Source organism: Paenibacillus sp. NPDC058071 (assembly GCF_042885235.1).
Taxonomy (GTDB): Bacteria; Bacillota; Bacilli; order Paenibacillales; family Paenibacillaceae; genus Pristimantibacillus.
Genome location: NZ_JBHVSK010000006.1, coordinates 1 through 57,671, shown reverse-complemented (window position 1 = coordinate 57,671; position 57,671 = coordinate 1). Strand labels below are relative to the sequence as shown.

The window sequence follows — 57,671 nt, the reverse complement described above, 5'->3', positions numbered from 1 at the left end:
CGGCTCCGTATCGTCGGCAGTCACGACCGCCAGCTTCAGCCCGTTAGTGCGACATTTCTTCAGAAACGGAACCAAATCGGGCAGCAAGCGCGCTTGCCGAGCTTCGTTCAACGAACGGTCCGCATAGCTTTTGCTTGCATATACCATTTCCTTCGCCTCGGCCCAGGACAGTCCAGCCTGATAGCCCTGCCAGGTTAGAATGGCAATCTGCTCCTCAATCGTTCCCATCGCAAGCGGCCCGTTCCGGTCATAATCGATAATCTCGCCATGTTCAGCGCCAATCGTCCCTAGCAATGAATCTTTCATGGGTAAAGGCGACAGCCCCCTCTCCTCCAACAGGCCGGAAAACCGGGCGAGCAAACAATCGCCCCAATGTCCCCACGTATGGATAAAATCCATCAGCGTACCGTCCTTATCGAATAAAATGCCTTCGATCCGACAGCTTGCACCCGCTATCGTCAATTCAGCCATTCGCAAACCCTCCTGCTTACTTCAATTTGTCTAATTCTCGCTGTGCTTTTTCCTTCGCTTCCTTAAGCGCATCGGCCGCCGAAACGTTGCTGATTTGCACTTTGTCGGCCGCAACCTTAAGCGCGTCGTTGATTTTGCCGCCCGTCGGATCCTGGAATGGCTTCGATGCATGCGCTGCTTGCTTCAGAGGCACCAAGCTTTGCGGATTTTCCTTCGTGAATTCCGCGAATTTCGGATCGTCCTGCGCCGATTGGCGAACGGCGATATACCCCGTGTTCATCGACCAGAAAGCCGTATTTTCCGAATTCATGAAATAGGTGAACCATTTTAACGCCGCCTGCTGCTGCTCAGGGCTTGCTCCCGCCGGGATGCCCGCCATAATCGCTTGTGCGACCGGTTTGCCTGGACCTTTGCCTTCCCAGCCCGGCTGCTCCATCGCGCCCAAAATGCTGAAGTCCAAATCGCCTTGGTCGCCGCTGGAGCCTGTGTAACCTGCAGCTTGGCCTTTCATCACGTCATCGATCGTCTTGTACCAATACTCCCAGCCTTGACCGCCGGAATGAATGCGCATCGTTTTATCTTCATGAATCCATTTGCGGAACAGCTCCCACGTTTCGACCCACTCCGGCGAGTCGATCGTTACCGTCTTGCCGTCTTCGCTGAGCACGGTTCCGCCTTTGCCGAATACAGCGTCCATCATGTTCTCCATGCCCCACATCGGTTCCCAGCCGTAGAACGAGGTTTGGTTTCCATTTTTTACTGCCATCTTGCTTGCGGCGTCTGCCAGCGCTTCCCAAGTCGTCAGATCCTCGGGCTTCACATTGATTTTCTCAAGCGCATCCTTTCTATAGTACATAACCTGCGTCGTTCCATACATCGGCAGGAAGTATTGCTTGCCGTCTACCTTGCCTTGCTCCAGAAAAGTAGGAATGACATCGGCCGCGTTGAAATCAGCTTGTCCGGCGATCAAATCGTCAAGCGATGCGTAATAGCCTTTCCGCGCCCAATCCACATTTGAGGAAAGAACAGCTGCCGGCACATTGCCGCCTGCGATCGCTGCTTGCAGTTTCTTTTCCGTCTCGGAGTAATCGGCTTGTACGACCGGTTTTACGATCACTTCGCTCTGCGAGGCGTTAAAGTTGTTAATGATGGTTTGCATATTCTCGCCCAGCTTGCCGCCCAGGCCGTACCAAAACTCAATCGCAACCGGCTCGGAAGCTGCAGGCTTCTCTGTCGCTTCGCTATTTGCCGGCTTTTGGCCGTTATTCGTACCGCCGTTCGTTCCCGTCGTTCCTGTCGTCGATCCGCAAGCGGCAACGAACACCATCGATACTACGCCAAGCCCTGTCAACGTTCTTTTCCAGTTCAACATTTTTTGTACCCTCCATTTATCGATTATTCATCGTAAAGCGTTACCCTTTAGTTGCGCCTGCCGTAAGATTGACACTGCTGATAATGGTTTTTTGAGTAAGCAGGAACAGTGCAAGCAGCGGCGCAACCGTAAAGGCGCTGGCTGCCATAATTAAAGGCCATTTTAATCCGTAAGCACCCCCTTCCACGAAAAAGCTGCGAAGTCCGGCCGAAATGAGCTGCATGCTTGGATCCTTCGTGATGAGCATCGGCCAGAAATAGTTGTTGTACTGATCGATAAAAGTGATAAGAGCCAGCACGGCAAAAGACGAACGCGTCAACGGAATGAGAATGGTCCATAAAATGCGCATATGCGACGCACCGTCAATCATGCCGGCCTCTACCATGTCATGGGACACTTGCAAAAAGGCTTGCCTGATTAAAAAAATCGAAAACACGCTTACGCAGTTGGATAAAATGAGACCGCCATACGTATTGAGCAAATGGAGCTTGCCAAGGATGATATAGCCCGGCAAATAGACGGCCGTTGCCGGAACCATGTAGCCAACGAGCACAAGGGCAGTGAAGACACCTTTCAAGCGAAATTTCATATGGGACAGAGCGTAAGCCATCATCCCGGAATTGATGACCTGCAAAATAACAATGACACTGGCGACAAAAATGCTATTGCCGATATAACGGGCAAACGGGGCAGCGTGCCAGGCATCCGCGAAATTGCTCCAAATCGGCGCATGCGGCCATAGCGTAGGCGGAAACTGCCAAATTTCATCGTTCGTTTTCAAAGCGTTCGTCACCATCCAATAAAACGGGAAGGCGATGATGAGTGCCGCAGCTGCCAGCAGCACATGGCGGACCGCTGTCCGAACCCCTATTAAACCTTGCATGAAGACTCTCCCCCTGTACTCCTATAGTCCTTAGTTGTAATGCACATTGCGGCGTCCGACGATAAACGAGAGCAGCGATAGCAGGACGCATCCGATAATGAGCGTAATGGCAACGGAAGAGGCTTCCCCTATCTGGAAGGAGTCAAATGCCGATTGATAGTAAAGATAGAGCAGCGTTCGCGTTGAACCGGCCGGACCGCCTTGCGTCAGCACGTTAATTTGGTCATAAGCCTGAAGAGCCTGTATCGTTTGCACAACGACGAGGAAGAAAGTCGTCGGTGAAATAAGCGGCAGCGTCACATTTTTAAATTTGCGCCAGCTGTTCGCTCCGTCCAGCTCGGCGGCTTCCAGCAACTCCGGCGGAACGTTCTTGATCGCAACCAGATAGAAGATCATGCACCAGCCGGCCGACTTCCACACGGTAACAAGCAGCACGCCGATCAACGCCCAGTTCGGGTCCTCCAACCAGCGGATGCCGTCTATGCCGAATAAACGAAGCAGGTTGTTGGCCAAGCCAACGTCCGGATTGTAAATCCAAGACCAGACGATAGAGACGGCAACAGTCGGCGTAACCCAAGGCGAGAACATTAAAGTCCGGTAGAGGGCTCCTCCCCTGAATTTACTGCTCAACAGCATGGCGAGCGCCAGCCCTACAATGACGACCGGCAGCACGCTGCCCAGACAGAACAAGATGGAAACCCGCAGCGAGTCGTAAAAGGCCGGATTTTCGAACAAGTTTCGGTAGTTGTCGAAGCCTACGAACACTTTGACGGGATTCATAAAATCCCACTCCATAAAGCTGAGGTAGATGACGTAGGCGAGCGGCGCAAACCAGAATACCGATAATGGAATCATTGCAGGCAGTGTGAAGAGCAGCGCTTTAAAATCTTGGACAATAGCGGATCGTTTCATTGTTCCTCCCCGTTTAAAAAGAGCTTCAAATAGCCATATTCTAATGTTCAATATTCTTTGAATATTTGCTATAATGATTAAAAATAGTGTCATTCCTTCTCTCTGTTCAATAGTTATTGTACGTTCGCATCATTTTCGGATGGTTAACGGCAGATCAAAATTAAGTGGATTTTATGTAAATTTTCGATATGGTACAGTACGGAGGCTATAACGTGAAGAAAGAGAATTCGGGAAAAATGAAAGAGCCGGAGACGATCGGAGACGAGCTGCGGCATAAGGTGATTGACGCCATTGCGAAGACGATGGATTTGTACGGGGCCAACTATTCATTTGGGCAGCTTTACGGCATCATGTATTTTGAAGATCGACCGATGACACTTGAAGAAATGCAAACGAGCATGAATATGAGCAAGAGCAATATGAGCTATGCGGTTCGCGCGCTGATGAATTCAAAGATGGTCGTCAAGCTGAACGAAAAGCAGGAACGCAAGGAGCTTTACGCCGCCGAAACGGACTTTTTCAAAGCGTTTCAAGCTTTTTTCGTATCGAAGCTTCGACGGGAGATCGATGTGATGCAGGGAGCGATAGTGGATGTAATTCCCCCGCTATCCGAGATGATTCTCGACGCCGGAACATCCGACGAAGAACGGGAGCACGGATTAAAGGATTTGCATAAGCTGCGTCATGCCGAACAATACTACGACTGGCTGAAGCAATTTGTGGATGAGCTGGAGAAAGGCGCTTACTTCGGCCATGAATCGCTCGGCTTGCAAAGCACTAATAGAAGCTCTTAATATGGCTTAGAGCTTGACTTCAAGGGAGAGAGACCGCTGCGGGTCAGAGGGTTCTTCCGATCGCCATTAAAGCCTGATTCCTTTTATTTGATAGATGGTTGCGGTAGGAATCAGGCTTTAAAAGCGACCACTATCGTTTCTCCAGAATCCCTCTGACCCTCCGCTTTGCCCTCCTTTTCCGTCAAGCAGTCTATAGAAGACAATATTAAAAGAACGAGGCTACTTTCAGGGATTATTGAATCCCCTGGAAGCAGCCTCGTTCTTTTTTTTTCCTCGTTATCAAATTAACCGCGACTTAAAATTAATTTTCCCTATTGGATTAGTTTGTATTATCTATGATACAATATTGTCCATAAATGTAAGCATGGAAGCCATTGAACAAAAAAAGAGGTGATAACGATGGATATTCGCATGATTAAGACCTTCCAGACTATCGTCAAGCTTGGAAGCTTTCAGCAGGCAGCCGAAGCGCTGCAATATTCGCAGCCGGCTATTACCTTGCATATTCAGAAGCTGGAGGCCGATCTTGGAACGAAGCTGCTTGAGCGGGGCAAGAAACTAAAGCTTACGGAAGCAGGAAAGGTTTTTTATGCGCGAGCGGACTTGCTGCTGAAGGAGTATGAGGATTTGGCCCATACCATGACCGTGCTGGAGCAAGGCGATGCAGGCATCGTACGCATTGGCGTAGGAGAGCCGACCGCATCCCGCAGGCTGCCTGCCTTGCTAGCTGAATTTACAGAGCAATTTCCGCAAGTAAAGCTGCAGGTTCGGGTAGGCGACAGCAAGCAGCTGCATGAGCTGCTCGCAGCGGAGCAGCTCGATTTTGCCGTATGCCCTACGCCCGAGCTGTCTATCGACATGGAGTTCAAGCCGCTTTTTTCAGAGCCTATGGGTTTATTGTTATATGATAGCCATCCGCTTGCCGCCAATCGCTACATTACATTAAAGCAGCTAGCTGGGGAAAACCTCATTTTCACGCCGCCTGTTTGCCCCGTACGCGTTCAAATTGAACAGATAATTGTGAATCATATCGATCATAACTATAACAAAATAGAAGTCAGCAATGCCCGCGCCCATCCTTATTATGTGCAGGCCAAGCTGGGCATTGCGATTGCATCAATTGCTTCCATTACGCCGCCCATAGCGGGAACCGTCGTACGGCAATTGGCCGATTTAGGAATTACCCCTATAGTCGGCCTGCTTCGCAAGAGAGACGCCCCTATAGGAGCGGCTAGCGAGAAGCTCATGCAGCTAATAGAGGAAGCTTGGCAAGAGGAGCTTTCCATTAAACAGCTGTTTCCGAAAACAATCGCCTCCGCCAGACGCAAGCGAGCAGCTGCGAATCTATAAACAGCTAGCTTCTCGCAACCCGTCCGCCGTCGACTGCAAGGGTCGCTCCCGTAATAAACGCCGCCTGCTCAGAGGTTAAAAATAAGATCGCCTGCGGCGCATCCTCCGGACCGGAGGTGCGTCCAAGCGGCGTTATTTCGATCATCTTCTCCGTATGCTGCCGGCTCATGACGCTTACCTCGCTCCCTGGGGCATAGCCGGGAAGCACCGCATTTACTCGAATGTTATGCTCGGCCAGTTCAAGGGCGAACAGCTTGGTAAGCATCTCTAGTCCGGCTTTGCTTACCGAGTAATTGCCCATACCGACAGCCGCCGTAGATGCGGCTCCCGAGCTTATATTAATGAAGCTGCCTGCTGTTCCTCTCTCTATCATTTGGCGGGCAAGCCGCTGCGTCAACTGAAAGGGAACGGCCAAATTAATCGACATCGTTTGCTCCCAGTCCACAGTATTCATCCCCATCAATGTGCGATAAGGATAGATGCCTGCACCATTGATCACAATGTCCGCCGCTCCCCACTGCTTCTCCACGAATTGAACCAGCTCATCGAGCTGCCGCTCCTGCGACAAATCTGAAGCATGTAAGCTCAATCGGGATTCATCCCATTGGTTCTTTTCCTTTAGCTTTGCCGCAGCAGCTTTCAAAGCATCTTCCCTTACGTCCGTTAGCAGCAAAGTGGCCCCTTCCTCGGCATAGGCGTGGGCGATCCATTGCCCAAATACGCCTGCGGCCCCGGTAATAAGCACCTTTTTGCCGTCAAATCGATTCAGTGTCATTCCGCTCCCCCTCTTCCGATACGAACGTCGACAGAAGCAGCAACCCTTTATTCAGCAAATCGGCCAGCTGATTTTGCTTGCGAAGCAGGCCGGTTTGCAGCCTATAAAAACGATCGCTGCCCGCTTCAGCCGCAGCAAGCTCCTCGATCTCCGATAAAGCGGGCACTAATGGCTGCTGTACGGCAGGGTCATGCTCATAAAGGCTGCCTTTTATATAGAGAGCCGGAACCAATATGCGGCTGAGCTGTATAATAACGCGGTTTACCTGCCGAAGCTCGCGATTGGCGCTTGCTAGCTGCACATGCCGCGCATAAAAATGCTCAATCTCCAGCTTGAGCCGATTTGCCTTGGCAAGCAAGGACTGCACCGATAAACGCTCTCCCGCCAGCGTCTCATACTCTAACAGCCGCTCCGCGAGAAGCGTCGCCGCCGCTCGCTGGTCAATCGGAATGACGGCTGCATTGGCCGCATCGTGCAAAGCGGCTATATACACTTTGCAATCCCTGAGCAGCAGCTGCTCGTCCAGCTTATCCAGCGTATCCTCGGTTGTATGCCACCACCAGCCAAACCATCCGTCCTCCTGATAGGAAAGCCCCATAAATGCCGAAGGCAAGCCCGTTCCCCAAAAGGACTGATCGCCGGCCCGGCCAAACGGCGATCCATGAAAGTCGTGATCGCCGAAGCGCCGCCCAGCTCCCAGCTCAATAGCCTGTTTGCTCAACTGCTTCGTTTCCGCCATGACATTGGCCGCTCCCAATTGAACAGCGCCTTTTGCCCCGACGGAATCGATGTTGATATGCAGAACACCGTGCTCCTGCAGCTCTTCCCAATGCGCGTCAGCGTATAAAGCGGAGCCGGCGTACCTGCCGTGGGAATGACCGGACCAGAACGCCCATCGAATCGTTCGGCGCAGCTGCCCGTTATTGCGTGCCAATACACGGGCTGATTCGAGCATGACAGCATTCGCGGCCCCATTATCCATCGCGCCATAGTGCCAAGCATCGATATGACCGCTGAACAAAACAAACTTTTCCGGCTCCACTGCGCCCGTTAATTCGGCCGTTAACAGCGGGATATCTCTCCATTCGCTCTGAACCTCTCCATATAAAGAGGCAACCGCCTCCGGAAACTGATGCAGCTCCGACAGCAAGCTTGCACCGTCCGTCTCATTCACGGAGAAGGCCGGAATCGACGGATACAGCCTATCGCTTGTCGATGGATTTCCCCATACGCCTGAAGTAATCATCTCATGGGTATATCGGCTGCGGTTCATAAAAATAACGGCGCTTGCACCTTGCCGCTCCATGCGCTCAATGATCGGCCATGCGGCTAATCCGTTTACAAGCACCGCTTTTCCTGCCAAGCTTTGCTTAGTTGGGTCAGCGCTTGGCTCGTAAACAGCAAGTGACAGCTCGGTTCTTGCCAACGCTGGAGACATCGCATGCGTAATAACGGGATAAGCACGCCCGCCTACGATAAGCTCCGCTTTCCCAGGGATGCTGATCCAAGCTTTGTGAAAGGAAAGGCGAGTCTTTAATCCGAAGCTCTCTAACTGTTCCTTCACATACTGAAAAGCCCGCAGCTCCTCTTCAGAACCGGAGGTTCTTACATATTGGGCAAGCTCAGCGGCATGACGCCAAAGCTCTGCCGCATCCGCCTGCTCTATTATTTGCTCGACATGCGAGCTCTGATTTCCTATGGACATTTCCCTGCCCTCTCCTTATCCGCGTTTGTCTTGTTCCTTATGAAAGAAATGGAGAGCCGTTTGCGCCAAAACAGCTATACCCGTTAAGATTGCATGTTCATCAAAAATAATCGAGTCGTGATGCAGCGGCAGCACGGAACGGGGCTCTTCCTCCGCAACACTTCCCAATCTGAACATCGCGCCGGGGATGTGCTCCAAGTAAGCCCCGAAATCTTCTCCGCCCATGGAAGCTTCCTTTAAATAAAAGACCTTCTCCCGGCCGAGCGCCGTAATAGCGGCCTCTTCAATGATATCCACGATGTTGTCGTCATTAATGACCGTCGAAACTCCCTTTGTATACGTAAATTCAGCTTTGCCGCCGAAGCTCTCCGCGATGGAGACGGTCAGCTTCTCCATTTGCTTCTGGATCGCACTGCGTACATCGGGATGATGAGTCCGAACGGTGCCGCCTAATCGCACTTCATTAGCGATGACATTAAACGCCTGACTGCTACTGGACAGCTTTGTTATTGAAATAACGGCCGGCTCGAGCGGACTGACATGGCGGGAGACGATCGTTTGCAGCGCCGTAATGACCTGTGCGGCAATGATGACGGGATCAACGGTGCGATGCGGGTAAGCGGCATGACCGCCTTTTCCGGCAATGCGGATTTCAAAAGCGTCCGCGGCAGCAAGCATCGCTCCTTTTTTCAGCGCGACAGTGCCCGACGGCGCATCCGGCCATACATGCAGAGCAATAATCGCATCGACCGGAGGGTCTTCCAGCACGCCTCCCTCGATCAGATCCGATGCTCCTCCCGCTACCTCTTCTGCGGGTTGAAACACAAATTTGACGGCGCCCTTTATTTGCGTGCGATGCTCGCTCAGAACCGCAGCCGTTGCAAGCAAAATAGCGGTATGCACATCGTGGCCGCAAGCATGCATAATGCCGGGGTTCACACTGGCAAAGGGCAATCCCGTCTGCTCCTCAATCGGAAGCGCGTCCATATCGGCGCGAATGCCGAATACCGGCCCTTCCTCGCTGCCCCGAAGCAAGCCCACAACCCCTGTCGCTCCAATATGCCGCACCTCGATGTCAAGCGAGGTCAGAAATTCAGTCACAAGCGCCGCCGTTGCAAACTCTTGGTTGCCGAGCTCAGGATGCCGATGAATATGACGGCGAAGCCTGATCGCTTCGTCCTTCCATTTTTCCGCAGCTTCATAAATGCTCATTGCTGTCGCCTCGCTTCATTGAAATAAACTTATTCATATAAATGGCACTGCACCTCATGGCCCGCCGACACGGTCGTCTTTTGAGGCTCCGCTTCGCGGCAAACCGCCATTGCATAAGGGCATCTCGGATGGAAAACGCAGCCCTTCGGCGGATGAAGCGGCGACGGGGGCTCTCCCTGAAGCTCGATTCTTTCGCGCTTCGCTCTTGGATCGGGGATAGGCACCGCAGCCAGCAGCGATTGCGTATAAGGATGGAGCGGACGGTGGAACAGTTCGTCTGTCGGAGCCTGCTCAACCATCTCGCCCAAATACATAACGCCGATTCGGTCGGCAATATGCCTGACCACACTAAGGTCATGCGCAATAAATAGATAAGAGACGCCCAGCTCCTGCTGAACCTCCTCCAGCAGATTGATGACCTGCGATTGAATGGATACGTCAAGCGCGGAGACCGGCTCGTCGCATACAATCAGCTGCGGTCCGAGCGCGATCGCACGCGCAATGCCGATTCGCTGGCGCTGCCCGCCGGAAAATTCATGCGGAAACCGGTCGTAATGCTCCTCGCTAAAGCCTACCTTACGCAGCAAGGACAACGCCTTATCCGTTCGTTCGGCCTGATTGCCGATGCTATGAATTTTAAGCGGCTCCTCCAAGGTGTAGCCAATTCGTTTGCGAGGGTCCATGGACGTATAGGGGTCCTGGAAAACCATTTGCATATGCTGCCGGTAACGGTTCAGCTCCCGCTTTCCCAGCGCAAATAAATCTATCCCTTCGTACAAGGCTTTCCCTGCTGTCGGTTCAATCAATCGGAGCAGCGTACGGCCAAGCGTACTTTTCCCGCAGCCCGACTCGCCGACCAAACCAAAGGTTTCGCCCTTCGATAGTTGAAAGGAAACGCCGTTTACAGCCTTCACCGTTCCGACCGTGCGCCCAAGCGCCGACTTAATAGGGAAATGCTTCGTTAAGCCGTCAACCTGAAGCAGCGGCGGGTCTAGGTTCGATAATGCTTGCCCCATAGGCTACCTCCTGTTCCGTTGCAATGCCGGGATACCAGCACCGAACGAGATGACCATCTTTCGTCTGACGCAAATCAGGCAGCTCCAGCTGGCACTGCTCCGTTGCAAACGCACAGCGATCTGCGAATCGACAGCCGACTGGTATGCGGTGCAAGGATGGAACCGTGCCTTCTATCACATGCAGTTTCTCGTCCCTGCTGCCATCGATGCGTGGAATTGCCTTCATAAGTCCAACTGTATAAGGATGCAAAGGTCCGTAAAACAGCTCGTCTACCGAAGCCTCCTCCACGATCTGTCCCATATACATGACGGCAACACGATTGCACGTTTCAGCCACGACCCCCAAATCATGGGTAATGAGAATAACCCCCATTTGGTTTTCCCGCTTCAACTGATCGATTAAGCTTAAAATTTGCGCCTGAATAGTCACGTCTAGCGCCGTCGTCGGCTCGTCGGCAATGATCAGCTGCGGCTTGCACGCCAGCGCCATCGCAATCATCACCCGCTGGCGCATGCCGCCGGATAATTCATGAGGATGCTCATGAATCCGCTTCTCAGGCGAAGGAATTCCCGTTAAGCGCAGCAACTCGATGGCAGCTTGCTTGGCTTCCCTTCTTTTAAGGCCGCGATGGAGACGCAGACTTTCGCCGATTTGTTTGCCAATCGTTTGAACCGGATTAAGCGAAGACATCGGGTCTTGAAAAATCATCGAGATCGCATTGCCGCGAATTTGCTCCATCTGCTTGTTGGAGTAATCGAGCAAATTTTCGTTGTGGAACAGCACCTCGCCCTTATAGCTCACATCATCTTTGTGATGAAGCTGCAGGATCGATTCCGCCGTCACGCTTTTTCCGCAGCCGGATTCACCAACAATGCCCAGAGTCTCGCCGGCATGGACATAAAAAGAAACGCCGTCTACGGCTCGAAGCGTTCCTTTTTCCGTATAGAGGGACACTTCCAGCTGTTTAACCTCAAGCAGCTTATTTTGCGGCACGGCGTTTCCCTCCCTTCGCGCTTCCCGCATGCGGGTCCAGCAAATCTCGCAAGCCGTCGCCGAACAGATTTAATCCGACGACCGTCAGAACGAGCAGCAGTCCCGGAAAGACGGTCATCCACCAGGAATTATAAATAACGGCCTTCCCGTCATAGAGCATATTGCCGAGACTTGGAGCAGGAGCAGGGATACCCGCTCCGAGGAAGCTAAGCGCAGCCTCCGTCAATATCGATACTGCGAAAATAAAAGTCGCTTGAATAATGAGCGGCGACATCGTATTCGGCGCCATATGAAGCCAAATGATCCGCCAGCTGCTTGCCCCTTGCGACCGCAGCGCTTCAATGTAAGTCAGTTCGCGGACAACGAGCGCCTTTGAACGAACGATGCGCGCAACAGAAGGGACAAAAATAACGCTAAGCGCAATAATGACGTTGCCGACATTTGGCCCCAGCGCGGCCATAATCGCAATGGCCAGCAAAATCGAAGGAAACGCAAACAGTCCGTCGCAAATCCGCATGAGAATATGATCAAGCAGCGAATAGCTCGCAGCCAGAAGACCGATCAGCATGCCCAGAAACGATGAAATGACTGTAACAGCCAAGCCTACCAGCACCGAAATGCGCAGACCGTATACGGCGCGGGTAAATACGTCCCGGCCAAAATTATCGGTGCCGAACCAGTGCTGAAGCGTTGGACCCTTCAAGCGCTGGATCGAGTCCAACTGAAGCGGCTGATAGGGAGTCAGCAGCGGCGCGATTGCGGCCAGCAAGGCAATAACAGCTAATATAAATCCTCCTGTCATCAAGAGGCGATTTGCCTTAAACCGTCTAACGAAAAGCTGCCTGCGCTCCTGCCGGTAGGACAACTTGGCGGGTACTGCCGTTGCTGCCTTCTCGGATGCAGCGTTCATGACGCTTTACCTCCTTTTACTTTTTGCCAAGTCTGACGCGCGGATCTACCAAACCGTAGAGCAGATCGACCGTCAAATTGACAAATACGTAAGTAACCGTTACTAGCAATACGGAGCCTTGAATAACGGCATAATCTCTTCGGCTGATTGAATTGACAATGAGCTGCCCGACACCGGGAATATTGAACAAGGTTTCGATGACGGCAGCGCCTGTCACTAGGCCGCCGAAGGATTCGCCTATGACCGTTAAGATCGGGATAAAGGCTACGCGGAGCGCGTGTTTGTATAAAATCGCCTTTTCCTTTACCCCTTTCGCTTTTGCCGTTTTTATAAACTGGCCGGACATGACGTCCAGCAAGGAAGATCTCGTCATCCGCGTAATCAGCGCCGCTTGGATAAGCCCAAGTACAGTAGCCGGAAGCAGCAGATGCTTAATATGATTCCATAAGCCTGCGCTAAGCGGCTGATAGCCGGCATGCGGCAGCCATTTCAGCTGTACGCTAAACAACATCACAAATAAGGAGCCCAGCAAAAAGCTGGGGATGGAAATACCGAGCATGGAGAAGCCCATGACGGATTGATCGACGATCGTGCCTTTCTTTCTAACCGCCGTAATGCCAAGCGCCAGCGCCAGCGTTACCCCGATAAGCTGTGCCAAAATCGCCAAGGACAGCGTAGGGCCCAGCCTTTCAAAAAAAGCTGCCGTTACCGGCTTGTTCAAAAACAGCGATTCTCCCAAATCTCCTTGCAGCAGCCCCTTTGCCCAGTTCCAGAACTGTTCAGGCAGCGGACGGTCTAGTCCAAGCTTGCTTTTCAACTCGTCGATATCCGCTTTGGAAGCCTCCTCGCCAAGCAATACGGCTGCCGGGTCGCCCGGAGTGATATGGATAATCGAGAAAACGACTATGCCGACGACAAGCATAACCGGAATAATGGACAATAACCGGCGAACTATGTAACCACCCATGGCCAGCAACCTTTCTTGTAAGCTGCGAAAAACGAGAAGCAGCGCATCGTCAAAAGGATGAGTCTGCGCCGCCGTTTTTACCTACCCCTTCGTTTGCTTATGTCGGATCACTTTTGAATAGATACGTTCCAGAAAATCGGGCCAAGGATATTTTCGAATCCCTCCACCTTATTCGACAGCGCCGTTATTTGCCTGTTGTGACCAATCGGCGAGAATGGCACTTCTGAGTAGATGAAATTATGCACTTCGTCAATAACCGGTCTTGCCGCCTCGATCGATTCGGCAACGCGAATGCCTTGCAGCAGCTCGTTCAGCTTATCGCTTTTCAGCAGGCCTTGACCGCCCCCCCAGAAGCCGTACTGGTAAAAATTCGGCCTGAATGCATAGCTGATCGGATAAAGATCCCAGCCTACTCCGGCATTCAGCTTTTCTTGCAGTGTCGGCCAGTCGAACACATCAAGCTTCACCTTCACGCCAATCGATTCAAGCTCCTGCTGAAGGACGACAGCCACATTGTATTGGTCAATGTAATCGCGCGTCGTATAAATGACGATTTCTTCGCCCTTATAGCCGGCCTCTTGAAGAAGCTGCTTCGCTTTCTCTGGATTCGCCTGACTGTAGTTTTCCTTGCCCGCTTCCGAGTACCAGTTCGGGAATTCTTTGACGACCAGCGACGAGGTTTTCACGTAAAAGTTTTCGTCCCGGAAGGCTGATCTCAAAATATCGTCGGCATTTTGCACCGCATTTACAGCCTGACGCAGCTTTACATTCTGGAACAGTCCTTGCTTGCTGTTATAAAAGAAGGAATAGAATCCGCCCGGGCTCAAATACGTTTTCAAATCCGGATTGGATGAAATTTGGTTCTCATTGTCTACCGAAATATTTAAAGCGATATCGTATTGCCCGGATGTAATGCCAGCAATCCGCGTGGATTCGTCCGAAACAAAATGGAAAATGATATCGTCGGCAAAGGCTGTTTTTTTGCCGCCCGCTCCGTTTGTCGGCTCCGTACGCGAAGAGTAATCGTCAAATCGGCTTAGCTTAATGAATTGATCCTGCTTCCATTCCGCCAGCTTGTACGGGCCTGTGCCGATGTAGTCTTTGATGCCTTTTTCATCCGCCGCTTCAACAACCTCCTTCGGATAAATCGCCGCTGCCGGAATCGGGTCAGCCAGCAGCTGTACGGTCAGCAAAAACGGCGTTTCCAGCTTCAGCACGACGGTATAATCGTCAGTTTGGCTCGCTTCCGCTCCAGTAAAGTTGGCTTTGCCGAGGCTGGATACTTTAATCCAACGGTTAAGCGACGCTACCGCATCCTCCGCCTTCAGCTCCTTGCCGTTATGGAATTTAACGCCCTTGCGAAGATGGAACGTATACGACAGCTTGTCATCGCTCACCTCATAGGACTCGGCCAACTGCGGAATGACTTGGGCATTCGCATCCAGTGTAACTAGCTGCTCATAAAGACTGCGGGAAATATCCTTGGTTGCCGTCGTACCCGAAATTTGCGCATCCAGTGTGACCGGCTGCGTCGGATATCCAATATTTATGGCCCCGCCCGTTTTTGGCTGCTCAGCCGGTTTGGACGATTCTGACGGCGATGACTGCGGCGACGGCTCGGTTGCGCCGCTATTGGACGAGCAGCCTGCCAGCAGCAGCAATACTAGAAAAGCGGTTAATAAAGCATGTTTTTTCTTTCTCCTATTCATTTCTTCGATCCCTCTCTCTTTTAGCAATTTTCAAAATGCCATCCGTTAATCAAATCCAACAAACTCAATCATAAGTTTATTTGTCGGATTAGTATGGATTTCATAAGTTCAGGTTAAAGAACATTTCCTTTTTTGTAAAATAAGGAATCGTAAACCTTCGATTTACTTTTTGTAAATTGAATTTGCCTAGCCGCCGATGTACGATACAGACACATTCACGCCTGAGAGGAGAAAAACCATGACTTTATTGGACAAGCTGCCGCAAGAGTTGGCCAGTCATATTACAAAGATAGAGCACTACAAGCAAATATTGACGCTGCTGAATTGGGACGCCCGAACGGGAGTGCCGAAGAAAGGGGCTTCCTATGCTGCGCAAGCGAAGGGCACCTTAGCCGGGGAGCTGTTTCTATTGCAGGGCGACGCTGCTTTTGGCGCAAAGCTGGAGGAAGCGGCTGCTCAAAGCGACGAATACGACGATACGATAAACCGAATTATTGCGGAGCATTATCGGGCTTATAAGCGCAAAAGCGTCATCCCGTTCGAAGAGCATGCCGCCTTTGTTCGGGCGCAGAGCGAAGCTAACGCCGCTTGGCTGGAGGCCAGAGCCGCTAATGATTTTGCCGTATTCGCCCCGTACCTGAAAAAGGTGTTCGACAGCAGCTTGCGCTTTGCTTCTTATTGGGGATTTCAAGAGCATCCGTACGACCCGCTTGTCCAGCAGTTCGATCCCGATTTGAATACCGTTACGCTCAACCGGGTATTTGGCGAGCTGAAGGATGCGTTGATCCCGCTTATTCAACGTGTTACGGCGGCGGCTAACCAACCGGACACCTCCTTGTTCCGAAAGCCGTTTCCCCTGTCGCGCCAGCATGAGTTGACTCACGAACTGCTTCACGCGATTCATTATGATTACGACGCAGGCAAATTCGGGGAAACCATTCATCCGTTCACATCGGCTATCAATCCGCTGGATGCGCGGCTAGCCTCCAAATTTGTAGCAGACGACGTGCGGGTAGCCTTGTGGAGCGCACTGCATGAAGGCGGACATTCGTTGTATACCCAAAACATTAATCATGAGCTGATTCATACCGGACTTGGCATTTTCACTTCTTTCGGCATTCATGAATCACAATCGATCTTCTATGAGAAATTTGTGGGACGGCACAAAGCGTTCTGGGAGCGTCATTATCCGGCGCTTCAGCGCATTCAGCCTGAAACCTTTGGCGATGTGCCGCTAGATGCCTTTTATTCATCGCTAAATGCAATAAAACCGGCCTATAACCGATTCGAGGCCGATGAACTGACCTACAATCTTCATGTCATTATTCGTTATGAAATCGAGCAGGCCATCATTGCGGGCGAGGTGCGGTACGAGGATCTGCCGGAGCTGTGGAACAAAAAAAGCGAGGCTTATCTAGGAGTAGTGCCGCCTACGCATTTGGACGGCATTCTGCAGGACGGGCACTGGAGCGCAGGCTTTGGCCTGTTCCCGTCCTATACGCTAGGTTTCGTATATGCGGCGCAATGGCATGAAGCAATCCGCCGCGACCTGCCTAATTTCGATCGTATCGTCGGCAGCGGCGATTTGCGGCCGATTACGGGCTGGCTAACCAAGCATATTCACCAATACGGCAAATCGCGCTCGGCTAACGAGCTGCTGCAGCAAACTGTCGGCGGCGGCATCGATACCAAACCGCTGATTCAATATTTAACTAGCAAATATTCGCAGCTTTATCAGCTCTCTTAATCCGTAACAAAAAAAACGCAAGCTCCGAGGGATGCTGCCTCGTGAGCTTGCGTTTATAGAAGGAAATAAGCACAAGCGCCGTTTTCGCGAGTGCAAGCAGGGAGGGAGCTTTAAGCTTTAATAGCCCATTTCCTTTAAAATAGTGGACAGCGTGCGCAAGCGCTCGCCGATCATTTCACCGTCATTGCTCAGAGCTTGGCTGAACAGTTTAATATCTTCATTGATTCTCTCATTATCCGTACAGATCTCCACAGACATGGCATCCCCTTGCAGGCCAACCCGGTCGATGACCGGCTGCTGCGGGTCATATAAATTTTCATATCGATAGGCTTCTTGAAAATGAGCGAGGGACCGGCAAAGCAAAATGGACAAATCCAGAACGCGATGGAGAGGCAGCTCTTCCGATTGCCTTGACCATTTTTCTCCCGTATATCTCCATACCTTCGCCGAAATATCGACCTTGCCTCTATCATTCCACTGGGCCAATCCCAAGGAAAGACCTTTCGCGTCTGTGTTCCCGGCCAAGCGGCCGTCAACCTTATCATAATTTTCCGCCACGACAACAGGCTTATGCTTTAACGTAGTAGGTATTTTCAAGTTTTTCCCCTCTTTCCTTTTACCCGTTACTAATCTACTAAACTTCGGTTTCATCTTATCTTGGATTTCATCGTTCGTCAATCCGTTGTGGAAACGCGCCAATGGAATGACAAAACCCGTCAATTGTACAATTGACGGGTTGCTTTGCCGCTGTTTCCAGGCTTACTTGGAGCGGAAATTTATTCAAGCGCCGAGGTAACCGGTGCCTAACAAAAAAAGCGTTCCACCTCCGTGGAACGCCTTTAACCTTCATTCGTCACTTTTGCTACTGGACTACAGCTTTTAGCACATCGTCTATTTTTTTGCCATTGGCAATCGCACCGCTAGCCATCCAATGAGTATTGTCCATTTCAAAGACATGGCCTTGCTGAACAGCGGGAAGCCCTTTCCAAAGCGGGCTGTCTATCAGCTCATTCGCCTTATCCCGCGCAGCTTCGCCTTGTACAAGGAGGAATATATAATCGGCATCCAACTGCGGGATCACCTCTAGAGACAATGGCTTATGAAACTCCCAAGACAGCTCTTTCACCATCTTGTGCGGCTGCAAGCCAAGATCACTATAGAGAACAGGCCCGCTATAATAGGTGCCGTCCATAAGCAGCACTTCTTTTTGCTTTACGCGAATAACGGCAAAGGTTTTCCCTTCCACAAACGGTTTCAGCTTTTCCTTAGCCTCTTCTACTTTATGATCATAATTTTGGATCGCTTGCTCCGCTGTATCCGATTTACCGAGCATATCTCCAAGAATACGCAAAGTACCTTTCCAATCGACGGTTGCATCCTCAAAAGCGTAGGTCGGTGCAATTTTATTAAATTGCTCGTAGGCTCCTTCTTCAGCCAGATTTTTCGTGTATAGGACGATTAAATCCGGATTTGCTGCTACCAGAGACTCCATATTGACGCCGTCCGTGAAGTCGAGCTTAGGAACATCCTTCAGCTCCGGCTGGAGATACTCCTGCACCAATTCGCCGTACGACCACTGCATGGTAGGTTTGACGCCAAGCATTACGAGCGCGTCCTCAACATAAGGAGCGACAATTCGCTGCGGGTTGGCGGGAACAAGAACATCCCCTATTACGTCCTTGAATTGGCGTTTCTCTTCAGACGGCTTTTGTGTTGCTTCCCCTTGTACATTCGCTTGTTCATTGTTCGCCGGCGTTTCCGATACGGCATTCTCTTTCTTCTCGCCGCCGCAGGCTGCAAGCACTGAAACAAGCATAATTAAACAAAGGATGAATAGGCTGTTTCTCCAGGTTGATTTCATGACACCCTCCTATGATATTGATTATCATCATCAATAGAATAGTATCATGGCTTTCACGATTCCTCTACAGACAATTGTGCGAAATTTCGGTGGGAAATTGTGCTCGATCGCCTTGCGGTCAAGCAAAGCAGCCTTAACCGAATATTCGGCCGGCTTCATCCAGCACCATAGAATGAGCGTAAGGCGAATATTCAAGCCAAGGAATTTCCTGAATCACGTGCGCCGCTCCTCTTCTTACCGCTTGCAGCGATTGCCACTGCGCGCTGCTTTGCAGTCGATTCCAGCTTTGCATAGAAGGCCTATCTTGATCGATCGCAATAAATAGAAGATCTGCATCGTATTGCACCAAGTCGTCAACGGTAATCCGTTCACATACTTGAATATCCGTCATATCGTGAGCGGGCACCAGCTGCAAGTCTTCATAGAGAACTGAACCGCCGTTACGGGTACTGTACACATACAGGTCCCCGGACATGAGATGCAGAACGCAAACGCGATTCCGATCGAATTTGCCTTGCCATTGCTTGCGCAGCTGCTCCGCCTTCCGGTCATAGCTCGACATCCAGTGCTCCGCCTTCCTTTTCTGACCGGCAAAAGAAGAAATTTCGCGAAAATGATTGCGCCAATCCAGCTCCAGCCAAGGAATCGATACGACCGGCGCAATCTTCTCCATGCACGCCAGCACCTCGCGATCAACCAGTCCATCGCACAAAATAACTTCAGGCTTGGCGCCAGCCAATGCCCGAAGGTTCTGCTCCCACACCTCCGTGTTCATCTGCTTAGCTCTCTTCAAATGAAAGGGAATGATATCGTGATATTGGCTGCGATGGCTTTCCCGGCTTCTCTCAACATAGGTGGCGAACGGGATCACTTCCAGCGTCAACAGATGAGCTGCATAATGATAGCTTAGCGCTGCAATCTTTTCCCTCTTCCGTGTCATAAACATCGTAGGTGACAGGCCGACGCTCTGCTTGAATTTACTGCGGAAATACGCTTCATCGCGATAGCCTGTAAGGTGAGCAACTTCCCGAATGTTGTCGCCGAGGCGCAGCAGATGCTCCTTCGCATGGTGAATACGAATGGCCTCCAGCCTATCGCTTGGACGGCATCCCGTTATTTCCTTGAACTTTCTCGAAAAATGCCACGGGCTCATGCCAGCTATCGCCGCAAGGGTATCCCGGGACAATTCTTCCTGGTAGTGCCGTTCCATATAATCGATCGTTTGCTTAATCGCTTCCGCTGCATCTGGCATCCCGATCTCGTCTTCCTGTTGAAAGAGAAGATCCAGCAGTTGATGGAACAATAGAAAATAGTGATTCGCGAGCTTTCCATCCTGACCGTTTAGCTGATCCTGCAGCTGTTTCATCATCTGCAGAGCTTCATTAAACGTTCGCTTGGACCTCTCGCCATATTGAGGAAACAAAACGTCCCCCTGTAATTTGACAAAAGAAGCTTCACGCTTCGTCTCATTCGACTCACGCAAAGCTTGAAAGGTCATGCGATAAAATTGCAAAGGCCGCTCCGCTTCGCTTCTCATCTCAATTAGCATCGAAGGAATGAGCAGAAATATTTTTCCCTGGTGCAATGAATAACGCCGGTTATCGATGAACAGCTCGCCTTTGCCTCCTGTAATGAGAAGCAGCCTATAATCTTCAACAAATTGGCTGTTTTCTTGCCAATCTGAAGGACATTGCAAAGATTCGAAATGGATGAGCCGAAAAAGAGGCTGAGCTCTTAAAGAGAAGTTGCTGCTGGACACGACGGATTCTCCTCCAACTGATAACATCGATTGCATCTGGTTATGTCAGTCTATTGTAGGCGAATACCTGCGCTTTGACAAATGAACTTTAGTTTAAATAATGACTGCCGTGCCGCTGACAGCGACCATCAGCATCCCTTGGCGAACCACTTCGTAACTAATCGTGACACCGATAACGGCATTGGCTCCCTTCTGCGCGGCTTGCTGCGTCATTTCATCATAAGCGGCCTCCCTCGCTTCCCTAAGCTTCGTTTCATACACTTTCGAACGTCCGCCTACAAGATCGGTAAATGAAGCAAGAAGATCTCTCCCGACATGGGCTGCCATGATGACTTCGCCAGTTACAACGCCTAAATAATACTCGACTGGAGAACCTTCAACGATTGCTGTTGTCGTAACAATCAAGTGTTTACCTCCTAGAAACAGATAGATGAATTGTTCGTTGAAATCCTATCCTATCAGCCTCAGTTAAACAGAGCCTTAACGACTAGACCCGCTTCAGCATAAATTGAACTATGCCGTTTAGGTTCTGTTAATGTAGATAGACTTAAAGACATGCGAATTGCCGGACCGCTGTACCCAGCGAGTCCGGCAAATTTTTTAGCGCAAATTAATAGCGTTATGATTTCGACGTAACTACTCGTTCAAATAGGTGTTCGCTCGGTTTTGAATCAGCTTGCTGACTTCTTCCGCAGATTTCTGTCCATTCATGAAGCTGTTGAACTCCTCCATGGCAATCATGAGCACTTTCATATCGCTGAACCTTTGGAAGTCGGCTTCCGAAATCAGCTTCTGTACGTCTGCGATCCGCTTTTTCGCCGTTTCCACATCCGGCTGTATGCTTTTCGGTATCGTTTGATCCAATTCTCCGTTCTCCAATTTCTGCAAAGCTTCCTTGAACTTCTGATCGGCAACGCCTTTATTCATCGGCAATCCCATAAGCTCCGGCGAAGCTTGCATTTCATCGGAAAGCAAATATTTGATGAACGCCCATGCTTCCGGCTGAACGTCCGATTTGCTGTTGATCCCTAAGCTGTAAATAAACTTGAACGGTACGCCGTTCTTGTTCCCGCCCGCGCTTGGCTTCTGGTAATATTCCATATTGGAAGGCATCATCATGAGTTCTTCCGTGCTGTAAATGCCCGCCATTTGAAAGGCCGTTTTGCTGAAATCGGACGAAAACCCTGCCATCCCATCAATGAGCAAGCCTTCATCATACATCGACTTAATTTCCTGCATCATGCCGCGGAACAGCTCCGAGTCGAAGTTTGGCTTACCCTGCCCGGCGAGCTGCGCGTAATTGTCCTCGATATAATCAAAGACTAGCTGCGTAGAGCTCAGATTGCCGAATCCTTCGTACCCTTGCTGCTTCAGCTTCTTGGCGACTTCCTTGAATTCGGCCCAGCTCCATGGCTTTTGCTTATCGACTGGAACATTCGCTTCCTTCAATAACTCGGTATTTCCTCGAACGAGGTCGAGAGAGAAGGACAGCGGCATAACGTACAGGCCTTTCCCGTCTTTGGATGATTTCAATATATTGTCGTACAACGCGTTGCGATCGATTGCGTTCTCTTTGTCTTTGTCCATCAGTTCGTTTAAATTGACCAGCAATTTTTTGGCGACGAACTTGTCCTGAGGCAACTCGTTCATGAGAATGAGATCCGCCCCTTTGCCGGAAATAACCTGCGTCGTTACCGATTGAACATACTTTTCCACATCGGCCAAAGAAATAGCCTCTACGCCCATACCGCCTTCCGGTGCTTCCGGGGATGCCTTATATTCCTTTATTTCGATGTGAATGTCCTGATGCTTTTCCTCAAATTGCCGTGCAGCGTTTTCCAAGAAACGGTCTTTCCTCATGACAGACAAGACAACGGTTTTCTTGTCGGCCTTCGTCTCGCCTTTGGAATCGCCTCCGCCATTGCCAACGTTGTTGCCGGTGCCGGCGCTGTTGCCGGAACAGGCGGATAATAGCAGAACGATGGACAGCGTCAAAATGAACCCTATTTTCTTCAAATGAATCATCCTCTCAATTTACTCGAACCCGATTGCCTTCCTGCAACGGTTCGCTAGACTCCGTAACAATTTCTTCATCCAGGTACATGCCTCCGAGCACAATGATCTCCTCATTGTCTCCTTTTCCCGTCTTCACATAAGCCTTCTGAACAGTGTACGTGTTGCCTAGCGAGCTTCTATTCTCGCGAACGACGAACACATAGTCTCCTGACCCGTCTTTTTTCATCCACTTCTTGTTAATGACAAGCCCCTGCTCAGTGAGCGGCTTTTCCAAGTCAACGCTGGCTGACTCACCTCCTTGCAGTCCGTCGCCTGAAACGTGAACGACGATTGTTTTTTGCGCCTTGGCGCCTCCGTTTGGATTGCCTCCATCCATCTCTGGATTGTTCACAGCCCCGCTTCCGCTTCCTTGGGAAGCATCCTTGATTTCGGCGACTGTTCCTTCAAGCTGCCAGGGCTTGTCTCCGTCTATGTTAACGGGCAATTTCTCATCTTTTCGTATCAAATCAGCAGACTCCTTATCCACCGTAAAAGTGAATTGGAACCCCTTGCTGTTTTCCACAAGCGTCAGCACGGGCTGCCCTTGAGGAATGGTCAAGCCCGCCTCAGCTTGCAAATTCGTCACTCTGCCGTCCGCAGGCGCCGTCAACGTTCGTTTTGACGCCAAGTTATTGCGCAGCGTCTCCATTCTCCTCATCGCGATGCCTTGGTCTAGCCGATCCAAGTCCAAATCGCGTTTCGCTTTGCGGATCGCCTCCTCGTCCTCCGCCCGCTGAGCGGCCACGTACTGTTCTTTGAGCAGCTCACGGTTCAGTTCCCGCTTCTTCAGCTCATCTTCCGCATCAAGAAGCTGCTGCTGCACCTCCGATCCGTCGAACGTCACGAGGAGCTGGCCTTTTTTAACTTGTTCATCATTGCGGACATGCACTTTCGCCGCCTTCCAGCCGCTCTCGCTGTGCACCTCGATTTGCCGGCGCGGCGAGATGACACCGCTGCCTTCGATTCGCTGGATAAATGATTTTTGGGCGGGCTTTGCTGTTGTTACTTTAGGCAGCAATGCGGTTTGAAGCGTTTGGCTGAATAAAGTGAGCCCCGCCAATACGACGAGGAACACAACCAATGCAATGCCTGCCATTCGTTGTTTCTGCAGTACCATGCTGCCATTCTCCTTTCGCTCAGCCTTTCACGCCGGAAAGCTGAATTCCTTCGATAAAATACCGTTCGGCACTCAGGAACAGAAGCACCATAGGCATCATATATACAACCGAGACGGCAAACGAAACGCCGAACGCATCTTTCTGGAGACGGGAGAGGAAGACCGAAAGCGGCTGCATCGCGGCGTCCTGCAGAAAAATAAGCGGCTGCTCTACCATGTTCCAATAGTCGACGAACAGAAGCACGACAAGCGCGGCTACACCGGGCTTCACCATGGGCAGCGCTATCGATAGGAATAAACGCAAGTACCCCGCCCCGTCTATTTTCGCCGCTTCGATGTAAGCCGAATGGATGTGGAGCATGAACTGCCGCAGCAGAAATACACCAAAAGCTCCGAACACGCCGGGCAATATGATAGAGCCGGGATGATTCAGCAAGCCCAGCCGGTCGACCATCAAATAGTTCGGTACAAGAGTCACTTGAAACGGCATTAGCATCGTCATTAAGTAAAGGAAGAACAAGCCTTCCCTGCCCGGAAAATGCAGCTTGCCGAAAGCGAATGCGGCGAGCGTCGCCACCAACGCTTGCCCGATGATGATAGGGGCCACCATCGAGACAGAATTCCAGAACAGATATAGGAACGTAGGCGTTGCAATTAATACTTTGTTGTATTGCTGAAAAGATACCCAGTCGGGAATCCATTTCAGATTGACGAATACGCTCGTGTCGGTTTTGCCTAGCATGCGATAGTTGGCCATTATTTCCCGCTCTGTCATAAAGGAACTGACGAAGGTCAAGACGACCGGCATCAGCAACAGGACGGCGATGGCGATCAGCAACAACGAACGTAATAGCGGTGCGACCCATTGCTTGTTCACGTCTTTCACCTCTTTCTTGAGCGCTTACTCCATATAAGAGCGGAAAGCCCGCTCCGTACGGAACAGCGCAAACACAAGCGCCATAATGCAAAGTGCCATCAACACGGCCGCGGACGAGACTTTCTGGATGTCGAGGGACAGAAACATGTTGTTCATGTAGTGCTGCATCATATAGATGCTGTCGTGCGGATAAGCGCCAGCGACGAGATACGTCTCGCGGAACACCTTAAACGAATTGAGCACAGACATAAGCACGACCAGAAAAGTAGTCGGCGTCAAATACGTAAGCGTAATCCCGAACAGCTTGCGAACTGAACCCGCCCCTTCCAAATTGGCGATTTCATAATACTGATCCGGTATGTTTTGCAGGCCAGCTAGAAACAAAATGACGTTGTATCCGATGTTCTTCCATACATAAACCAGTATGATGACAAAGCTGGCCCAATCGGATTTCATCCAGTCGATGCGGCTATAGCCGAAATGCTGCAAAACAGCGTTTAATGCGCCGTTCCAATCAAATAAGATTTGCCAGACAAGCACGATCGAAGCGACCGGCACAACAAGCGGCAGCACATAAGCGGTGCGGAGCCAGTTTCGGAAAAACACCCGCTGATTTAAGAACAGTGCCAGCAAGAGCGATACGGCGACTAGGATCGGCACGCTGATTGCAGTGAACCAGAACGTGTTGGACGCCGCTTTCTGAAACGAGGAACTGAGCAGCAGTTCCTTGTAGTTGGACAACGTGAATCCTCCCCCGAGCCGATCCTGAAACGAGCTCAAGATGCTCTGGCCGAACGGAATAAGATAAAAGACGGAAAACCCAGCCAAGCTCGGGGCCAAAAAACCGAGGGCAGCCAATAGCTCCCTGCGAGCCAGACGATGCAATTTCATGTAGAACCTCCAATCGGGAGCCGGTAAAGATCTGTGCGGAACGGCTTTACGTCCATTAGTGTACATGCCAAATTAGGTAGTAAATTTGAAAACGATGTGGAAAAAGTGTGGAATTGGGCTGTAGATTATTTTTTTATGTTAGAATGGTTCTCGATAAAAGCTAGGAGGTTGCCGCATGAAGTCCTATCAAATCGCCGTAGTCGACGACGATGCCCAGATCCGGGAAATCGTGGAGGCTTATCTGCATAAAGAAGGGTACCGCACGATCGCGCTGTCGACGGCGGAAGACGCGTGGGAATTGTGGAAGGACGAACCGCCGGATATGTGGATTCTCGACATTATGCTTCCGGGAATGAACGGTTTCGAGCTATGCCGTCAAATCCGCAAAGAGGCGGAAGTGCCAATCATCATGATCTCGGCGCGCGATGAAGAAGTTGATCGCATTCTCGGGATCGAGCTCGGCGGCGACGATTATTTGACGAAGCCGTTCAGTCCACGGGAATTGGTCGCGCGCGTGAACCGCTTGTTCCACCGGGTTGGCTCTATTCGCCAAGCGATGGAGATCCCTCCCGTCCCTTCGCAAATTGCGGATACGGCGATTGAGGTTGGCGAACTGCAGCTCATTCAGAAGGAACGGCGCGTTTTCTGGCATGGCGAAGAAATCGAAATGACGCTGAAGGAATTTAAACTGCTGCAGACGTTGTCCGAGCAGCCGAATCGGGCGTTCACGCGGGACGAGCTGCTTACGTTAATTTGGGGAGACGATTATTACGGCAGCGACCGGGCAATCGATGATCTGGTGAAACGGCTGCGGAGAAAAATAAAGGAGCTTCCGGTCGATACGGTATGGGGACATGGCTATCGGCTGAGGACAGAAAGGACGGGGCAATAACATGAGAATGATCTATCGGCTTCATCTTTCATTTGCCTTGCTGCTGTTATGTATTCTAGCGATTACCGCCGTTCTTATATATCCGCTGCTGCTCAACACTTTGGTGGACGACCATCGGAAGGAGCTGCGGGACCAAGCCGGCATGCTGATGAATATATCGCCAGTCATGCCGCTCACTTCAGTTCGACAAACGAATGCGGAATCCAGTACGAATACAGAGTCCATTACGAGTTCGGCGCCTTTGATCGGAAACACGAGTGCGATATTGTTCGCGCCCGGAGAGAAAGTCGTCTACAGCACCCTGGCCGACGAAGCAACGATGGAGCTTATGGAGTTATCGAAGCAAACCGACTCAGGAGGAATCTGGCAAGGAAAAGACGATCAATATATCGTGGAAACGTTAACAGCCAGGCAAGTCGGCCAAACGGACAGTCCGGGCTTCACAGCGGTGATGGCAACTCCGCTAAGCAAAATCAAAGCGATGCAGGTCGCTTTATTTGAACGGTTGATGATCATCCTTTCCATAGGAGCTATTCTCGCTTTTCTGCTAAGTTTGCTTATTACAAGAAAACTCGTAAAGCCTCTAGGCGATCTGAGGAAGGAGCTTAACAAGGTGGAATCGCGCCGTTTCTCCGAAGTCCGGTTAGTCGAAACGGGAGGCGAGATTGGAGAAGTCGCGAAGGCCGTCTACGACCTCGCTGGGGAGTTGGAGAAATACCAGCGCACGCAGAAGCAGTTTTTCCAAAACGCCTCGCACGAGCTGAAAACGCCGCTCATGTCCATCCAAGGCTACGCTGAGGGCATCAAGGACGGCATCTTTACGGGGGAACATGCCGAAAAAGGCTTGGACGTCATTGTCAAGGAATGCGAGCGGCTGAAAAAAATTGTGACAGAAATGATTCTGCTCGCCAAGCTGGAGAGCGAAGACGGCATATTCCATATGGACCGCGTCCCGGTACGGGAATTGATCTCAGAGACGTTGGAGCGCATCAATCCGCTGCTGATCAAGAACGGCTTGCGAATCGAGATGAGCGGATTCGATAACGGCGATGAGTGGTCGATCCATGCTGATCGTGAGAAATTGCTGCAAGCGCTCATTAATATCCTGGGCAATGCTGCCCGCTACGCCAACGAAACGATTCGCATCCAAACTTCTAGAGGCATCGAAGGAATCAGCATCGAAATTTTAGATGACGGCGAAGGAATCCCCGAACCGTTATTGTCTCAACTTTTTCAACGATTTGCGAAAGGAAAGAACGGCGATACGGGGTTGGGTCTGGCAATTTCCCGCGCCATTGTCGAGCGGTGCCACGGCCGTATTTCTGCCCATAATGAGGCGGACGGCGGCGCTGCATTTGTTTTGCGTTTTCCAATCCTTTCTTAGTAGGCGTTGCGATTTCATAACAAGAAGGGCTAACCACGCGGTTAGCCCTTCTTGTTATTTATTTTTACCAAAGAGAAAGCCTTTCCTCTGGGGCAATGTACATCGCGTCGCCTTCTTTTACGTCAAATGTCGAGTAGAAATCGTTGGTGTTAGCAACACCTGTATTGACTCTTACTTTATTTGGCGAATGCGAATCGATGGCTAAAAGCAGTTGTTCGATTTCTGGACGAGCCTTCTGTCTCCAAATGATTGCCCAAGATTGATAAAACTCTTTCAGATTGGCATCTGGCAGCTGCTTTGTCGCCTCAAGAGCCACCATTAGTCCGCCGATGTCCGCAATATTTTCCGTTAAGGTCTGTTGTCCATTTACTTTTTGACCCAAATACTCTACTTTGCTGTATTGTTCAATAAAAGCCTGTCCTTTTTCTTCGTATTTCTTGTAGTCTTCTTCCGTCCACCAATTGATCATATTGCCGATTTCATCGAATTTTGCTCCATTTGGATCAAAGCCATGCGAAATTTCATGTGCAATAATAGCGCCGATCCCGCCATAGTTTTCGCTTGCGCTTTGATTTTTATCATAGAATGGCGCTTGCAGCGAGGCAGCAGGGAACGTAATCGTATTGGTCAACGGTTGATAGGTCATATTCGCCGTATTTGCCGACATTCTCCACTCGTCTCGATCAACGGTTTGATCAAATTTTGCAAAGTTGCTTTTCGATAGGATCGTTTGAATCGCTTGATTGTTCTCAAATAAAGACTTATTTTCATCCACCTTGATGGACGAATACCTGTTATCCAGCTTGTCCGGATAGCCAACATGAATTTTCATGTTATCCAGCTTTTTAATGGCTTCTGTTTTGGTTGCCTCAGACATCCAATCATTTTCTTGCAGTTTCTCTTTGTAAATGCCAAGCATGCTTTCAACCATACCGGTAACATCTTTCCTTGCTTCTGGTCCAAAATGAGTCTCTCCGTAATATTTCCCGACCACATCCTTGAAGGCCGAATTTACGATATTATGAACCGTTTCATCCGTCGACGCCATTTTTTCTTGGCCGGATAGCGCTCTGCTCAATTGAGTCGATGCTGCTACAAAATCATCGGTTAGCAAGGGAGCGGACTTTAACACAAAGGTTGCGTACGTCCAGCTCTTGATTTTATCCCAGTTTTTATCGTTGATCACTTTATCCAAGTTCTCGAAATACTTAACGGAAATGACGGAAATATGCTTCGGAGCTTTTCCGGCCACGTCTACCAAAAATTTCTCCAGATCAATTGTTTTGCTGTATGCTTTTAACTCGTCAATGGTTTTCGGGTTATAAATCGCTTCAATATTGCTGTATTCTGCCGGACTTAAAATATATTGCACGAAGTCTTGTTCAAAATCTACCGCTTCACCGGCAATTCGCTCCGCTTCTAGTTCGCTTTCCCCAACCTTCACCAGCAGCTCCGAGAGCATTTTTTTGTATAGCCCCAAAAATATTTCGCTTTGAGGATTTTCAGCTGCATAGTAGCTCTTATCTGGCATCGTAGGGATTGGAGCCTCGAGGTACAGCCCGTTTTTAGTCGCATCCTTCATATCGGACAGAAGCGTCAAGCTGAAAGGCAGAGCTAGTCCTTTGAAATAGAGCTCCTTCTGATTTTTTGCAAATTCCGATAAGCTTTTGATCGATTTTATTTTCTCGATATCCGCCTTAAGGGCTTCATATCCTTGTTCGTTTAGTTTGTCCCGATCGGAAGCGAGCTTATAAAATTTAACCATGTTGCCGATCTCGTCATCGGATTTGTCGCGTCCCTCAGCCGCCATCTTGGCCAAATCCGCTGTAACTTGCTTTTTTACATTCGTATCAAGGTCAACTAAGCCGCCAATAATGACTTTATCCGCCGGAAGCTCCGTCGTCTCCAGCCATTTCGCATTTACCGCTTCATAAAAGTCGTCTTGCAGTTTCATTTTCCCCACTTCAACGGCCTCATCTGTTTTTGTTTTTTCTTCAATTGTTTTTTGATTATTATTTTGTACGTCTCCATTACGATCAAGAATGTTCGTACACGCCGATGCAGAAATCACAACAGCAGCACCTAAAGTAAGGAGACCAACCATTTTTAGTTTTTTCATTATGTCATTCCTCCAAGTGTAAATAATATTGCAGGCAGGCTTTGAACGTTGGCCTACTAGATCAGAGAAGTTGTGACTGCTTAGATAATGACAGCTGTTCCACTGACAGCCACCATTAGCATCCCTTGACGGACAACTTCATAGTTGATATCGACGCCGATGACGGCATTGGCTCCCATCTGTGAAGCTAGCTGTGTCATCTCGTTAAAGGCGGCGTCTCTTGCTTCCCGCAGCTTGGTTTCATACGCTTTGGAACGCCCGCCTACAAGGTCTCTAAATGATGCAAGAATGTCTCTCCCGACATTAGCCGCCATGATAACTTCGCCGGTTGCAACGCCTATATACTGTTTGACCGAGGAACCTTCAACGATTGCTGTTGTTGTAATAATCATGTCTCTTCCTCCTATATCGATAAATTTTGTTATCCTGCCGGATGTGTTGAATAGGATCCTTAGTGCCTATCCTATCAGCGCTATTGAAACGGAGCCTAAACGATTCGTTTAACACCAGCTAAATAATGCCCCCGCCGTTTAGGTTCTGTTAATGTCGATATGCTACTATGGGAAAGGGTGAAAACGATGACAAGTCTATCTGATATAAAAATCGCAATCGTGGACGACGAGCCATCGATTGTAACCATGCTGCAAATGGTGCTGCGAAGAGAAGGGTTTCATCAACTATACGCGGCTTCCAACTGTGTAGAAGCACTTGAATTAGCGGAGCGCATCGCTCCCGATATTATTCTGCTCGACATCATGCTCCCGGACGGCAGCGGACTAGAGCTCTGCTCCAAGCTCAGAGAATACGGGAATCCGCATATTTTATTTTTGACTGCCAAAGCTTCCGATCTCGATGTGCTGCGCGGCTTCGCTATGGGCGGGGACGATTATATTACGAAGCCTTTCAACCCTCTGGAGGTGGCTGCGAGAATTCAGGCGCGCATACGCCGATTGGAGCCGGAAGCATCGACGTCCAGTCCGGCGAAACGGCCCGATCAAGGCATTTACCGATTCGGCCGCTTTACCGTCAACGAGGCGGAAGGTGAGCTGATCGTGGAAGGAAATCCGGTTTCTTGCCCCGCGCAGGTTTTTCAGCTGCTGCTGCACTTCTGCAAGCATCCCGGGATTGTATTTTCCAAAACACAGCTCTATGACAAGGTGTGGGGAATCAACGGACAGGGAGATGACTCGACTGTCATGGTGCATATCCGGCGTATACGAGAGCGGATCGAGATCGATCCTGGGGACCCGAAGCTGCTGGTTACCGTACGCGGGCTCGGATATAAGCTGGTGAAGGAGTCGCAAGAGCGATGAAAATACAACAGCGCATGGCGTTCCACTTCACTTATCAACTGATCATTTACTCTATATTAATTGTGGCTATTACTCTGATTGCCTGCATTGTCTATTTCCAAAACATGACGAATAATGAGATACGCCGGAACTTTCCGGTTGGCGCCCTGCAGATGATCGCTCAAGAAGCGAACACCAAGGACGGGACGATCAAGATATCTCCCGAGTGGGATAAGTTGATCAAAGAAAAAGGAATGTGGCTGCAGATTGTCAATGCCGATGGAGAGGTCATCTACACCATCAATAATGGTCCGCATCAATCGCTGCCGGCCTCCTACTCCATCGCTCAACTGCTCGATATTCAAGAGACGCGTGCATTTGGCAAGTATACCGTGCATACTCAGCTCAGTTTTGCTTTCAACGAGCCGGCAATGTACCTGCTAGGCTATCATAGTCCTGCTCTTGAGCAGCTCATGGATTGGTTTGACACCTATGGACAGCAAGGAGTGGTGCGAAGTGAAGCGGTTTTCCTTGTGGACAAGCGGCTGCGTGAAACCGGCAGCTATTTGCAGGTGATCGACTCCTCCGGCCAATCTGTACAAAGCATCGGCGATCACGTTTACATGCAGAAGTCGTATCGTTCACTAGATATTTTGGCCATCCAGCAATCGCCTGACAACTACGACACGAACATTGTCACTCATCGGGATAAAGAGAGCGGAATGACGTGGATTCTCTATACGCCAAATGCGGATGGAGGTCCTCTGAAGCATCCCGTGTTGGATTCGGCAGCGCGTGGACTTATCTGGTTTACAGCTCTTATTCTGCTGTTGGCGGTTCCGATCTCCATCTGGCATGGAAAGCGCTATGGTCAGCCGCTAATTATGTTCGCAGGCTGGTTCGAGCGTATGGGACTGGGACAATACAATCAGGTATTGACGGCCAAGGACAAGCGCAAAATATTCCGCCGCAACGGCACCATGCGAATCCGCTACAAACTTTATAAGGAAGTGATTGAATCCTTCTATCAGATGGCCGATAAGTTGGCTCAAACCGAGAAGGAGCGTGAGAGGCTGGAGAAGACGCAAGCGGAGTGGATGTCAGGCATTTCTCATGATCTGCGGACGCCTCTGTCCACGATTCAAGGCTATGGGTATATGCTGGAGAGCTTGCCGGAGCAATGGAGCCCGGAAGAGATGCGGATTATGGGATCGACAATTCGTGAAAAAGGGGATTATATGCTTGAGCTGATCTCCGATTTTTCATTGGTTCATCAGCTTAAGCAGGGCGATTCGATTATGGCGATTCGGGAGATGGACTTGGTAGAGCTCGGGCGCCGCTCGGTGCTGAAGTATGTTAACGACGCCACGATGTCCGAGTATCAATTTCACTACGTTGGAGAAGAGGGTCCTCTGCTTGTACAGGCTGATGAAATATGGCTGCAGCGGTTAATGGACAACCTGCTGTCCAACGCCGTGAAACATAACCCGCCGGGTGTGACCATCACCGTCTCCATCGGCAGAATGAACGGCAAGGCTTACATTCGGGTAATCGATAATGGCAAAGGGATGGATGAAGAAACACTGCATCATTTGTTCAATCGCTACTACCGGGGAACGAATACGGAAGAATCAACGAATGGCTCCGGGCTCGGAATGAGCATTGCCAAATCCATCGTCGAAGCGCACGACGGCGAAATCAAGGTGCAATCGAAAGTGCGGCAAGGTACAAGAATTGAGATTCTGCTGCCTCTATGAGGGGGCGGCTGGAACTGATTTTATAAAAGATGTGACCTGTTGTTGCAGGCGGTAGCAGAACAATTATGTACACTGCTGCTGCCGCAGCGGCTGGAGTAAATATGCTGTAGATAGATAGTTTGTTTGTTCTCCTGCTAACTTGGTACACACATGCCATTCTACGTTGGCGTTCACACATAACTCCGCACAATCTCCACAAAATTTTTCACCTGTTTAGTCTTGTTGCTGCGCAGCCAGCAGATAGCAAACTGAATGTGTAAAAACGATTCGGCCATCGGAATATAAGCGATATCACTTTCAAACAGCTTGTTCATACAATTGGGAACAAGAGCAATCCCTACGCCAGCGGCAACTAAACCAATTACCGCCTGCTCATTTGTCGCTGATTGCACAATATTCGGGTTTATTCCGCTTTGCCTGCAGGTCAGAAAAAAGAAGTCATATAAGAGTGTTGATTTACTGCGGTTCATCATGATAAACGGCTCTTCGGCCAGTTCATGCAAATGAATCATTTTTTTAACCGCTAACGGATGTGATTTGGGCAGTGCAACCACCATCGATTCGGTAGAGTACGGCAACCAGTTCATTTTCATTTCGCTGTGCTTGTCATTCAAATAAACGGCGAAGCCTAAATCAATTTCTCCCTCTTCTATCTCTTTCTCCATGTTTTCAGGGATTACTTCTCTGAGCACAATCTCTACCTCTGGGTACTCCTCACGAAATAATCGGATTGCTTTCGGCAAAATGCTGTACAGCATGATAGCGTAATATCCAATGACAAGCTTTCCTCTCCTCCCCGATTCAGCCCGTTTTGCTTCCTCTATTCCTTTCTGCAAATGCTGGAATATAAGCTGGACTTCCTCCAGCAGCGCTTCTCCTGCTAAGGTCAGCTGTACCTTTCGTGTAGTTCGCTTAAACAGCTGAACCCCAAGCTCGCTTTCAAGCTGGGCAATTTGAGAACTAATCGTTTGTTGGGAAACATGAAGGCTATCGGCGGCACGTCCAAAGTGGAGGTAGCTTGCAACTTCAGTGAAATATTTTAACTGTTGAAATTCCATCGTCAATTCAATCCTTCCTGCACGACTATTTATCATCACCTCAGGTCAAAACCAAAAAATCGTGCTCCTTTCATTATACAACCATTGACTGTTAATCAACAATTTATTCACTCTTTTTAGGTTAATAATCATTTTTTATAATGGATATATAGTCAAAATCAACTTTAAGTGAGTGAAAGCGCTGCGGGTCAGAGGGTTCTTCCGATCGCCATTAAAGCCTGATTCCTTTATTTAATTTGATAGTTGTCTGAGGTAGGAATCTTGCTTTAAAAGCGACCACTATCGTTTCTCCAGAATCCCTCTGCCCCTTCGCTGCTCTCTCCTTTTCAGTCCAGCACTGATTTAAATTCTAAACCTAGATATATTAACTGAACTATGTGAACGAAAGGAGGTGTTCGTACCATGTAATCATTGAAGTATGAAATCATCTCTATCTCTATCTCTATCTCTATCTCTATCTCTATTTCTTTCTCTATTACATCCCATTGTTTCGGATATAGTTGCTAACTAGTTGAATAGATTAAATTTATCCCAATACTCTATACAAGGTGGTTTTCAAAATGAGTAAATTAGAGAACAAAGTTGCCATTATTACCGGTGGTGCATCAGGTATTGGAAAAGGGATTGCTACAGCATTTGTAAAAGAAGGCGCCAAAGTAGCCATTGTAGACTACAATGCCGTGGTCGGTCAGAAAGCCATTGAGGAATTACAGCAAATTCAACCTGACTCCATCTTTATTCATGCAGATTTGGCTGACTTCAACACCCATGAGGCAATTGTACAAAAAACAATCGATCGATTTGGTCGTCTAGATACACTGGTTAATAATGCACAAGCCTCGAGAGTAAAACCGTTTATAGAAACAACTCCCGAAGATTTGAATATGCCATTTATGACAGGTTTTTATCCCACTTTTTATCTCATGCAATATGCATTTCCTCATCTGAAGGAAACGAAAGGGCATATTATCAATTTTGCATCTGGGGCTGGCATAACCGGTGCTACGAATCAAGCGGCATATGCAGCGGCGAAGGAAGCTGTTCGAGGATTATCAAGAGTGGCTGCCAATGAGCTTGGACCCTACGGCATTACAGTTAATGTGATTTGTCCATTCGCTAACTCACCAGGCGTTCAATACTGGGCGGAGAATATGCCAGAGCAATTTCAAGAAACCTTGTCGGGTATACCGCTTCGCAGAGTAGGAGATGTCGAGCAGGACATCGGCCGTACAGTTGTCTTTTTTGCAAGCGATGACTCCAATTATGTTACAGGGCAGACGCTAATGGTTGATGGCGGCGGTTGTCGACTATAGAATAAAAGTCTAACCACCGCTCTGCGCGCGGTGGTTAGATTTTTTTAGGAAGAGGACGACGCCATTCTTGACGATTTCGATGTAATTTCCAACGGTTTTCTATCTCATCCTTATTGACGATTAACTATGAGCGGCAATGGCCTTCTTCTTCATCTGCCCATTCAACAAGAACGATGCCACAATCGCGATCAAAACACCGAGTGCGCCAACCCATGTGACTTGGGATAATGAGACTTGGTTGATAACGATACCTCCAATTCCTGCTCCTGCAGCCATTGATAACTGCATCGTGGACTGATTGAGGCTTAGCATAACGCTTGAATAATTAGGTTCGATTTGTACCATGTTATACTGCTGCGTTGGGCCGGATGACCATGCGGAGAACGACCACAACATAAGTATGATTACAACCAGCAGCCACGAATTTGTAAACATAACGGTAACCGCGAGTAAAATCAAAGCAACAATATGCAGCGACATCCCTCCGGCCAACGTGCGGGCCACCCCCCACTTATCCGCACTGTAACCGCCGAATTTGGAACCAATCAAACTCGCAATGCCAAACGCTAACAAAACGCTGCTCAGTACATGTTCATTCAATCCTGCAACCGTAAGAAGATAAGGCGAGATATACGTATAAGCAATCGAGTAACCGCCGAGCCAAAAGAACGTAATTGAAAGCCCTAGAGCAACGCGGCGATTTTTAATGAAACCCAATTGTTTGGAAAGCGGTACAGGAGCATCGCCTTTCACGTGCGGTAGGGTAAAATATAAAACGAACATCACCAGCAGTCCCGCCAACGCTAGGAGGCCAAATACCGATCTCCATCCGAATTCGGCCGCTATCATCCGACCAAGCGGTACGCCAATAATTAATGACAAGGTGAAGCCCATGGTCACATTGGCAATCGAGCTAGCCTGCTTCCCTTCAGGTGCAATCTTGGCTGCAATATTAAGTGCTGTTACAACGACAGTTCCCGCTCCTAAAGCCATCAACGCCCGTGCGGCTACAAAAAGCTCATAACCCGGCAGCACAAATGCCAGCACGTTGGCAATTACGAAAACACCCAATGCAGCAATAAGCAGCTTCTGCCGTTCGATTTTCGCTGTCAAAGCCATGATCACCGGCGTACAAATGGCATAAATAAAAGAAAAAATCGTCACCAATTGTCCTGCCGAAGTAATGGATATATCCAAAGATAAAGATATTTTATCCATAATGCCCGAAATTACATATTGGGATGTCCCAACCAAAAAACTGACGAGTGCCAATAAATAAACTTTCCATGTGCCTCTCATAGATGCTAATCTCCTCTAATTCAAGTTTCTCACTTGTCATTGAGCTTTTACAATATCTATATATTAGTATTTATCGATATGAATAAAAACAAATTGCCGCTGTTTTAGCGACTCTTAAGCGACTCCTTGTCACCCGCAATCCGAAGCGCATCTTACCTGTTTCAGAATGCGCTGGACTGCAATTTATCCGCACATATTAACTTGCTTGCATGAGCGGCTTTAAAGGTTTATTCAATCTCCGCTTTCAATAAAGCGATCGCTTCTCTAATTTTACCTTCATCCCTTTTGTAATACGTATACTTGCCTACTCGTTCGCTTGTGATCAGACCTGTCTGCTGAAGAATGGTCAAGTATTGGGAAGCAGTTGACTGTGTCATATTCAACTTCTTGGTCACCTGGCCGACGCATACCCCAACTTTTCTCATGTCAACCCCTTCATGAGGTGCAAAATGCTGCTCAGGCTCCTTCAGCCATTGCAAAATTTGAATACGCGACTCATTAGACAATGCTTTAAAAATATTGATTGGTTTCATACCCAATATCATATCGGAAATTTCCGATATGTCAATATTGCAATTTCCCGCAAACAACGACTATAATACAATTGAAATATAGTTCATTTAACCATTCTGCCTTCATTTTAAAAGAGGTGACTATTCATGGATCAGATTGATCAAACGATTTTGTATCATCTTCAGCATCAAGCGCGTATTTCCATGACGGAGCTTGGCAAGTCCGTCGGCTTGTCGCAGCCGGCTGTAACGGAAAGAGTTAAGCGGATGGAAGAAAAGGGAGTAATCGAGCAGTATCGCACGATTGTTTCCCCCGAAAAAATTGGAAAACATGCCGCGGCCTTTATGCTGCTTCATACAAGAGAATGTAACGCGTTTCTTGATTTTTGCCATTCTTCGCCTGAAGTTATTGAAGTTCATCGGATAAGCGGAGAATACAACTATATGTTGAAGGTCGTTACCGACTCCATTCAGTCTCTAGAAACTTTCGGAAATAAATGCGATAAATACGGAACGTATACCATTCTAATCGTCATGTCATCTCCGATTAATCATAAATTTCTTATTACTGAAGATATAAGTACTCATATCGATAAAAAATAGAATCGCTATACGCAAGGAAATCCGGTTTATTATCCGGATTTTCTTTGCGTTTATTGCATTGCGGCTGTTTATTTTTTTAACACGGGTTCAGCGTTCCACAGTTCGAAATCCATGTTTTTTGGCGCGCCCTGTAACAAGCAGAGCAAGCAGCAGCAGGAGAAGCACTACCCATGGGAAGGTACGGATACCAAGCGTTTCGAGAAGGATGCCGCCTATTATGCCTCCGCCGCCGATAGCGGTGTTCCAAGCCGTTACCAGCATCGACTGGGCTACATCGGCATTATCGCCAGCTGTATCTGCAACCGCTGTTTGAAGCAATGTCCCCGCTCCCCCAAATGTCAGCCCCCATAACGCTATACTGACATAGATGACGATTGGCTCGGAGCCGCCTAGCCCCATCAGTATAGAGGCTATGGCGAAGCCAGCTATGCTTAATAAGGTGAGCGTTCTCAGCCAACGATCGATCAGCATGCCGATGACCCAAATCCCGACTACAGAAGCAATCCCAAATAGCAACAGGATCAAATCAACTCGCTCAGAAAGCCCTGCCCGCGCCAAGAACGGCGCAATATAGGTGTACAGGACGTTATGTGCTAATACCCAGAGCAACACGACAAATAGAACGGATCGCACCCCAGGTATAATGAACACTTTGCGAAGAGAAAGCCGCTTATCGGCAATCTGACCTGGATAATCCGGCAGTCCCTTGAACACCCAAACGATTAGCAGCAGCGACAGCAAAGAGGTGATTCCGAAAACAAGTCGCCACCCTATATAGCCTCCGACAAACGTTCCGATTGGGACGCCAAGCAGAAGTCCTAACGGAGAACCGATCATCGCCACCGCCAACGCCCGTCCTCGCAATGACTCATGAACCATGCGTCGTGCGTACCCTGCAGTGATTCCCCATACGACGCCGCCAGCCACACCCGCGAAGAAACGGGCAGCCAGTGTCAGTATATAGTTGGGAGAAATGCTTGTAATCGTGTTGAATACAAAAAAAACGAGGAGACACATCAGCAGCAGCTGCCGTCTTCTCCACCCTCTTGTGGCCGTGATTAGCGGTATCGCAGCCAAAATGGAACCAAGGGCATATAAGGTGATGAGCTGGCCGGCAAGTGCTTCCGAAATGCCAAGCCCCTCACTGATCTGCGGCAATAATCCCGCAGGCAGCGTTTCGGTTAAAATACAGATAAACCCCGTCATCGCCAGCGCCAGTAATCCTCCCCATGGAAGACGGTCAGACGGAGCGTTGTCCGCAGCATTCTGTAAGGCTGAAGCCATATTTCGATTCATGAAAGCACCTCTAATCTATAATTTCTAGATCGGTTTGATCTATGTTAAGCAGCCGCTCGCTTAATGAATTATAGTCTACAGGATCGGTTCGCCGTTTTACATATGGGATTAACTGAATTTTGAACGTATATATTTAAATTTAAATGAAATTGGTTTTGTATACCGATAAAACTAAACGGCTCAAACTTTAAATCAGTGATTGACGGAAAAGGAGAGAAAAGCGAAGGGGCAGAGGGATTCTGGAGAAACGAAAGTGGTCGCTTTTAAAGCAAGATTCCTACCGCAGACAACTATCAAATTAAATAAAGGAATCAGGCTTTAATGGTGATCGGAAGAACCCTCTGACCCGCAGCGTTCCCTCTCCCTTGAAGTCAAGCGCTGATTTCGGTTTTGAGCCAATAAAACCATTACTGATTGATCAAATGAGCAATAATCTGGACTCCCTCTTTAATTTGCCGTTCATCGACATTTCCGAAGCCCATAATGAGGCGATTCTCCGTTCTGTCTTTGGTTAAAATGTACGATTCAGCAGGGTACAGCCTAATATGCTGCTCTTCGATTTGGGCAATTCTTTGAGGGTCAAAGCGGCTTCCACTCAGTTCCATTACAAGATGGAGCCCCGCCGCATCTCCAGAGATGCTGACATCTTCTCCAAATGCATCGGTTAAGCTATGAATCAGACATTTTCTTCTTTTGCTATATAATCGGCGCATTCGAGCGACATGCTGCTCCAAATGCCCATCGGCAATGAATTTGGCAAGCGTCTTTTGCGACAGTTTCGGGCAATTCATGTCCGCTATTTGTTTTAGCTCGAGAAGCGCGTCGAGCAGTTCGTAAGGAACGACCATATACCCGAACCGTAAGGCAGGAAACATATTTTTGCTGAATGTCCCCACATAGATGACTCGTTTATCGTCAAGCTCTCGCAAAGCGCGAACCGGCATTCCAACGTATCGAAACTCGCTGTCGTAATCATCCTCAATAATATAGCTGCCGGCAGCTTGCGCATACTCAAGAAGCTCAAGCCGCCTTCCTATCGAAAGAATGCTGCCTAAAGGGAACTGGTGCGAAGGGGTCACAAAAATGCATTTGGGATACCGCCGCTGAGGCAGCTCTTCGACACGAAGTCCCTGTTCGTCAACGGGAACGGGAATCAAATCAGCGCCTGATGATTCAAAAATGCGGCGGATAAAGGTCGCGGTAGGATTTTCTAAAGCAACTGTATCGCCAGGATGCAGCAAAAGTCGAGATAGCAATGATATCGCTTGTGTAGCCCCAGCAGTCACAATGATTTGGTTAGGAGAGCATGTGATTCCTTTTGTATGATATAACATGCGGCTTATACCATTGCGCAGCTCCCAATCGCCAGCCGGATCATCCTCATACCCCAATTCCGCTACAGATAGTTCTGAATGTGCGGCAATCAGCGTTTCTTTCCACTTCCTAAGTGGAAAATGATTTAAAGCCGGGAAGCTAGGGCGAAAATCAATTCGCTGTATCTGCTGCTTCGAATTCTTATCAGCTACAGTGCCGCCATTTCCAATAGCAACGGAAGGCGGCTTGGTAAGCAACCGTTCCATATGAGACCCCAGTTCCATCACATAAGTACCCGAACCTTGACGGCCTTCCAAGTAACCTTCAGCAATAAGCTGCTCATACACCTCTACCATAAGAGCTCGCGAGACGCCAAATTCATCCGCCAAGTCTCTTGTAGAAGGAAGCCTGGAACGCGATGGATAGTGACCGGCCACTATTTTTTCTCTCAGCATCGTGTATATTTGTTTGGTTTTAGAATCACTGCTGTTCAAAGCCTAACCTCCTTGCTTGAAAAATTGGTATGCTAAAATGAACTTGTGATTGGATATTATCAAAACCATTATACCGATGTAACATAAGTGTTGTCAGTCCCGGCATACTTCAATCCGGGAAGGTGAAAAATAAATGAAGGAGGTTGGACGTACATGAACATTTTCGTTGCTGGCGCTAGCGGAGTCATCGGACGTTCCTTGTTGCCTCGTTTAATACAGGCTGGTCACCGAGTTATAGGGATGACTAGCCAGGCAAAGAACATCCGAATGATCGAAGAGACTGGCGCACAGGCTGTCGTCGCAGATGTTTTCGACCGAGAAGGCATAATGACCGTACTTAACGATATCCGACCTGATCTAGTCATTCATCAACTCACCTCATTAAGCAATGGCAATACCGAAGAAAACGCAAAAATCAGGATAGAAGGAACCCGGAATCTGGTGGATGCGGCAAAAGCGGCTGGCGTACAAAAAATAATCGCCCAAAGCATCGCATGGGCTTATGAGCCAGGCAACTCTCCTGCAGCCGAGGATGTTCCATTAGATACAGGGGCAGCTTCGCCGCGCAGTGTTACCATAAAAGGTATTGTCTCATTGGAAAACGCCATTGCCGAAATTCCTCAGCATGTCATTCTCCGGTATGGAACGTTCTATGGACCTGGGACATGGTATGACTCCGAAGGAATGATCGCCGCAAAGGTGAAAAACGGAGAGCTTCCGGCTAGCGATGCCGTTACCTCTTTTATACATGTGGAGGATGCTGTGCAGGCTGCTATTAAAGCATTAGAATGGCCAAACGGTGCCGTTAACATTGTTGATGATGAACCAGCCGCGGGGAAAGATTGGCTTCTTTATTACGCTAATAAACTTCAGGCTCCAGCTCCAGTTTACCAAGAAGGAAGAAACAGCTGGGAACGCGGGGCTTCGAATGCCAAAGCACGGAACATTTATGGCTGGGAGCCTAACTATCCAACATGGCGATTGGGTTTTGAGCACTTATAATAAGCAAAAAAAGGCGTGATCCTCTTGCGAGGACAACGCCTTTCTTCTTTTCTGCCTAAAGGATTAATTTAGCATCATCTTATTCATTACTTGGCTCGACAGCAAAATGAGCTTTGACTAACTGCTTTTTAAGCAACATTGCTGCAAATAGGACGAGAAGGTCGCTATGTTCATTTGCATATGCTTATTGTCCCTGTCCAGCTTGCTAAGCAAAATGCCGCCTTCCAGCAAAGAAAAAGCAAAGGATGCAAGGGCATCCGGGTCCACATCCTCCTTAAACTCCCCGGCATGAATTCCGTCGCGAATAATACTACTCATTAGTTCCAAGGAAGTATGAAGTCCTTGCCTGGCTCGATCCCGAAGCATCGTATGGGTATCGTCACTTTCCACAGCCGTATTTTGCATAGGGCAGCCGCCAATGAAAGGAGGATTGTCGACGACATTTTCATAAACACGAAAAAAAGCGATCAACCGCCCAGAAGCTGACTGCTCTTGCTCGATCGCCTCGAAAAACTTGCTGGAGACCATGCCGGCTGCATAATTGTAGGATTCAAGCGCAATCTCGTCTTTGCTGGAAAAATGCCGATAGATGCCCCCCTTCTTTATTCCGGTATCGGCAATAATATCGTTTAACGATGTACCGGCGAATCCTCTTTGATTAAAGATGGCCGCCGATTTCATAATAATGTGCTCCCTTGTCCGATCTCCTTTTTTCATAGGTTCCTCCGAATTGAGCTTATTCTGATCTAAATAGTATATCAAATTTTTATGACCGAAGCCTTGCCAACCGCTCGAATCATGCTATACTAAAGATACCGATCGGTCTCTTTTTATTTTACAACAATCCTTTTCAAAAAGGAACTCGTGTCCGGCAGCCACCCGATTTCCTTTGATTTCATGACAGGCATTAGTTTGCTTGAGTAAAAATGATTGCAGGAGGACTATCCCATGAGTGTAAAAGTAGGCATTAACGGCTTTGGACGGATCGGAAGGCTCGCATTTCGTCGAATTCAAGAGGTTGAGGGTGTCGAGGTTGTAGCGATTAACGACCTTACTAATGCGAAAATGTTGGCTCATTTGCTCAAATATGATACTACGCAGGGTCCTTTTCATGGCAGCATCGAAGTGCATGACGGAGCTTTCACTGTAAACGGTAAAGAGGTAAAGGTACTGGCCAACCGTAATCCTGAAGAAATTCCTTGGGGCGAGCTGGGCATAGACATTGTACTGGAATGTACAGGTTTCTTCACCACGAAAGAAAAGGCAGAGCTTCATCTGAAGAGCGGAGCCAAAAAAGTCGTTATCTCCGCACCGGCGACAGGCGATATGAAAACAATCGTATACAACGTGAACCATGAAACGCTGGACGGAACGGAAACCGTCATATCCGGCGCTTCCTGCACCACGAACTGTTTGGCTCCAATGGCTAAAGCTCTGAACGACAGATTCGGCATCCAATCCGGCTTAATGACAACTGTTCACGCCTACACAGGCAATCAGAGCACACTTGACGCTCCGAATCCAAAAGAAGATTACCGCGCAGCGCGGGCGGCCGCCGAGAACATCGTTCCTTACTCCACCGGTGCCGCTAAAGCCATTGGTCTCGTGCTGCCCGAACTGAAGGGCAAGCTGGATGGCGCTTCCCAACGTGTACCTGTATCAACAGGCTCCATAACGGAGCTCGTGGCCGTTTTGAACATGAAGGTAACGGTTGAGGAAATTAACGCCGCTATGAAAGACGCGTCTGATCCTGAAACTTACGGATATACGGAGGACCAAATCGTATCTTCCGATGTTAAGGGGATGACATTCGGTTCACTGTTTGATGCCACTCAAACAAAAGTGCTGACGGTCGGGGATCAACAGCTGGTGAAAACGGCGGCCTGGTACGACAATGAAATGTCTTACACCGCTCAATTGGTTCGAACATTAGAATACTTTGCAAAAATCGCTAAGTAATCGGTTAGAGTTAACTGCTGGTGATGCAGTATTCATTTAAACCATAAAAAACGCGAAAACCCTTGTATAAATTAGGGTTTTCGCGTTTTTTTGCTTGCTCCGCATAGGCTGCGGCCTGAGAGCTTCCCATTTTTTCACAAAGACTTAATCCCAAGCATTAGTAAAGGCATAACCCTATCGGCTAATTCAGCAGGCGATTCCAGTCGACCTTCTAAGTTCCATTGATACGTAATTTCATAAATCGATAAGCTTACTATTTTCACAGCGGTCTCCAATGTCTTGGGGTTCGCTTGGTGATTACTTTTTGAAAGAAGGGGAGAAATGAATTGCTCGAGTTGCAACCTTATATCCCTTTCTATATTTAGCACTAAGGTGTCATATTTCTTGATGCAATTATTGCTTGCCACATGATAATCACATAATGAAAAAATTAACTGCCTGATGGTTTCCTCGGTTAACGGTCCTTCATTCTCCACTCTATTCAAAACATATTCTAAAAATGCGTTTGCCAAAAAGGCTTCGAGCACGGCAATTTTATCTTGAAAATGGGCATAAAACGTCGAACGGTTAATGTTAGCCACTCTTGTAATATCCAGTACCGTAATGGAGTTAAAGTCCATCTTATGCAGTTGAAGAGAAAAAGCATTCAATATATTTTGACGTGTGAGAATGACGCTAGGATGGTTAGGATTGGGTTGAAAAACATTGGACATTCTCAAAGCACTCCTTTCAGAAGATGACTGTTTCCCTCAAATTATAAATGGTTGCTGTTCGGACAACAAGAGACTGCCAAATTGATGAAATTGATGCATCAGCCTTGACCTCCTGCAAGCAACATATCGACGTTATTGTCGGTTGATGGACTTAATGAATGCTTGGTAACATGTAGTCAAACATTTGGAGGTGCATAAATACTATGAATAACCAACAGCAAGCTGCCCATTCCGTCCATTCCTTATTTCAACCCTATACGCTTCACAATCTAACTTTATCAAGCCGCATTGTCATGCCCGCAATGGCGCGTGGCTTCTCGCCAGAAGGAGTGCCGGGAGCGGATGTGGCCGCTTATTATCGTCGGCGTGCCGAGAATAACGTCGGTCTTATCATTACAGAAGGTGCAATAATCGACCATCCAGCTGCGACAAGCGAACCGACAGTTCCTAGAATTTACGGAGACGAAGCTTTGAACGGCTGGGCTGAAGTGGTTCGGGGTGTGCATGAAGCAGGCGGCAAGATTTTTCCGCAAATTTGGCATATGGGAATGGTTCGTCCTGCGGGGGCTCAGCCTAATCCAGAGGCGACGTCCATTGGTCCATCCGGTCTGGACTTGTTCGGCAATCAAGTAGGCGAACCGATGACAAACGAAGAAATTGCACTCGTCATTCAGGCTTACGCCGATGCAGCAGCGAATGCGAAACGAATTGGCTTTGACGGCATTGAAATTCAAGGGGCGCACGGCTATCTTGTCGATCAATTTTTCTGGGAGAAAACGAATAAACGTACAGACCGTTATGGCGGCGACGTTGTAAAACGCACCCAATTTGCGGTTGAGCTTGTTGAGGCAATCCGTACTGTCGTAGGTCCCGATTATCCTATAGCTATGCGTATTTCTCAATGGAAAGCAACCGATTATGATGCAAAGCTAGCTGAGACACCTGAACAATTGAACGAGCTCTTGAGTCCATTGGTTAAAGCCGGAGTGGATATCTTCCACTGTTCGACTCGGCGCTTCTGGGAGCCTGCATTTGAAGGTTCTTCTCTGAACTTGGCTGGATGGGTAAAAAAACTGACGGGCAAAACAACGATTACGGTTGGGTCCGTTGGTCTGGATAACGAATTTACGAATTTGTATGAAGGCAAAGGGGCAAATCATACAGATATTAGCGAACTGCTGGATAGGCTCGATAATCAAGAATTTGATCTGGTAGCCGTAGGAAGGGCGCTCTTAGCTGATCCTGCATGGGCAACGAAAATTCGTGAGGGCAAATTAAATGAGCTTCAAGCCTTTTCAACTGAAGCAGTCGGCACACTGTACTAAAGACTAATTACCCGAAAAAGTAAAAGCCCTTTCCGCAATTCATTGCGTGAAAAGGGCTTTTGCTTTATGTGGACACGATCAATGCGATGCGTGATTTGTGATATCGATATTGGACATCTTCTTCTGTCTTAACGTCGCGAAGGCGATAAGAATGGCCAACGCGGTAATGCTGGCGGCGAGCACAAACGCCGTATGAATCGCTTGATTCAAATCAGCGGCTGCCATTGATTCAAGCGATGCATCCGATCCCATGCTCACAGAAATAATGGCCATAATGACCGCCAAGCCGACGGCGCCGCCGATTTGCTGGCCGGTCGAAATCATCGCGGCCCCCACGCCCTGCTCCTTCGGATCGATTCCGGCGCTGCCAGCAATAAACATGGTTGTAAAGACGAGCGCCTGACCGAGGCCGATTATGACGATGCCAGGAATGATCCCCCATGCACTGCCCGACACGGAGAGCCCGCTAAGCAGAATGAACCCGATACCTCCAAGCCCCATGCCGATGGCAATCGTACCGGCTGCTCCGAAAGTCGACAACATTTTATTAACAAGCTTTGCGCCAAAAAAGGCGCTGATCGTCAGCGGCAAAAAGCTTAGTCCAGATTGAATCGCCGTTAAGTGTAAAACGCCTTGCGTATACAGAGATAAGAAATAATACAGCGAGCCGAACGAAGCTGAGAACAATGCCGCCATCAAAGCGGCTCCAGTCAGGTTTCGGTTACGAAACAATCTGAGCGGGAGCAACGGTTCTTTCGTGCGGTTCTCAATTAATACGAACAGCAAAAGCAGAATGGCACCGATAATTCCGAACGTAAGCGTCCCTGCACTAGCCCAACCTTCCACTGGAGACTGAATTAAATAATAGACGACCAAGATCATGCCCACAGTCACCGAAATGGTGCCTGTGGCGTCATAATGCTTTTTACCTGATGCAGCTTTACTCTCCACAAGCACTATAGGCGCGAGAATAATTGCCATTATCGTAATGGGTACGTTAACGAAGAACGTGGATTCCCAACCAATATAGCTGGTTAACACACCGCCAAGCAACAATCCGAGTGACAGGCCGACGCCGCCCATGGCTGCCCAAATGCTTATTGCCCGGTTACGCTCAGCGCCTTCCTCGAAATTAGACATAATAAGTGACAAAGTTGCTGGTGACAACAGTGCTCCACCGAGTCCTTGCAGCCCCCTTGCAATGATCAGGATGATTTGTGAGGTTGCCAGACCGCCGAGCAATGAACCTAGTCCGAAAAGGATCATCGCCCCGATAAACATTTTACGTCTCCCGAGCAAGTCAGAAAGTCGTCCTCCGATCAGCAAAAATCCGCCAAAAACAAGCGAGTACGCACTGACAACCCATTGCAAATGATTTGCGGAAAACCCCAAAGCTTCCCCTATTGCAGGCAGGGCTACAAAAATAATTGTGTAATCAAGCGCCAAGATTAACTGAGAAACAGCGAGAAGCATTAACGCAAGACCTTTATACTTACTTCTATTCATTGTTGAATCGCCCTTTCTTTTATAGACTAAACGATCTAAATTGATCGCGATTTTCTAGACTGTTTAGTCAAATTTGCATAACACTTTAAAGTAGTTGGTATTGCAGACTGAACGGTCTAATTTTGACAAAAATAATGACTCTCATTTCTATTCTCCGCCTGACGGATAAGCCATACTCTCCCGCTCCATCAATAATGATCAAGCGTAGAGAGTACAACGGCTGAAACATCTTCAAGAACTTTAGGGTCATTGGATAACTTGGCGGTTTGCGTCAACCCGTATCGTGCATAATATAAATATTGCGCAAGCGCATGTAAGTCCTTATTCTGACCGATCTCTCCCCTGCCTTGAGCACGAACCAATGCTTCGTAGAAAGCTGTTTCCAACAGCTTGCGATCTCGTTCAAAGAGCGCTGCGATATCAGGATCATGAGGGACCTGGTCGATAGCGCTGTACAAGATCAAACATTCCTCTCGTCGCTCTTCATCCTGCAGCGCAGATATAATCGTTTGGAAAATTTCGCCGATCACTTTCTTAACGGGCTCCTCGCGATTCAAATAAGCAACAACTGTAGATGATTTCTCCTCTACATAATGTTTCACAGCCTTGATGAATAGATCTCTCTTCGTCCCATAAGTGTCATAAAGACTCTGACGGGCAATGCCTAAACCGTCCAGCAGGTTTTGCAGTGATGTCCCTTCGTAACCATAATGACCGAATACCTTCATCGCCTTATGCAAAACCTCGGTCGTATCAAATTCTTTGCTTCTTGCCATTACGTTAATCCTCCTTTCTACCCCCATCTTACACATTCCAGACCATTCAGTCAATAATAGCTATTACTCAAGCTCATGCTAATAACTGCCAACGTGCAGCTGTACAGCAGTCTTCTCATGAAAGGAATTCCTCTCGTTTTCCTGTTACTGAACTATGGAGAACTTGCGAGAGGCAGTCCGATACTGCGTCGGCGACATTCCTTTTTTAGCTGTAAACTGTTTAATAAAGTAGGTGTCATACTCAAATCCAGTAGCGCTTGCTATATCATTGAGACTCATATCCGTGTGTGTCAAAAGCTCGCACGCAACCTTTAAGCGATGTAAAAGCAAGTATCCAATCGCAGTATTCCCGCATCTTTCCTGAAACAGCTTATTTAGAGTTACACGGTTCAAATGGACGCAATTCGTCAGATCCTCCAATGAAATCTTTTTCGAATAATGGGTGTGAATATAGTCTAGCGCTGCATCAACAGGCGATTGTTCACGGTTTCGATTTAACTCCTCCAACAAGCCTAAAATTTGAATCAGGTATTTTTTTATTCTGCATACCCAGAACGCATCACTTTGCGCCAGCACTTCTGTGCCCAGTATGAAAAACCACTCCAACAATAAAGGGAACGCCTTCTCGGTTACGCGAGGCACGCCGCTATATAAATGCTTGCTTTGAAAAAGAGAAATTCCCGTCTGTATTCTCGGCGCTGATGGGAAATGCTCCTTCGTTTCGGAAAGCGTAACGGTGTTAAGAAATTCGGGATGATAACGAAAGGATTGGGCAGAAACATTTATCTTTTCAAGTATTTGCACATGATCATCTTCGGCCAAGCAAAGAACACCGGGAGCGCTAATCGAAATCGGACGCTGGTTTAATATCCCCTTTATGCAGCCAGACGTAATAAAAATGAGCGTAAACCTTTCCGGATACGGAAGAATACTGAGATCCTCCACTGCATTAAATTCGATGTTCACCGTTCGTTCTTTATGGCGGTCTGCTTGTGGCATATCTCGGTCACCTATCAGATAGTATAATTAGTTGCTTCACTTATACCAGTGTAACATACAAGTTCAACGCCTATAATATCGTTATGAATCGACAATAATGGGAGGAAATCATGATGACTGTCAAACCGTTTCATATTCATGTCTCCGATGAGATCCTTAACGATCTGAAACAAAGGCTGGATCGCATCCGTTGGCCCGATCAAATAGAAGACTCCGGCTGGGGAAGAGGAACGGATCTAAGTTATTTGAAATCGCTCGTCTCCTATTGGAGAGATCATTACGATTGGCGTGCGCAAGAGTCCAAGCTGAACCGCTTTGCCCAGTTTCAGAGCAATATCGATGGGATAGACATACACTTCGTACACGAGCGCGGTAAAGGACCTAATGCCTTGCCCCTTATTCTTACCCATGGGTGGCCCGACAATTACCTTCGTTATGAAAAAATCATCCCTCTCCTCACGGATCCGGCTAGCTATGGAGGCAATTCAGAGGACGCTTTCGATGTCATTGTCCCTTCCTTGCCTGGATTCGGATTTTCCGGCCGTCCTAGTCATCCTGGGGTTAACAATTTTCACATCTCTCAGATGTGGGCTAAACTAATGACTGAACAATTGGGTTATACAAAGTTTGCCGCTGCAGGCGGAGACATTGGCTCCGGCGTTACAAGATATCTGGCATCCAACAATCCTGAGCTTCTATTTGGAATCCATCTTACTGATGTTGGTATTATAAGAAGTCTCATGGCCTCACAGACTGAGGCAGAGCTTACGGAAGAAGAACGGCAGTATAAGAAGAACGCTTCCGAATGGATCTCGAATGAAGGGGGCTACATGTCCATTCAATCGACAAAGCCTCAGACGCTTGCTTACGGACTTTCCGATTCGCCGGTAGGCTTGGCTGCCTGGATACTTGAGAAACTTCGCGCATGGAGCGATTGTAACGGCGATCTCAGTCAAAAATTCAGCGAGGACGAGTTATTGACCCTTATCATGATCTATTGGGTCACTAACACCATAGGTTCATCAGCAAACATGTATTACGAAAACTCGCATTCTTTGCCGCCATTAGGCCGCATTGATGTTCCGACAGGCATAGCCTTATTCCCTGTGGATATCGTGCTGCCTCCAAAATCCTGGGCTATGCGCAATCTGAATGTCACTCGTTGGACCACTATGCCTTCTGGCGGACATTTTACGGCTATGGAAGAACCGGAGCTGCTGGCCAACGACATTCGCGAATTTTTCAGACCTCTTAGAATGGATAAATAAATCGTCTAAATGATTAGGTTAATCGGCCAAAACCGAAATCAGTGCATGACTATAAGTGAGGCGAAGCGCTGCGGGTCAGAGGGTTTTTCCGATCGCCATTAAAGCCTGATTCCTTTATTAGATAGATGGTAGCGGTAGGAATCATGCTCTAAAAGCAACCACTATTGTTTCTCCAGAATCCCTCTGCCCCTTCGCTTTTGCTCCCTTTCCGTCAAGTTAAAAGCTACCGGGTTGATTAACCCGGCAGGCAGATGAAATAAAAAAAGCTCATTAGAGAGTTTACTCTAATGAGCTTTTGACTTAGGGTGGCAGCTTTAGAACGTTTCAATTATGGAGTAAGAGTAAGCGAAATATCGTCATAATACAAAGTAGACAGGCCTTCGTAGCCGGAATCGCTGCCGATTATAATAAACAGCTGACCTTTGCTATCCGATTTCACTTTTACATTATAGGTAAACGTTACGCGCTGGTAGCCATCCTTATCCGAATCGGGCTTTGCAGCATTGCCGACAATTTTCATATCCTTGCCATCGGTGGCCTGATTTCCTTTGTCTACATTCATCCGGTAATAAGATTCGCCGCCGCTATTGACTTGTACAGCTTTTGGTTCCGTTGCGACCACGCCCGCTTTTATATAGACAGATTCGCCAGGGCTCCCTCTGACCCCTATCATTCCGCCGGCTTCCTTCGTGTACATTGCGAACTCCAGCTTGGCATTATAAGTCGTGTTTTTAGCTAGTCCGTCTACTTTTTTTGTTAAAAACATAAACAGATCATCACTGCGGTTCATGCCGTTCAGCTTCAATCCATGATTCGGAGCGTTATCTTTTCCGAGGGGAATCAATTCTCTCGCAAATGCTAATTCATATATATCCGGATCGTATTGAACGGGCAGATCGGCAAAATGGCCTGACCATCCTTCCAAATCCTTTTCAAATGAATACTCGTACTTCTTAGAGATCTTATCCGTAAACGTACTAGAGATGACAATCGTCTTGGACGATTCATTCCATGCAATCGTCGCTCCCATAGCTTGCGCTAGGCTTCGAACCGGAACAAAAATCGTTCCTTTCTGATTAACAACCTTCTCTGGAAGCTTATGTTTACTGCCTTGTTTTTCGATAAGCAAACTGTCATTCACTTTTATCGAAAGTTTACCGTACGATTTGCCCGACAAGGTCACCGTCTGATTTACCTTATTCCAGGCAATCGATCCGCCTAAGGACTCTGCTAATGCCCGCACAGGCACCATTGTATGGTCGCCCAGTTTGAACGGTGCTGCAGCGAGCTGATGTACACCTGTCGTGTTGGAGTAGGATTTGGAGTTCAGTTGAAATTTCACTTCCGCCTTTTGCCCTTCGGCCTGAACAGGCACACTATGGAGCAGTGACACCAAACTAACGGCTGCCGCCATGCTAGTTAACGCTATTTTCTTCTTGTTGTTTTTCATGGATTCATCATCCTTTGCATCGGGTATGTCCCTTTGACGAGATGAGTCCCCTTTATGTTTCAAGCGGTCATACGATTTACATAATCTAAATCAGCCGTGCATCTCAGCAAGAGGCTTTCCTTCTTCCCTAATTCGCCCTCTTCGCAGCAGAAGGCCTAGAACCGCACCTCCGATGGCGACAAACATCATGATATGAAAGGTATCGTCGAAGCCTTTCACAAGCATATTCTGGGCTGCCAGCTTGACGGCTTCCGACGAAGAAGCTTCAGCACCCGCTCCTGCAGACTCCTTCATCTCGAGAGCATGTGCCGCTGTTCTGGAGGTGAGAATCGTGACAAGTGTCGAGATTGCCAAAGCATTTATAACCTGCTGCATGGAATTGGTCAAAGAAGTTACTCGATTCACTAGATGACGTGGCGCTTTATTAAGAAGCTGCGTATTCAGCGGCATGATCATCAGCCCCATACCTGCTCCACACATCAGCAAGGGCAAGATTACATCCCTTGATGCTACCGTAGCATCCAAATGGGAGTACTGATACAAGGCACCCGATATTAAACCAAGTCCAGCAACAACGAGCCAGCGCACTCCGATTTTATCGAACAGCATACCGGCAAACGGCATCATCAGTCCGGATGCAATCGCCTGTGGAAGCATCGTCAGGCCTGCATCAAATGCACCAAACCCACGAGCCTGCTGTAAAAATTGAGGCATCAAGAATAACGCGCCGTAGAGCCCAAACTGTCCTACCCACTGGACAATAATTCCTAGGCTAAAGTCTACTGAGCCCATTACTCGCAGTTCAAGGAGCGGTGTTCGTGAACGGAGTTCCACTATAACAAACAGAATAAGTGCCACGGCTCCAAGACTAAGACCGATCAGCGTTTTACTGGATGTCCAGCTTTCTGCCCCCTGGCTAACACCATACGTTAATGAGCCAAAAGCAAGCGGTCCGAGAAGCATACCTAGCTTATCCATTCCGGGGACCTGGGTACGCTCTGCCTTCGGCAGCTTCCATATCCCGACTAGCATACATATAATTCCTATTGGGATATTGATAAGAAAAATCAAACGCCAGGTATGGTATTCAACAAGCCAGCCAGACAATACGGGACCAATAGCTGGTGCAAACAGAACAGGAATACCCATAAGTCCCATCACAACGCCTACCTTCCCAGGAGGGCTTAGCCGATAGACATATGCCATTGCAATCGGTATCACACTACCACCGCCAAGCCCCTGAATAACCCGAAATAGAATTAATGATTCTGCGTTATTTGGAACTGCACACAATATAGACCCTACCGTAAACAAAACAACAGCGCTTAGAAACACTCTCTTCGCCCCGAATCGGTCGGAAAGCCAACCGGATAGCGGAATCACGGAAGCTTGTGCCAGCATATAGCCGGTTACCACCCACTGCAGCGTGGTCAAGTCTGCATTGAAGTCCTTCGCCAGCGTTGGTAATGCAACATTCATAGCTGTAGCATCCAGCGCAACCATGAATACCCCAGCTATTATGGCTATTAGGGCTACAAGAATGCTCGAAATTCGAAAATCCCCCTCTGGCTTCTGATCTTTCATCCCGCTCCATTCCTCCTTTGATCCTTCTCAGATTCCATTGAATTCTAAGACAGTTATCTTTATAATAAACGAACGGACAATTGTCCCGATTGGCACTTATTAGTGTACGGACAATTGTCCGCACTGTCAATGTCCTTTTCTGTCTCATAAAACAAACGGAGTTCCATCTGAAAGGAGAACGATTGTGCCCTCAAGAGACAAGCAGATCCCTCTCCCTGCAGCGTCAGCAGATAAGAAGAGTAGTGATCCTTACAACGAACGCATACTAGAGGCGGCCCGCGAACTGATCAAGATGCATGGGTTGCAGAATGTCAGCATGTACAGTATTGCCAAAAGGGCAGGTATCGGTCAAGGCTCCCTCTACCGCCGGTTTACTGACAAAGGTGAGATTTGTTCCGCCTTGCTGTTAGAGAGCACTAGTCGTTTTCTGACGGAGCTTGAGCAAGGGTGGAAGGAATCATTCATAGATCGTACGGCTCTCGAAGGCCTGCAAAATTGTATCGAGCAAGTGATTCATTTCATAGATCAGCACGCGGAGCTGCTTCACCTGATCAAATCAGAATTCGTAGGCAAAAAACAGCTGACCCAATTCGAGCATCCTTTATTCCAGCGAATGAGTGTGATTATGACGGATTTGCTGTCGCAGGCTGCAGACAACGGAGAAATAGTCGATATTGACCCCCATTTTACCGTTACTGCACTCCTGGCTGTGCTCAGTCCAGATACGTATGTATATCAGCAGAAGGCATATGGGTCTAGCCAGGCCGATATTACGAAAGGAATACTCACTTTGTTTGTTGACGGATTATCCAAAAATAAATGAATAGATCTTGCCCAATCTAAAGCGGCGAACAAATCAAGCATCTCCAACAATAACGCAAACATGCGCCAAGCAGATGCCTGGCGCATGTTTGCGTTATTGTAATATGTTATTTATGTCCCTTCGCTTTTCTCTCGTTCTCTTAGGCTTTAATCGCTCTCAGCATCATGAAGCTTCCCTCAAAGCCGATCAACTTGCCGTTTTCGCTTTGCACGTTAAGCTGCCTTTGATCTTCCTCCGGCCACCCCAACATATCAGCCTCAAGCTGCCGTTTAACTTCCTCAGTAACATTCATTCGAGCGCACCAGGAATCGAATGCAAAAGCTTTTCCCGTCTGCAGCAACTGCTCTACTCGAAAACCTGCTAATTCGATTTGACGCAGCCACTCTGTCTTCTTCCATGCCCGGAAATGACTCGGATCTCTTCGTTTCTCCACCTCGTTGTAGAGCTCATCCAGACGATCCGACTCTGGAGCCACATTATCCATAAGAATAAAACTTCCTCCGCTGTTCAACACACGCGCTGCTTCACTAACGAACCGTTCCGTATGAGGAAAATGATGGGCGGCTATACGGCAGACTACCAGATCGAATTCCGCATCCTCAAAAGGTAAATTTTCTGCGTCTCCTTGCACATAGTTTATATTCTTGCAACCCTTTGAGCTCAAGAATACCTCCGCCTCCTGAAGCATCTCAGGAGTCATATCCAAGGCAGTCACCTCGCGGACGATTGAACTCAAAACAAGTGCGCAATGCCCGCCTCCGGTTGCAATGTCGAGCGCCTTATCGGCCTGCTCCAACTTCACCCATTCCTTCAAAATATTCAAATCGTTGCCTGAAGCATGGCGTGGACTCACGACATACTTGGCTGCATTCGCGCCGAACTGAGCCTTAACCTGTTCTTTCGTATTCATTTGCACCACTCTCCCTCGTTGTTTCATTAGATGAAATCAAGTTTTATTAGATAGAATAATAAGATAAGCTTAGCATAAATAAAAATAGTTTGCAAAAGTCTAAGAAAAGGAATATAAAACCCTCGAAATGCCCTGTAAAATCAAGGTTCTTCGCGGGTTAGTTAAGGTTATAGCGGAATATTAAAATGAAACAGCCAGCCGTCGGTGCGATACCGATGACTGGCCTTTTAAGCTTCAATATTCATGAGATATATTACTAGTTAGTCATTCCGTTTTTTCTCGAACAGCTTGAAGTTTCCCTCTTGCCCCATATATTCGTATCCATTGCTTTCGTAAAAGGAAGATAGCTTGGGGTTGCTGGCAATACAGTCTAAGCGTATCACTTTCTTATTCCTAAAGCTTATCGCTGAATCGCACCAATTCAAAAGAGCAGCTCCTAGCCCCGAATTCGCACGCTTCCTGCTAATCGTGAGTCGGTGCAAATAAATGGCTTCATCATCTGCAGAAGCTTTACTTCCCCATAGCTGCTGGTCCCAAGCGCTAGGCTGACGCTTCAGTATGACGACTCCTACGATTTCATTGTTATGCTTGCATACAAATACTTCTTCATTTTGAATGGAACCGACAGTATTGTGAGAATCACGTCCTTTCAATAGCTCGCCCCACTGCTGTGAGCCTTTGCTTTGCAGCCACTTGGCTGTCTCTAATAGAAGGGACATCACTTCTTCTGCTTCTTCACACTTTGCCACACTAACCGTGTAATCGCCTTCGATATATGGGTTAATAATCGTAAAATCAGTATTCATAATTGGATGGCACTCCTTAGATGTTTATAGGATCTTATATCTTATGTTTTCACTTATTATATCTCATAAACAAAAAAGGCTCATTAGAGAGTATTCTCTAATGAGCCTTTGACTTTTAAAGTATGGTGCCGGTGAAGGGACTCGAACCCCCACGGTTTCCCTCACGATTTTGAGTCGCGCGCGTCTGCCATTCCGCCACACCGGCATTTTGAAAATATGGCGTGCCCTAAGAGATTCGAACTCCTGACCTTTTGATTCGTAGTCAAACGCTCTATCCAGCTGAGCTAAGGGCACATATTGTATTACTTTGAAAATTTGTGGAGGCGCCACCCAGACTCGAACTGGGGATAAAGCTTTTGCAGAGCTTTGCCTTACCACTTGGCTATGGCGCCGTAAAATGGAGCGGAAGACGGGAATCGAACCCGCGACCCTCGCCTTGGCAAGGCGATGCTCTACCGCTGAGCCACTTCCGCATATAAATGGCTGGGGATTCAGGGATCGAACCTGAGAATGACGGAGTCAAAGTCCGTTGCCTTACCGCTTGGCTAATCCCCAATAGTATTGAAAATCATGGGGCGATCGAGGGGAATTGAACCCCCGAATGTCGGATCCACAAACCGATGCGTTAACCACTTCGCCACGACCGCCATATTGCTATTCGATTGGCAGGGGCAGCAGGAATTGAACCCACACCAAAGGTTTTGGAGACCTTTGTTCTACCTTTAAACTATGCCCCTAAATGGTGGAGGATGATGGATTCGAACCACCGAACTCGTAGAGAGCAGATTTACAGTCTGCCGTGTTTAGCCACTTCACTAATCCTCCAAAAAAAATGGTGCCGGCGATAGGAGTCGAACCCACGACCTACTGATTACAAGTCAGTTGCTCTACCAACTGAGCTACACCGGCATATGAAATTGGTTACCGTCACTAGTAACTTAAATGGTGGCTCGGGACGGAATCGAACCGCCGACACGAGGATTTTCAGTCCTCTGCTCTACCGACTGAGCTACCGAGCCCAACATCCATGATCGGGATCCCTTTAAGGGAATAATGGCGGAGCTGACGGGATTCGAACCCGCGGTCTCCTGCGTGACAGGCAGGCATGTTAGGCCTCTACACCACAGCTCCACATTTCTCGGATCAATTAGAAGGTAATTTGGTTGCGGGGGCAGGATTTGAACCTGCGGCCTTCGGGTTATGAGCCCGACGAGCTACCGGGCTGCTCCACCCCGCGTCGTTAAAAAATTATATGGTGGAGGCTGAGGGGATCGAACCCCCGACCCTCTGCTTGTAAGGCAGATGCTCTCCCAGCTGAGCTAAGCCTCCATCGCTTTGAGCGACTTTTATATCTTATCACACTTTGTATCACTTTGCAACCCTTTATTTAAGGTTATTAATGAAAAGTGATGGTGACCCGTAGGGGATTCGAACCCCTGTTACCTCCGTGAAAGGGAGGTGTCTTAACCCCTTGACCAACGGGCCATATATGGCAGAGAGGAAGGGATTCGAACCCTCGAGACCCGGTTAGAGCCTACACGATTTCCAATCGTGCTCCTTCGACCACTCGGACACCTCTCTATATGGCTCCCCGAACAGGACTCGAACCTGTGACAACTCGATTAACAGTCGAGTGCTCTACCAACTGAGCTATCAGGGAATATGCATTCAAAGCTTGCGCCTTGAAAACTGGATGCGAAAGTTCATGTTTTTCTTTTAGCGTCACCCGTGTTACCGAGTGAATTTTGGATAAGCCCTCGACCGATTAGTACTGGTCAGCTCCACACATTGCTGTGCTTCCACCCCCAGCCTATCAACCTCGTCGTCTTCAAGGGGTCTT

At 48.4% G+C, this 57,671-nt stretch carries 51 protein-coding genes, 16 tRNA genes and 1 rRNA gene (1 of these 68 running past the window's edge); 14 read left to right on the top strand and 54 right to left on the bottom strand.

Annotation, left to right across the window (positions count from 1 at the left end; all coding sequences use genetic code 11):
* The 4 genes in view from ACFVTB_RS11800 to ACFVTB_RS11785 are tightly spaced (at most 40 nt apart) and all read right to left on the bottom strand, a layout consistent with a single transcriptional unit that may run on beyond the window.
* On the bottom strand, positions 1-471 hold the 5' portion of the coding sequence (locus tag ACFVTB_RS11800; protein ID WP_387748705.1) for an HAD family hydrolase. Its footprint begins 312 nt before the window's first position; only the first 471 of its 783 coding nucleotides appear in the window; the start codon lies at positions 469-471; its stop codon lies beyond the left edge, outside the window.
* Between the two features lie 16 nt (positions 472-487).
* Positions 488-1,843 (bottom strand): ABC transporter substrate-binding protein, encoded by a 1,356-nt coding sequence (locus ACFVTB_RS11795; protein WP_387748703.1) that lies wholly within the window; start codon positions 1,841-1,843, stop codon positions 488-490.
* Positions 1,844-1,883: 40 nt separating this feature from the next.
* Complete coding sequence (locus ACFVTB_RS11790; protein WP_387748701.1) at positions 1,884-2,726, bottom strand: carbohydrate ABC transporter permease; 843 nt, start codon at positions 2,724-2,726, stop codon at positions 1,884-1,886.
* A 30-nt stretch (positions 2,727-2,756) separates the two neighbouring features.
* Positions 2,757-3,638, bottom strand: coding sequence for a carbohydrate ABC transporter permease (locus ACFVTB_RS11785; protein ID WP_387748699.1), 882 nt, complete (start codon positions 3,636-3,638; stop codon positions 2,757-2,759).
* Positions 3,639-3,874: 236 nt separating this feature from the next.
* Here ACFVTB_RS11785 and ACFVTB_RS11780 point away from each other — a divergent pair, with 236 nt between their 5' ends.
* Together ACFVTB_RS11780 and ACFVTB_RS11775 are read left to right on the top strand one after the other, a co-directional pair.
* Complete coding sequence (locus tag ACFVTB_RS11780) at positions 3,875-4,432, top strand: GbsR/MarR family transcriptional regulator (RefSeq protein ID WP_387749369.1); 558 nt, start codon at positions 3,875-3,877, stop codon at positions 4,430-4,432.
* 399 nt (positions 4,433-4,831) lie between these two features.
* On the top strand, positions 4,832-5,782 hold the full coding sequence (locus ACFVTB_RS11775; protein WP_387748697.1) for a LysR family transcriptional regulator: 951 nt from the start codon (positions 4,832-4,834) through the stop codon (positions 5,780-5,782).
* Positions 5,783-5,786: 4 nt separating this feature from the next.
* On the opposite strand, the gene ACFVTB_RS11770 is transcribed toward ACFVTB_RS11775, so the two are convergent.
* From ACFVTB_RS11770 to ACFVTB_RS11735, 8 genes are all read right to left on the bottom strand, one after another.
* Positions 5,787-6,557: an SDR family NAD(P)-dependent oxidoreductase gene (locus ACFVTB_RS11770; protein ID WP_387748695.1), complete on the bottom strand. Its 771-nt coding sequence runs from the start codon at positions 6,555-6,557 to the stop codon at positions 5,787-5,789.
* Entirely contained in the window at positions 6,538-8,262 is a 1,725-nt protein-coding gene (locus ACFVTB_RS11765; protein WP_387748693.1) for a M28 family peptidase, read from the bottom strand. Before ACFVTB_RS11765 ends, ACFVTB_RS11770 begins: the two co-directional genes overlap by 20 nt.
* Before the next feature lie 15 nt (positions 8,263-8,277).
* Positions 8,278-9,474 (bottom strand): M20 metallopeptidase family protein, encoded by a 1,197-nt coding sequence (locus ACFVTB_RS11760; RefSeq protein WP_387748691.1) that lies wholly within the window; start codon positions 9,472-9,474, stop codon positions 8,278-8,280.
* A gap of 29 nt (positions 9,475-9,503) precedes the next feature.
* Positions 9,504-10,490 (bottom strand): ABC transporter ATP-binding protein, encoded by a 987-nt coding sequence (locus tag ACFVTB_RS11755; RefSeq protein WP_387748689.1) that lies wholly within the window; start codon positions 10,488-10,490, stop codon positions 9,504-9,506.
* Positions 10,444-11,484, bottom strand: a complete 1,041-nt coding sequence (locus ACFVTB_RS11750; RefSeq protein WP_387748687.1) for an ABC transporter ATP-binding protein — start codon at positions 11,482-11,484, stop codon at positions 10,444-10,446. The genes ACFVTB_RS11755 and ACFVTB_RS11750 overlap by 47 nt, the downstream gene beginning before the upstream one ends.
* Positions 11,471-12,394, bottom strand: coding sequence for an ABC transporter permease (locus ACFVTB_RS11745; RefSeq protein ID WP_387748685.1), 924 nt, complete (start codon positions 12,392-12,394; stop codon positions 11,471-11,473). The genes ACFVTB_RS11750 and ACFVTB_RS11745 overlap by 14 nt, the downstream gene beginning before the upstream one ends.
* 16 nt (positions 12,395-12,410) lie before the next feature.
* On the bottom strand, positions 12,411-13,361 hold the full coding sequence (locus tag ACFVTB_RS11740; protein ID WP_387748683.1) for an ABC transporter permease: 951 nt from the start codon (positions 13,359-13,361) through the stop codon (positions 12,411-12,413).
* Between the two features lie 107 nt (positions 13,362-13,468).
* The gene (locus tag ACFVTB_RS11735) at positions 13,469-15,070 is read right to left on the bottom strand and encodes an ABC transporter substrate-binding protein (RefSeq protein ID WP_387748681.1); all 1,602 of its coding nucleotides are present in this window, start codon (positions 15,068-15,070) and stop codon (positions 13,469-13,471) included.
* A 238-nt stretch (positions 15,071-15,308) separates the two neighbouring features.
* Here ACFVTB_RS11735 and ACFVTB_RS11730 point away from each other — a divergent pair, with 238 nt between their 5' ends.
* Entirely contained in the window at positions 15,309-16,817 is a 1,509-nt protein-coding gene (locus tag ACFVTB_RS11730; RefSeq protein WP_387748679.1) for a carboxypeptidase M32, read from the top strand.
* 117 nt (positions 16,818-16,934) lie between these two features.
* Here ACFVTB_RS11730 and ACFVTB_RS11725 read toward each other — a convergent pair whose 3' ends face one another.
* The 9 genes from ACFVTB_RS11725 to ACFVTB_RS11685 form a co-directional block, all read right to left on the bottom strand.
* Positions 16,935-17,414: a DUF6530 family protein gene (locus tag ACFVTB_RS11725; protein ID WP_387748677.1), complete on the bottom strand. Its 480-nt coding sequence runs from the start codon at positions 17,412-17,414 to the stop codon at positions 16,935-16,937.
* A gap of 265 nt (positions 17,415-17,679) precedes the next feature.
* On the bottom strand, positions 17,680-18,678 hold the full coding sequence (locus ACFVTB_RS11720) for an ABC transporter substrate-binding protein (protein ID WP_387748675.1): 999 nt from the start codon (positions 18,676-18,678) through the stop codon (positions 17,680-17,682).
* A gap of 133 nt (positions 18,679-18,811) precedes the next feature.
* A complete protein-coding gene (locus ACFVTB_RS11715; RefSeq protein ID WP_387748673.1) occupies positions 18,812-20,437 on the bottom strand; it encodes a helix-turn-helix domain-containing protein in 1,626 nt (541 codons plus the stop codon).
* Between the two features lie 93 nt (positions 20,438-20,530).
* Positions 20,531-20,842 (bottom strand): YbjQ family protein, encoded by a 312-nt coding sequence (locus tag ACFVTB_RS11710; RefSeq protein WP_387748671.1) that lies wholly within the window; start codon positions 20,840-20,842, stop codon positions 20,531-20,533.
* A gap of 231 nt (positions 20,843-21,073) precedes the next feature.
* Positions 21,074-22,453 carry an ABC transporter substrate-binding protein gene (locus ACFVTB_RS11705; protein ID WP_387748669.1) on the bottom strand — a complete coding sequence of 460 codons (1,380 nt, stop codon included), beginning with the start codon at positions 22,451-22,453 and terminating at the stop codon, positions 21,074-21,076.
* A 13-nt stretch (positions 22,454-22,466) separates the two neighbouring features.
* Positions 22,467-23,609: an efflux RND transporter periplasmic adaptor subunit gene (locus tag ACFVTB_RS11700; protein WP_387748667.1), complete on the bottom strand. Its 1,143-nt coding sequence runs from the start codon at positions 23,607-23,609 to the stop codon at positions 22,467-22,469.
* A gap of 19 nt (positions 23,610-23,628) precedes the next feature.
* The gene (locus ACFVTB_RS11695) at positions 23,629-24,486 is read right to left on the bottom strand and encodes a carbohydrate ABC transporter permease (RefSeq protein WP_387748665.1); all 858 of its coding nucleotides are present in this window, start codon (positions 24,484-24,486) and stop codon (positions 23,629-23,631) included.
* A 24-nt stretch (positions 24,487-24,510) separates the two neighbouring features.
* A complete protein-coding gene (locus tag ACFVTB_RS11690) occupies positions 24,511-25,119 on the bottom strand; it encodes a carbohydrate ABC transporter permease (protein WP_387748663.1) in 609 nt (202 codons plus the stop codon).
* Positions 25,001-25,390 carry a TOBE domain-containing protein gene (locus tag ACFVTB_RS11685; protein WP_387748661.1) on the bottom strand — a complete coding sequence of 130 codons (390 nt, stop codon included), beginning with the start codon at positions 25,388-25,390 and terminating at the stop codon, positions 25,001-25,003. The genes ACFVTB_RS11690 and ACFVTB_RS11685 overlap by 119 nt, the downstream gene beginning before the upstream one ends.
* A gap of 162 nt (positions 25,391-25,552) precedes the next feature.
* On the opposite strand from ACFVTB_RS11685, the gene ACFVTB_RS11680 reads away from it, so the two are divergent.
* Together ACFVTB_RS11680 and ACFVTB_RS11675 are read left to right on the top strand one after the other, a co-directional pair.
* Complete coding sequence (locus ACFVTB_RS11680) at positions 25,553-26,269, top strand: response regulator transcription factor (protein ID WP_387748659.1); 717 nt, start codon at positions 25,553-25,555, stop codon at positions 26,267-26,269.
* A 1-nt stretch (position 26,270) separates the two neighbouring features.
* On the top strand, positions 26,271-27,653 hold the full coding sequence (locus ACFVTB_RS11675) for a sensor histidine kinase (RefSeq protein WP_387748657.1): 1,383 nt from the start codon (positions 26,271-26,273) through the stop codon (positions 27,651-27,653).
* A 64-nt stretch (positions 27,654-27,717) separates the two neighbouring features.
* Here the strand turns inward: ACFVTB_RS11675 and ACFVTB_RS11670 are convergent, their stop codons facing one another.
* Entirely contained in the window at positions 27,718-29,772 is a 2,055-nt protein-coding gene (locus tag ACFVTB_RS11670; protein ID WP_387748655.1) for a M13 family metallopeptidase, read from the bottom strand.
* An 80-nt stretch (positions 29,773-29,852) separates the two neighbouring features.
* Complete coding sequence (locus ACFVTB_RS11665; protein ID WP_387748653.1) at positions 29,853-30,164, bottom strand: YbjQ family protein; 312 nt, start codon at positions 30,162-30,164, stop codon at positions 29,853-29,855.
* A 186-nt stretch (positions 30,165-30,350) separates the two neighbouring features.
* Between ACFVTB_RS11665 and ACFVTB_RS11660 the strand changes: the two genes are divergently transcribed.
* A complete protein-coding gene (locus tag ACFVTB_RS11660) occupies positions 30,351-31,085 on the top strand; it encodes a response regulator transcription factor (RefSeq protein ID WP_387748651.1) in 735 nt (244 codons plus the stop codon).
* Positions 31,082-32,821: a HAMP domain-containing sensor histidine kinase gene (locus ACFVTB_RS11655; RefSeq protein ID WP_387748649.1), complete on the top strand. Its 1,740-nt coding sequence runs from the start codon at positions 31,082-31,084 to the stop codon at positions 32,819-32,821. The genes ACFVTB_RS11660 and ACFVTB_RS11655 overlap by 4 nt, the downstream gene beginning before the upstream one ends.
* Positions 32,822-32,991: 170 nt before the next feature.
* Here the strand turns inward: ACFVTB_RS11655 and ACFVTB_RS11650 are convergent, their stop codons facing one another.
* Positions 32,992-33,879 carry a LysR family transcriptional regulator gene (locus tag ACFVTB_RS11650; RefSeq protein ID WP_387749366.1) on the bottom strand — a complete coding sequence of 296 codons (888 nt, stop codon included), beginning with the start codon at positions 33,877-33,879 and terminating at the stop codon, positions 32,992-32,994.
* A 560-nt stretch (positions 33,880-34,439) separates the two neighbouring features.
* On the opposite strand from ACFVTB_RS11650, the gene ACFVTB_RS11645 reads away from it, so the two are divergent.
* The gene (locus ACFVTB_RS11645; RefSeq protein WP_387748647.1) at positions 34,440-35,192 is read left to right on the top strand and encodes an SDR family NAD(P)-dependent oxidoreductase; all 753 of its coding nucleotides are present in this window, start codon (positions 34,440-34,442) and stop codon (positions 35,190-35,192) included.
* 120 nt (positions 35,193-35,312) lie between these two features.
* On the opposite strand, the gene ACFVTB_RS11640 is transcribed toward ACFVTB_RS11645, so the two are convergent.
* Both ACFVTB_RS11640 and ACFVTB_RS11635 read right to left on the bottom strand, forming a co-directional pair.
* Positions 35,313-36,491, bottom strand: coding sequence for an MFS transporter (locus ACFVTB_RS11640; RefSeq protein WP_387748645.1), 1,179 nt, complete (start codon positions 36,489-36,491; stop codon positions 35,313-35,315).
* Positions 36,492-36,718: 227 nt separating this feature from the next.
* Entirely contained in the window at positions 36,719-37,024 is a 306-nt protein-coding gene (locus ACFVTB_RS11635) for an ArsR/SmtB family transcription factor (protein ID WP_387748643.1), read from the bottom strand.
* A 126-nt stretch (positions 37,025-37,150) separates the two neighbouring features.
* Here ACFVTB_RS11635 and ACFVTB_RS11630 point away from each other — a divergent pair, with 126 nt between their 5' ends.
* Positions 37,151-37,606 carry an Lrp/AsnC family transcriptional regulator gene (locus ACFVTB_RS11630; RefSeq protein ID WP_387748641.1) on the top strand — a complete coding sequence of 152 codons (456 nt, stop codon included), beginning with the start codon at positions 37,151-37,153 and terminating at the stop codon, positions 37,604-37,606.
* Between the two features lie 87 nt (positions 37,607-37,693).
* Here ACFVTB_RS11630 and ACFVTB_RS11625 read toward each other — a convergent pair whose 3' ends face one another.
* On the bottom strand, positions 37,694-38,902 hold the full coding sequence (locus tag ACFVTB_RS11625; protein WP_387748639.1) for an MFS transporter: 1,209 nt from the start codon (positions 38,900-38,902) through the stop codon (positions 37,694-37,696).
* A gap of 407 nt (positions 38,903-39,309) precedes the next feature.
* A complete protein-coding gene (gene pdxR, locus ACFVTB_RS11620; protein ID WP_387748637.1) occupies positions 39,310-40,710 on the bottom strand; it encodes a MocR-like pyridoxine biosynthesis transcription factor PdxR in 1,401 nt (466 codons plus the stop codon).
* A 153-nt stretch (positions 40,711-40,863) separates the two neighbouring features.
* On the opposite strand from pdxR, the gene ACFVTB_RS11615 reads away from it, so the two are divergent.
* Positions 40,864-41,712: an NAD-dependent epimerase/dehydratase family protein gene (locus tag ACFVTB_RS11615; protein WP_387748635.1), complete on the top strand. Its 849-nt coding sequence runs from the start codon at positions 40,864-40,866 to the stop codon at positions 41,710-41,712.
* 117 nt (positions 41,713-41,829) lie between these two features.
* Here the strand turns inward: ACFVTB_RS11615 and ACFVTB_RS11610 are convergent, their stop codons facing one another.
* Positions 41,830-42,429, bottom strand: coding sequence for a TetR/AcrR family transcriptional regulator (locus tag ACFVTB_RS11610; RefSeq protein WP_387748633.1), 600 nt, complete (start codon positions 42,427-42,429; stop codon positions 41,830-41,832).
* A gap of 231 nt (positions 42,430-42,660) precedes the next feature.
* On the opposite strand from ACFVTB_RS11610, the gene gap reads away from it, so the two are divergent.
* Positions 42,661-43,671, top strand: a complete 1,011-nt coding sequence (gene gap, locus ACFVTB_RS11605; protein WP_387748631.1) for a type I glyceraldehyde-3-phosphate dehydrogenase — start codon at positions 42,661-42,663, stop codon at positions 43,669-43,671.
* A gap of 134 nt (positions 43,672-43,805) precedes the next feature.
* Here the strand turns inward: gap and ACFVTB_RS11600 are convergent, their stop codons facing one another.
* Positions 43,806-44,384 carry a TetR/AcrR family transcriptional regulator gene (locus ACFVTB_RS11600; protein WP_387748629.1) on the bottom strand — a complete coding sequence of 193 codons (579 nt, stop codon included), beginning with the start codon at positions 44,382-44,384 and terminating at the stop codon, positions 43,806-43,808.
* A 203-nt stretch (positions 44,385-44,587) separates the two neighbouring features.
* Between ACFVTB_RS11600 and ACFVTB_RS11595 the strand changes: the two genes are divergently transcribed.
* Positions 44,588-45,709: an NADH:flavin oxidoreductase gene (locus ACFVTB_RS11595; RefSeq protein WP_387748627.1), complete on the top strand. Its 1,122-nt coding sequence runs from the start codon at positions 44,588-44,590 to the stop codon at positions 45,707-45,709.
* A gap of 78 nt (positions 45,710-45,787) precedes the next feature.
* Here ACFVTB_RS11595 and ACFVTB_RS11590 read toward each other — a convergent pair whose 3' ends face one another.
* From ACFVTB_RS11590 to ACFVTB_RS11580, 3 genes are all read right to left on the bottom strand, one after another.
* Positions 45,788-47,215, bottom strand: coding sequence for an MFS transporter (locus tag ACFVTB_RS11590; RefSeq protein WP_387748625.1), 1,428 nt, complete (start codon positions 47,213-47,215; stop codon positions 45,788-45,790).
* A 188-nt stretch (positions 47,216-47,403) separates the two neighbouring features.
* Positions 47,404-47,991 (bottom strand): TetR/AcrR family transcriptional regulator, encoded by a 588-nt coding sequence (locus tag ACFVTB_RS11585; protein ID WP_387748623.1) that lies wholly within the window; start codon positions 47,989-47,991, stop codon positions 47,404-47,406.
* Positions 47,992-48,135: 144 nt separating this feature from the next.
* A complete protein-coding gene (locus ACFVTB_RS11580) occupies positions 48,136-48,990 on the bottom strand; it encodes a helix-turn-helix domain-containing protein (protein WP_387748621.1) in 855 nt (284 codons plus the stop codon).
* Between the two features lie 113 nt (positions 48,991-49,103).
* Here ACFVTB_RS11580 and ACFVTB_RS11575 point away from each other — a divergent pair, with 113 nt between their 5' ends.
* Positions 49,104-50,258 carry an epoxide hydrolase family protein gene (locus ACFVTB_RS11575; RefSeq protein WP_387749364.1) on the top strand — a complete coding sequence of 385 codons (1,155 nt, stop codon included), beginning with the start codon at positions 49,104-49,106 and terminating at the stop codon, positions 50,256-50,258.
* A gap of 328 nt (positions 50,259-50,586) precedes the next feature.
* Here ACFVTB_RS11575 and ACFVTB_RS11570 read toward each other — a convergent pair whose 3' ends face one another.
* Together ACFVTB_RS11570 and ACFVTB_RS11565 are read right to left on the bottom strand one after the other, a co-directional pair.
* The gene (locus ACFVTB_RS11570) at positions 50,587-51,708 is read right to left on the bottom strand and encodes a stalk domain-containing protein (protein WP_387748619.1); all 1,122 of its coding nucleotides are present in this window, start codon (positions 51,706-51,708) and stop codon (positions 50,587-50,589) included.
* 90 nt (positions 51,709-51,798) lie between these two features.
* Positions 51,799-53,292: a DHA2 family efflux MFS transporter permease subunit gene (locus ACFVTB_RS11565; RefSeq protein ID WP_387748617.1), complete on the bottom strand. Its 1,494-nt coding sequence runs from the start codon at positions 53,290-53,292 to the stop codon at positions 51,799-51,801.
* A 184-nt stretch (positions 53,293-53,476) separates the two neighbouring features.
* Between ACFVTB_RS11565 and ACFVTB_RS11560 the strand changes: the two genes are divergently transcribed.
* Complete coding sequence (locus ACFVTB_RS11560) at positions 53,477-54,115, top strand: TetR/AcrR family transcriptional regulator (RefSeq protein ID WP_387748615.1); 639 nt, start codon at positions 53,477-53,479, stop codon at positions 54,113-54,115.
* Between the two features lie 139 nt (positions 54,116-54,254).
* On the opposite strand, the gene ACFVTB_RS11555 is transcribed toward ACFVTB_RS11560, so the two are convergent.
* The 19 genes from ACFVTB_RS11555 to ACFVTB_RS11465 all read right to left on the bottom strand — a co-directional run.
* Positions 54,255-55,025, bottom strand: coding sequence for a class I SAM-dependent methyltransferase (locus ACFVTB_RS11555; protein ID WP_387748613.1), 771 nt, complete (start codon positions 55,023-55,025; stop codon positions 54,255-54,257).
* 260 nt (positions 55,026-55,285) lie between these two features.
* Positions 55,286-55,831: a GNAT family N-acetyltransferase gene (locus ACFVTB_RS11550; RefSeq protein WP_387748611.1), complete on the bottom strand. Its 546-nt coding sequence runs from the start codon at positions 55,829-55,831 to the stop codon at positions 55,286-55,288.
* A 123-nt stretch (positions 55,832-55,954) separates the two neighbouring features.
* Positions 55,955-56,036: transfer RNA gene (locus ACFVTB_RS11545), tRNA-Leu, on the bottom strand.
* A 12-nt stretch (positions 56,037-56,048) separates the two neighbouring features.
* Positions 56,049-56,125 (bottom strand) — tRNA-Arg (locus ACFVTB_RS11540).
* A 24-nt stretch (positions 56,126-56,149) separates the two neighbouring features.
* A tRNA-Cys gene (locus ACFVTB_RS11535) sits at positions 56,150-56,223 on the bottom strand.
* A gap of 6 nt (positions 56,224-56,229) precedes the next feature.
* Positions 56,230-56,304, bottom strand: a tRNA-Gly gene (locus ACFVTB_RS11530).
* Between the two features lie 7 nt (positions 56,305-56,311).
* Positions 56,312-56,386 (bottom strand) — tRNA-Gln (locus tag ACFVTB_RS11525).
* Between the two features lie 16 nt (positions 56,387-56,402).
* Positions 56,403-56,478 (bottom strand) — tRNA-His (locus tag ACFVTB_RS11520).
* 16 nt (positions 56,479-56,494) lie between these two features.
* Positions 56,495-56,568 (bottom strand) — tRNA-Trp (locus ACFVTB_RS11515).
* 3 nt (positions 56,569-56,571) lie between these two features.
* Positions 56,572-56,656: transfer RNA gene (locus ACFVTB_RS11510), tRNA-Tyr, on the bottom strand.
* Between the two features lie 8 nt (positions 56,657-56,664).
* Positions 56,665-56,740, bottom strand: a tRNA-Thr gene (locus ACFVTB_RS11505).
* 34 nt (positions 56,741-56,774) lie between these two features.
* Positions 56,775-56,850, bottom strand: a tRNA-Phe gene (locus tag ACFVTB_RS11500).
* Between the two features lie 35 nt (positions 56,851-56,885).
* Positions 56,886-56,962 (bottom strand) — tRNA-Asp (locus ACFVTB_RS11495).
* A gap of 29 nt (positions 56,963-56,991) precedes the next feature.
* Positions 56,992-57,068 (bottom strand) — tRNA-Met (locus ACFVTB_RS11490).
* Positions 57,069-57,084: 16 nt separating this feature from the next.
* A tRNA-Val gene (locus ACFVTB_RS11485) sits at positions 57,085-57,160 on the bottom strand.
* An 81-nt stretch (positions 57,161-57,241) separates the two neighbouring features.
* Positions 57,242-57,316 (bottom strand) — tRNA-Glu (locus tag ACFVTB_RS11480).
* A 5-nt stretch (positions 57,317-57,321) separates the two neighbouring features.
* Positions 57,322-57,412, bottom strand: a tRNA-Ser gene (locus tag ACFVTB_RS11475).
* Positions 57,413-57,415: 3 nt separating this feature from the next.
* Positions 57,416-57,491 (bottom strand) — tRNA-Asn (locus tag ACFVTB_RS11470).
* A gap of 85 nt (positions 57,492-57,576) precedes the next feature.
* Positions 57,577-57,671: ribosomal RNA gene (locus ACFVTB_RS11465) — 23S ribosomal RNA — on the bottom strand; the annotation flags it as partial.

Coding starts and splice junctions, on each gene's coding strand:
- ACFVTB_RS11745 (WP_387748685.1), bottom strand. CDS start 12,394: ATGAACGCTGCATCCGAGAAGGCAGCAACGGCAGTACCCGCCAAGTTG.
- ACFVTB_RS11655 (WP_387748649.1), top strand. CDS start 31,082: ATGAAAATACAACAGCGCATGGCGTTCCACTTCACTTATCAACTGATC.
- ACFVTB_RS11595 (WP_387748627.1), top strand. CDS start 44,588: ATGAATAACCAACAGCAAGCTGCCCATTCCGTCCATTCCTTATTTCAA.
- ACFVTB_RS11785 (WP_387748699.1), bottom strand. CDS start 3,638: ATGAAACGATCCGCTATTGTCCAAGATTTTAAAGCGCTGCTCTTCACA.
- ACFVTB_RS11670 (WP_387748655.1), bottom strand. CDS start 29,772: ATGAAAAAACTAAAAATGGTTGGTCTCCTTACTTTAGGTGCTGCTGTT.
- ACFVTB_RS11580 (WP_387748621.1), bottom strand. CDS start 48,990: ATGCCACAAGCAGACCGCCATAAAGAACGAACGGTGAACATCGAATTT.
- ACFVTB_RS11700 (WP_387748667.1), bottom strand. CDS start 23,609: ATGGTACTGCAGAAACAACGAATGGCAGGCATTGCATTGGTTGTGTTC.
- ACFVTB_RS11775 (WP_387748697.1), top strand. CDS start 4,832: ATGGATATTCGCATGATTAAGACCTTCCAGACTATCGTCAAGCTTGGA.
- ACFVTB_RS11615 (WP_387748635.1), top strand. CDS start 40,864: ATGAACATTTTCGTTGCTGGCGCTAGCGGAGTCATCGGACGTTCCTTG.
- ACFVTB_RS11675 (WP_387748657.1), top strand. CDS start 26,271: ATGAGAATGATCTATCGGCTTCATCTTTCATTTGCCTTGCTGCTGTTA.
- ACFVTB_RS11610 (WP_387748633.1), bottom strand. CDS start 42,429: ATGAAAAAAGGAGATCGGACAAGGGAGCACATTATTATGAAATCGGCG.
- ACFVTB_RS11565 (WP_387748617.1), bottom strand. CDS start 53,292: ATGAAAGATCAGAAGCCAGAGGGGGATTTTCGAATTTCGAGCATTCTT.
- ACFVTB_RS11730 (WP_387748679.1), top strand. CDS start 15,309: ATGACTTTATTGGACAAGCTGCCGCAAGAGTTGGCCAGTCATATTACA.
- ACFVTB_RS11590 (WP_387748625.1), bottom strand. CDS start 47,215: ATGAATAGAAGTAAGTATAAAGGTCTTGCGTTAATGCTTCTCGCTGTT.
- ACFVTB_RS11735 (WP_387748681.1), bottom strand. CDS start 15,070: ATGAATAGGAGAAAGAAAAAACATGCTTTATTAACCGCTTTTCTAGTA.
- ACFVTB_RS11645 (WP_387748647.1), top strand. CDS start 34,440: ATGAGTAAATTAGAGAACAAAGTTGCCATTATTACCGGTGGTGCATCA.
- ACFVTB_RS11625 (WP_387748639.1), bottom strand. CDS start 38,902: ATGAATCGAAATATGGCTTCAGCCTTACAGAATGCTGCGGACAACGCT.
- ACFVTB_RS11575 (WP_387749364.1), top strand. CDS start 49,104: ATGACTGTCAAACCGTTTCATATTCATGTCTCCGATGAGATCCTTAAC.
- ACFVTB_RS11650 (WP_387749366.1), bottom strand. CDS start 33,879: ATGGAATTTCAACAGTTAAAATATTTCACTGAAGTTGCAAGCTACCTC.
- gap (WP_387748631.1), top strand. CDS start 42,661: ATGAGTGTAAAAGTAGGCATTAACGGCTTTGGACGGATCGGAAGGCTC.
- ACFVTB_RS11640 (WP_387748645.1), bottom strand. CDS start 36,491: ATGAGAGGCACATGGAAAGTTTATTTATTGGCACTCGTCAGTTTTTTG.
- ACFVTB_RS11665 (WP_387748653.1), bottom strand. CDS start 30,164: ATGATTATTACAACAACAGCAATCGTTGAAGGTTCCTCGGTCAAACAG.
- ACFVTB_RS11570 (WP_387748619.1), bottom strand. CDS start 51,708: ATGAAAAACAACAAGAAGAAAATAGCGTTAACTAGCATGGCGGCAGCC.
- ACFVTB_RS11795 (WP_387748703.1), bottom strand. CDS start 1,843: ATGTTGAACTGGAAAAGAACGTTGACAGGGCTTGGCGTAGTATCGATG.
- ACFVTB_RS11680 (WP_387748659.1), top strand. CDS start 25,553: ATGAAGTCCTATCAAATCGCCGTAGTCGACGACGATGCCCAGATCCGG.
- ACFVTB_RS11555 (WP_387748613.1), bottom strand. CDS start 55,025: ATGAATACGAAAGAACAGGTTAAGGCTCAGTTCGGCGCGAATGCAGCC.
- ACFVTB_RS11585 (WP_387748623.1), bottom strand. CDS start 47,991: ATGGCAAGAAGCAAAGAATTTGATACGACCGAGGTTTTGCATAAGGCG.
- ACFVTB_RS11635 (WP_387748643.1), bottom strand. CDS start 37,024: ATGAAACCAATCAATATTTTTAAAGCATTGTCTAATGAGTCGCGTATT.
- ACFVTB_RS11780 (WP_387749369.1), top strand. CDS start 3,875: ATGAAAGAGCCGGAGACGATCGGAGACGAGCTGCGGCATAAGGTGATT.
- ACFVTB_RS11550 (WP_387748611.1), bottom strand. CDS start 55,831: ATGAATACTGATTTTACGATTATTAACCCATATATCGAAGGCGATTAC.
- ACFVTB_RS11600 (WP_387748629.1), bottom strand. CDS start 44,384: ATGTCCAATGTTTTTCAACCCAATCCTAACCATCCTAGCGTCATTCTC.
- ACFVTB_RS11790 (WP_387748701.1), bottom strand. CDS start 2,726: ATGCAAGGTTTAATAGGGGTTCGGACAGCGGTCCGCCATGTGCTGCTG.
- ACFVTB_RS11755 (WP_387748689.1), bottom strand. CDS start 10,490: ATGGGGCAAGCATTATCGAACCTAGACCCGCCGCTGCTTCAGGTTGAC.
- ACFVTB_RS11630 (WP_387748641.1), top strand. CDS start 37,151: ATGGATCAGATTGATCAAACGATTTTGTATCATCTTCAGCATCAAGCG.
- ACFVTB_RS11740 (WP_387748683.1), bottom strand. CDS start 13,361: ATGGGTGGTTACATAGTTCGCCGGTTATTGTCCATTATTCCGGTTATG.
- ACFVTB_RS11720 (WP_387748675.1), bottom strand. CDS start 18,678: ATGAAATCAACCTGGAGAAACAGCCTATTCATCCTTTGTTTAATTATG.
- ACFVTB_RS11770 (WP_387748695.1), bottom strand. CDS start 6,557: ATGACACTGAATCGATTTGACGGCAAAAAGGTGCTTATTACCGGGGCC.
- ACFVTB_RS11765 (WP_387748693.1), bottom strand. CDS start 8,262: ATGTCCATAGGAAATCAGAGCTCGCATGTCGAGCAAATAATAGAGCAG.
- ACFVTB_RS11760 (WP_387748691.1), bottom strand. CDS start 9,474: ATGAGCATTTATGAAGCTGCGGAAAAATGGAAGGACGAAGCGATCAGG.
- ACFVTB_RS11660 (WP_387748651.1), top strand. CDS start 30,351: ATGACAAGTCTATCTGATATAAAAATCGCAATCGTGGACGACGAGCCA.